The organism is Azospirillum sp., from assembly GCF_035627195.1.
Classification (GTDB): Bacteria; Pseudomonadota; Alphaproteobacteria; order Azospirillales; family Azospirillaceae; genus Azospirillum.
In genome coordinates this window covers 1-53,421 of sequence record NZ_DASPMG010000117.1, presented here as the reverse complement: position 1 = coordinate 53,421, position 53,421 = coordinate 1, and the positions used below count along the sequence as shown (strand labels likewise).

57 protein-coding genes are annotated in these 53,421 nt (G+C 69.9%); 23 read left to right on the top strand and 34 right to left on the bottom strand.

Features of this window, described 5'->3' with window-relative positions; genetic code table 11:
* The 3 genes from VED21_RS10700 to VED21_RS10690 form a co-directional block, all read left to right on the top strand.
* Positions 1–472, top strand: a 472-nt coding sequence (locus VED21_RS10700; RefSeq protein WP_324882334.1) for a TAXI family TRAP transporter solute-binding subunit, incomplete at its 5' end; no start/stop codon positions are given.
* A gap of 273 nt (positions 473–745) precedes the next feature.
* On the top strand, positions 746–3,346 hold the full coding sequence (locus VED21_RS10695) for a TRAP transporter permease (RefSeq protein WP_324882333.1): 2,601 nt from the start codon (positions 746–748) through the stop codon (positions 3,344–3,346).
* Positions 3,347–3,361: 15 nt separating this feature from the next.
* The gene (locus VED21_RS10690; protein ID WP_324882332.1) at positions 3,362–4,615 is read left to right on the top strand and encodes a D-amino acid dehydrogenase; all 1,254 of its coding nucleotides are present in this window, start codon (positions 3,362–3,364) and stop codon (positions 4,613–4,615) included.
* A 9-nt stretch (positions 4,616–4,624) separates the two neighbouring features.
* On the opposite strand, the gene VED21_RS10685 is transcribed toward VED21_RS10690, so the two are convergent.
* Together VED21_RS10685 and VED21_RS10680 are read right to left on the bottom strand one after the other, a co-directional pair.
* Positions 4,625–5,749, bottom strand: coding sequence for a hypothetical protein (locus VED21_RS10685; RefSeq protein ID WP_324882331.1), 1,125 nt, complete (start codon positions 5,747–5,749; stop codon positions 4,625–4,627).
* Between the two features lie 20 nt (positions 5,750–5,769).
* Positions 5,770–6,789: a hypothetical protein gene (locus tag VED21_RS10680; RefSeq protein ID WP_324882330.1), complete on the bottom strand. Its 1,020-nt coding sequence runs from the start codon at positions 6,787–6,789 to the stop codon at positions 5,770–5,772.
* 271 nt (positions 6,790–7,060) lie between these two features.
* Here VED21_RS10680 and VED21_RS10675 point away from each other — a divergent pair, with 271 nt between their 5' ends.
* The 3 genes from VED21_RS10675 to ftsH all read left to right on the top strand — a co-directional run bounded on the left by VED21_RS10675 (position 7,061) and on the right by ftsH (position 11,123).
* On the top strand, positions 7,061–8,701 hold the full coding sequence (locus VED21_RS10675; RefSeq protein WP_324882329.1) for a 3-(methylthio)propionyl-CoA ligase: 1,641 nt from the start codon (positions 7,061–7,063) through the stop codon (positions 8,699–8,701).
* 78 nt (positions 8,702–8,779) lie between these two features.
* Entirely contained in the window at positions 8,780–9,292 is a 513-nt protein-coding gene (locus tag VED21_RS10670; protein ID WP_324882328.1) for a carbon monoxide dehydrogenase subunit G, read from the top strand.
* Between the two features lie 67 nt (positions 9,293–9,359).
* Positions 9,360–11,123 (top strand): ATP-dependent zinc metalloprotease FtsH, encoded by a 1,764-nt coding sequence (gene ftsH / locus VED21_RS10665; protein WP_324882327.1) that lies wholly within the window; start codon positions 9,360–9,362, stop codon positions 11,121–11,123.
* Positions 11,124–11,271: 148 nt separating this feature from the next.
* Here the strand turns inward: ftsH and VED21_RS10660 are convergent, their stop codons facing one another.
* The 8 genes from VED21_RS10660 to VED21_RS10625 form a co-directional block, all read right to left on the bottom strand.
* Positions 11,272–11,751 carry an AsnC family transcriptional regulator gene (locus VED21_RS10660; protein WP_324882326.1) on the bottom strand — a complete coding sequence of 160 codons (480 nt, stop codon included), beginning with the start codon at positions 11,749–11,751 and terminating at the stop codon, positions 11,272–11,274.
* Positions 11,748–12,191: an Lrp/AsnC family transcriptional regulator gene (locus VED21_RS10655; protein ID WP_324882325.1), complete on the bottom strand. Its 444-nt coding sequence runs from the start codon at positions 12,189–12,191 to the stop codon at positions 11,748–11,750. Before VED21_RS10655 ends, VED21_RS10660 begins: the two co-directional genes overlap by 4 nt.
* On the bottom strand, positions 12,191–12,670 hold the full coding sequence (locus VED21_RS10650; protein WP_324882324.1) for an AsnC family protein: 480 nt from the start codon (positions 12,668–12,670) through the stop codon (positions 12,191–12,193). The genes VED21_RS10655 and VED21_RS10650 overlap by 1 nt, the downstream gene beginning before the upstream one ends.
* Positions 12,661–13,107: an AsnC family transcriptional regulator gene (locus tag VED21_RS10645; protein WP_324882323.1), complete on the bottom strand. Its 447-nt coding sequence runs from the start codon at positions 13,105–13,107 to the stop codon at positions 12,661–12,663. Before VED21_RS10645 ends, VED21_RS10650 begins: the two co-directional genes overlap by 10 nt.
* Positions 13,108–13,123: 16 nt before the next feature.
* A complete protein-coding gene (locus tag VED21_RS10640) occupies positions 13,124–14,347 on the bottom strand; it encodes a cytochrome D1 domain-containing protein (RefSeq protein WP_324882322.1) in 1,224 nt (407 codons plus the stop codon).
* Positions 14,344–14,655, bottom strand: coding sequence for a cytochrome c (locus tag VED21_RS10635; protein ID WP_324882321.1), 312 nt, complete (start codon positions 14,653–14,655; stop codon positions 14,344–14,346). The genes VED21_RS10640 and VED21_RS10635 overlap by 4 nt, the downstream gene beginning before the upstream one ends.
* Positions 14,648–15,430, bottom strand: coding sequence for a uroporphyrinogen-III C-methyltransferase (gene cobA, locus VED21_RS10630; protein ID WP_324882320.1), 783 nt, complete (start codon positions 15,428–15,430; stop codon positions 14,648–14,650). The genes VED21_RS10635 and cobA overlap by 8 nt, the downstream gene beginning before the upstream one ends.
* Before the next feature lie 108 nt (positions 15,431–15,538).
* A complete protein-coding gene (locus VED21_RS10625; protein ID WP_324882319.1) occupies positions 15,539–15,847 on the bottom strand; it encodes a cupredoxin domain-containing protein in 309 nt (102 codons plus the stop codon).
* A 98-nt stretch (positions 15,848–15,945) separates the two neighbouring features.
* Between VED21_RS10625 and VED21_RS10620 the strand changes: the two genes are divergently transcribed.
* A complete protein-coding gene (locus VED21_RS10620) occupies positions 15,946–16,134 on the top strand; it encodes a hypothetical protein (RefSeq protein WP_414638177.1) in 189 nt (62 codons plus the stop codon).
* A 114-nt stretch (positions 16,135–16,248) separates the two neighbouring features.
* On the opposite strand, the gene VED21_RS10615 is transcribed toward VED21_RS10620, so the two are convergent.
* The 4 genes from VED21_RS10615 to VED21_RS10600 form a co-directional block, all read right to left on the bottom strand.
* Positions 16,249–17,952 carry a NapC/NirT family cytochrome c gene (locus VED21_RS10615; RefSeq protein WP_324882318.1) on the bottom strand — a complete coding sequence of 568 codons (1,704 nt, stop codon included), beginning with the start codon at positions 17,950–17,952 and terminating at the stop codon, positions 16,249–16,251.
* 79 nt (positions 17,953–18,031) lie between these two features.
* The gene (locus tag VED21_RS10610; protein ID WP_324882317.1) at positions 18,032–19,648 is read right to left on the bottom strand and encodes a cytochrome D1 domain-containing protein; all 1,617 of its coding nucleotides are present in this window, start codon (positions 19,646–19,648) and stop codon (positions 18,032–18,034) included.
* 218 nt (positions 19,649–19,866) lie between these two features.
* Positions 19,867–20,661: a cyclic nucleotide-binding domain-containing protein gene (locus VED21_RS10605; protein WP_324882316.1), complete on the bottom strand. Its 795-nt coding sequence runs from the start codon at positions 20,659–20,661 to the stop codon at positions 19,867–19,869.
* Positions 20,662–20,677: 16 nt separating this feature from the next.
* Positions 20,678–21,355 carry a Crp/Fnr family transcriptional regulator gene (locus VED21_RS10600; protein WP_324882315.1) on the bottom strand — a complete coding sequence of 226 codons (678 nt, stop codon included), beginning with the start codon at positions 21,353–21,355 and terminating at the stop codon, positions 20,678–20,680.
* 265 nt (positions 21,356–21,620) lie between these two features.
* On the opposite strand from VED21_RS10600, the gene VED21_RS10595 reads away from it, so the two are divergent.
* From VED21_RS10595 to VED21_RS10535, 13 genes are all read left to right on the top strand, one after another.
* Positions 21,621–22,073 carry a cytochrome c gene (locus VED21_RS10595; protein WP_324882314.1) on the top strand — a complete coding sequence of 151 codons (453 nt, stop codon included), beginning with the start codon at positions 21,621–21,623 and terminating at the stop codon, positions 22,071–22,073.
* 11 nt (positions 22,074–22,084) lie between these two features.
* On the top strand, positions 22,085–23,434 hold the full coding sequence (locus VED21_RS10590; RefSeq protein ID WP_324882313.1) for a cbb3-type cytochrome c oxidase subunit I: 1,350 nt from the start codon (positions 22,085–22,087) through the stop codon (positions 23,432–23,434).
* A gap of 166 nt (positions 23,435–23,600) precedes the next feature.
* Positions 23,601–24,425 carry a CbbQ/NirQ/NorQ/GpvN family protein gene (locus VED21_RS10585; protein WP_324882312.1) on the top strand — a complete coding sequence of 275 codons (825 nt, stop codon included), beginning with the start codon at positions 23,601–23,603 and terminating at the stop codon, positions 24,423–24,425.
* A gap of 5 nt (positions 24,426–24,430) precedes the next feature.
* Positions 24,431–26,344: a nitric oxide reductase activation protein NorD gene (locus VED21_RS10580; protein ID WP_324882311.1), complete on the top strand. Its 1,914-nt coding sequence runs from the start codon at positions 24,431–24,433 to the stop codon at positions 26,342–26,344.
* A gap of 101 nt (positions 26,345–26,445) precedes the next feature.
* The gene (locus tag VED21_RS10575) at positions 26,446–26,580 is read left to right on the top strand and encodes a hypothetical protein (protein WP_324882310.1); all 135 of its coding nucleotides are present in this window, start codon (positions 26,446–26,448) and stop codon (positions 26,578–26,580) included.
* A 198-nt stretch (positions 26,581–26,778) separates the two neighbouring features.
* The gene (locus VED21_RS10570) at positions 26,779–27,882 is read left to right on the top strand and encodes a branched-chain amino acid ABC transporter substrate-binding protein (protein ID WP_324882309.1); all 1,104 of its coding nucleotides are present in this window, start codon (positions 26,779–26,781) and stop codon (positions 27,880–27,882) included.
* Positions 27,883–28,033: 151 nt separating this feature from the next.
* Positions 28,034–29,668, top strand: coding sequence for a fumarate hydratase (locus VED21_RS10565; RefSeq protein ID WP_324882308.1), 1,635 nt, complete (start codon positions 28,034–28,036; stop codon positions 29,666–29,668).
* Between the two features lie 57 nt (positions 29,669–29,725).
* Positions 29,726–30,070, top strand: a complete 345-nt coding sequence (locus VED21_RS10560) for a hypothetical protein (RefSeq protein WP_324882307.1) — start codon at positions 29,726–29,728, stop codon at positions 30,068–30,070.
* A 60-nt stretch (positions 30,071–30,130) separates the two neighbouring features.
* Positions 30,131–30,382: a type II toxin-antitoxin system CcdA family antitoxin gene (locus VED21_RS10555; RefSeq protein ID WP_324882306.1), complete on the top strand. Its 252-nt coding sequence runs from the start codon at positions 30,131–30,133 to the stop codon at positions 30,380–30,382.
* Entirely contained in the window at positions 30,382–30,699 is a 318-nt protein-coding gene (locus tag VED21_RS10550; protein ID WP_324882305.1) for a CcdB family protein, read from the top strand. Before VED21_RS10555 ends, VED21_RS10550 begins: the two co-directional genes overlap by 1 nt.
* A gap of 8 nt (positions 30,700–30,707) precedes the next feature.
* Entirely contained in the window at positions 30,708–31,460 is a 753-nt protein-coding gene (locus tag VED21_RS10545; protein ID WP_324882304.1) for an RNA pseudouridine synthase, read from the top strand.
* The gene (locus VED21_RS10540; protein ID WP_324882303.1) at positions 31,444–32,238 is read left to right on the top strand and encodes a tetratricopeptide repeat protein; all 795 of its coding nucleotides are present in this window, start codon (positions 31,444–31,446) and stop codon (positions 32,236–32,238) included. Before VED21_RS10545 ends, VED21_RS10540 begins: the two co-directional genes overlap by 17 nt.
* Positions 32,239–32,289: 51 nt before the next feature.
* The gene (locus tag VED21_RS10535; RefSeq protein ID WP_324882302.1) at positions 32,290–32,979 is read left to right on the top strand and encodes a tetratricopeptide repeat protein; all 690 of its coding nucleotides are present in this window, start codon (positions 32,290–32,292) and stop codon (positions 32,977–32,979) included.
* A gap of 7 nt (positions 32,980–32,986) precedes the next feature.
* Here VED21_RS10535 and VED21_RS10530 read toward each other — a convergent pair whose 3' ends face one another.
* The 7 genes from VED21_RS10530 to VED21_RS10500 all read right to left on the bottom strand — a co-directional run bounded on the left by VED21_RS10530 (position 32,987) and on the right by VED21_RS10500 (position 39,041).
* Positions 32,987–33,877, bottom strand: a complete 891-nt coding sequence (locus tag VED21_RS10530; RefSeq protein WP_324882301.1) for a Spy/CpxP family protein refolding chaperone — start codon at positions 33,875–33,877, stop codon at positions 32,987–32,989.
* 94 nt (positions 33,878–33,971) lie between these two features.
* A complete protein-coding gene (locus tag VED21_RS10525) occupies positions 33,972–34,415 on the bottom strand; it encodes a DUF4383 domain-containing protein (protein WP_324882300.1) in 444 nt (147 codons plus the stop codon).
* A 101-nt stretch (positions 34,416–34,516) separates the two neighbouring features.
* A complete protein-coding gene (locus VED21_RS10520) occupies positions 34,517–35,713 on the bottom strand; it encodes an ABC transporter substrate-binding protein (protein ID WP_324882299.1) in 1,197 nt (398 codons plus the stop codon).
* A gap of 88 nt (positions 35,714–35,801) precedes the next feature.
* Positions 35,802–36,413, bottom strand: coding sequence for a TIGR04282 family arsenosugar biosynthesis glycosyltransferase (locus VED21_RS10515; protein ID WP_324882298.1), 612 nt, complete (start codon positions 36,411–36,413; stop codon positions 35,802–35,804).
* Positions 36,413–37,102 carry a TIGR04283 family arsenosugar biosynthesis glycosyltransferase gene (locus VED21_RS10510; RefSeq protein WP_324882297.1) on the bottom strand — a complete coding sequence of 230 codons (690 nt, stop codon included), beginning with the start codon at positions 37,100–37,102 and terminating at the stop codon, positions 36,413–36,415. The genes VED21_RS10515 and VED21_RS10510 overlap by 1 nt, the downstream gene beginning before the upstream one ends.
* Positions 37,103–37,265: 163 nt before the next feature.
* Positions 37,266–38,288 carry an OmpA family protein gene (locus VED21_RS10505; RefSeq protein ID WP_324882296.1) on the bottom strand — a complete coding sequence of 341 codons (1,023 nt, stop codon included), beginning with the start codon at positions 38,286–38,288 and terminating at the stop codon, positions 37,266–37,268.
* 534 nt (positions 38,289–38,822) lie between these two features.
* Positions 38,823–39,041 (bottom strand): hypothetical protein, encoded by a 219-nt coding sequence (locus tag VED21_RS10500; protein WP_324882294.1) that lies wholly within the window; start codon positions 39,039–39,041, stop codon positions 38,823–38,825.
* A gap of 249 nt (positions 39,042–39,290) precedes the next feature.
* Here VED21_RS10500 and VED21_RS10495 point away from each other — a divergent pair, with 249 nt between their 5' ends.
* A complete protein-coding gene (locus tag VED21_RS10495; protein WP_324882293.1) occupies positions 39,291–39,545 on the top strand; it encodes a hypothetical protein in 255 nt (84 codons plus the stop codon).
* Between the two features lie 71 nt (positions 39,546–39,616).
* On the opposite strand, the gene VED21_RS10490 is transcribed toward VED21_RS10495, so the two are convergent.
* The 9 genes from VED21_RS10490 to VED21_RS10450 all read right to left on the bottom strand — a co-directional run bounded on the left by VED21_RS10490 (position 39,617) and on the right by VED21_RS10450 (position 47,836).
* Positions 39,617–40,717, bottom strand: a complete 1,101-nt coding sequence (locus VED21_RS10490) for a branched-chain amino acid ABC transporter substrate-binding protein (RefSeq protein WP_324882292.1) — start codon at positions 40,715–40,717, stop codon at positions 39,617–39,619.
* Positions 40,718–40,855: 138 nt separating this feature from the next.
* Entirely contained in the window at positions 40,856–41,218 is a 363-nt protein-coding gene (locus VED21_RS10485) for a DUF6867 family protein (protein ID WP_324882291.1), read from the bottom strand.
* Complete coding sequence (locus tag VED21_RS10480; protein ID WP_324882335.1) at positions 41,218–41,928, bottom strand: ABC transporter ATP-binding protein; 711 nt, start codon at positions 41,926–41,928, stop codon at positions 41,218–41,220. The genes VED21_RS10485 and VED21_RS10480 overlap by 1 nt, the downstream gene beginning before the upstream one ends.
* A gap of 5 nt (positions 41,929–41,933) precedes the next feature.
* Entirely contained in the window at positions 41,934–42,815 is an 882-nt protein-coding gene (locus tag VED21_RS10475; protein ID WP_324882290.1) for an ABC transporter ATP-binding protein, read from the bottom strand.
* 17 nt (positions 42,816–42,832) lie between these two features.
* On the bottom strand, positions 42,833–44,350 hold the full coding sequence (gene livM, locus VED21_RS10470) for a high-affinity branched-chain amino acid ABC transporter permease LivM (RefSeq protein ID WP_324882289.1): 1,518 nt from the start codon (positions 44,348–44,350) through the stop codon (positions 42,833–42,835).
* A 4-nt stretch (positions 44,351–44,354) separates the two neighbouring features.
* Positions 44,355–45,266: an ABC transporter permease subunit gene (locus VED21_RS10465; RefSeq protein WP_324882288.1), complete on the bottom strand. Its 912-nt coding sequence runs from the start codon at positions 45,264–45,266 to the stop codon at positions 44,355–44,357.
* A gap of 283 nt (positions 45,267–45,549) precedes the next feature.
* The gene (locus VED21_RS10460) at positions 45,550–45,900 is read right to left on the bottom strand and encodes an AzlD domain-containing protein (protein ID WP_324882287.1); all 351 of its coding nucleotides are present in this window, start codon (positions 45,898–45,900) and stop codon (positions 45,550–45,552) included.
* Positions 45,893–46,630: an AzlC family ABC transporter permease gene (locus VED21_RS10455; RefSeq protein ID WP_324882286.1), complete on the bottom strand. Its 738-nt coding sequence runs from the start codon at positions 46,628–46,630 to the stop codon at positions 45,893–45,895. The genes VED21_RS10460 and VED21_RS10455 overlap by 8 nt, the downstream gene beginning before the upstream one ends.
* A gap of 465 nt (positions 46,631–47,095) precedes the next feature.
* Positions 47,096–47,836, bottom strand: a complete 741-nt coding sequence (locus VED21_RS10450; protein WP_324882285.1) for a hypothetical protein — start codon at positions 47,834–47,836, stop codon at positions 47,096–47,098.
* 260 nt (positions 47,837–48,096) lie between these two features.
* Here VED21_RS10450 and VED21_RS10445 point away from each other — a divergent pair, with 260 nt between their 5' ends.
* Positions 48,097–49,035 (top strand): ROK family protein, encoded by a 939-nt coding sequence (locus VED21_RS10445; protein WP_324882284.1) that lies wholly within the window; start codon positions 48,097–48,099, stop codon positions 49,033–49,035.
* Here VED21_RS10445 and VED21_RS10440 read toward each other — a convergent pair.
* On the bottom strand, positions 49,032–49,496 hold the full coding sequence (locus VED21_RS10440) for a hypothetical protein (RefSeq protein WP_324882283.1): 465 nt from the start codon (positions 49,494–49,496) through the stop codon (positions 49,032–49,034). The genes VED21_RS10445 and VED21_RS10440 overlap by 4 nt on opposite strands.
* 219 nt (positions 49,497–49,715) lie before the next feature.
* Between VED21_RS10440 and VED21_RS10435 the strand changes: the two genes are divergently transcribed.
* Positions 49,716–50,501 carry an alpha/beta hydrolase gene (locus VED21_RS10435; protein ID WP_324882282.1) on the top strand — a complete coding sequence of 262 codons (786 nt, stop codon included), beginning with the start codon at positions 49,716–49,718 and terminating at the stop codon, positions 50,499–50,501.
* Here the strand turns inward: VED21_RS10435 and VED21_RS10430 are convergent.
* Genes VED21_RS10430 through VED21_RS10420 form a run of 3 tightly spaced genes read right to left on the bottom strand, consistent with a single transcriptional unit; the run spans position 50,458 to position 53,235 of the window.
* Entirely contained in the window at positions 50,458–51,192 is a 735-nt protein-coding gene (locus VED21_RS10430; RefSeq protein ID WP_324882281.1) for a phosphatase PAP2 family protein, read from the bottom strand. The genes VED21_RS10435 and VED21_RS10430 overlap by 44 nt on opposite strands.
* 34 nt (positions 51,193–51,226) lie before the next feature.
* Entirely contained in the window at positions 51,227–52,924 is a 1,698-nt protein-coding gene (locus VED21_RS10425; protein WP_324882280.1) for a glycosyltransferase family 39 protein, read from the bottom strand.
* Positions 52,921–53,235 (bottom strand): lipid-A-disaccharide synthase N-terminal domain-containing protein, encoded by a 315-nt coding sequence (locus tag VED21_RS10420; RefSeq protein ID WP_324882279.1) that lies wholly within the window; start codon positions 53,233–53,235, stop codon positions 52,921–52,923. Before VED21_RS10420 ends, VED21_RS10425 begins: the two co-directional genes overlap by 4 nt.
* Positions 53,236–53,421: the final 186 nt, after the last annotated feature.

The window sequence follows — 53,421 nt, the reverse complement described above, 5'->3', positions numbered from 1 at the left end:
GCTGGGCGATCTGTCCCTGGCCTCGGAGCTGAAGGCCGACGAGCACGGTCCGGCGCTGTGCGACAACAAGATCGACGCCTTCTTCTACGGCGTCGGCCACCCGTCGGCCAACATCCAGGACCCGACCACCGCCTGCGGCGGGAAGCTGATCCCGGTCACCGGGGCGGCGGTGGACAAGCTGGTGCAGCAGTTCCCCTACCTCGCCAAGGTCAACATCCCCGGCGGGCTGTACGCCAACAACCCGGACCCGACGCCGACCTACGGCGTGGTGGCGACGCTGGTCACCTCGGCCAAGGTGGCGGACGACGTGATCTACGCGGTCACCAAGGCGGTGTTCGAGAACTTCGAGGAGTTCAAGAAGCTGCACCCGGCCTTCGCCAACCTGGATCCCAAGGAGATGCTGAAGAACGGCAACTCCGCCCCGATCCATCCGGGTGCCGCGAAGTACTACAAGGAAAAGGGCTGGATGTAACGACCACTCTGCCCTCCCCCGCCCCCGGCGGGGGAGGGAGGGGCCCCAAGCTCCGCTTGGGGTGGGTGGGGGCAACGGCCTGCCCAAGGATCAACGGCCCGTCGGTTGGGTTGAGCGCCAGCGAAAACCCAACGCGGCCACGGCGCAAGTGGTGTTGGGTCCAGACCCAACCTACGCTTGATCCTCGGGCAGGCCGTTGCCCCCACCCTCCCGCTTCGCGGGTCCCTCCCTCCCCTGCTTCGCCGGGGGAGGGTTCAAATCGAAAGTCCCCCCATGACCGTCGAAGACGTCGACGCGCACAAGCGCGCCCAGCTTGAGGAGATGGTCGCAGAGGCCGACGTCGGCGGGCGCAAGCCCTCCGGCTGGACCGCGCGCCTGCTCGTCGCCGTGCCGTTCCTGTGGTCGCTGTACCAACTGTGGTACGCCTCGCCCCTGCCCTTCACCACGGGGCTGCTGATCCTCAACGACACGCAGGCGCGCGCCATCCACTTGGCGTTCGCGGTGTTCCTCGCCTTCCTGGCGTTCCCGGCGTTCAAGCGCTCGCCGCGCCGCCACGTGCCGCTGGCGGATTGGGCGTTCGCGCTGGCCGGCGCCTTCTGCGCCGCCTACCTCTACCTGTTCTACGGCGCCCTGGCGCAACGGCCGGGCCTGCCGACGACGCTCGACCTCGTCACCTCGGTGGCCGGGCTGCTGCTGCTGCTGGAAGCGGCGCGGCGCGCGCTGGGTCCGGCGCTGCCGGTCGTGGCGGCGGTGTTCGTGGCGTACATCTTCGCCGGCCCCTGGCTGCCCGACATGATCGCGCACAAGGGCGCCTCCGTCAGCCGCGTCATGTCGCACATGTGGCTGACGACGGAGGGCGTGTTCGGCGTGGCGCTGGGCGTGTCGTCCAGCTTCGTCTTCCTGTTCGTGCTGTTCGGCACGCTGCTGGAGCGCGCGGGCGCCGGCAACTTCTTCATCAAGCTGTCGTTCGCCCTGCTGGGCCACCTGCGCGGCGGGCCGGCCAAGGCGGCGGTGGTGTCGTCGGGGCTGACGGGCGTCATCTCCGGCTCCTCGGTCGCCAACGTGGTGACCACCGGCACCTTCACCATCCCGCTGATGAAGCGCGTCGGCTACCCCGCCCACAAGGCCGGCGCGGTCGAGTGCGCGGCCAGCGTCAACGGCCAGATCATGCCGCCGGTCATGGGCGCCGCCGCCTTCCTGATCGCCGAGTACGTCGGCATCTCCTACGCCGAGGTGGTGAAGCACGCCTTCCTGCCGGCCATCATCACCTACATCGCGCTGTTCTACGTGGTCGACATCGAGGCGGCCAAGCTCGGCCTCACCGGCGTCAAGCGGCGCAGGGAGCGCGACCTGATGCGTTCCGGCCTGTCGTTCCTGATGACGGCGACCGGCTTCGTGGTGCTGTGCGGCGCCGTCTACTACGGCCTGGGCTGGACCAAGCAGGTGTTCGGCAACGCCACCATCTGGATCGCCGCGGCGGCCACGGCGGCGGCCTACCTCGTGCTGGTCGCCATCCGCGCCCGGCACCCGGACCTGGAGGTCGACGACCCCAAGGCCATGCTCACCGACCTGCCCGACGCGGGCGAGGTGGCCCGCACCGGCCTGCACTTCCTGGTGCCGGTCTTCGTCCTGGTCTGGTGCCTGATGGTGGAGGGGCTCTCCCCCGGCCTCTCGGCCTTCTGGGGCACGGCGACGCTGATCGCCGTGGTGGCGACGCAGCGCCCGCTGACATCCCTGTTCCGCCGCGAGCGCGACCTCGCCACGCCGCTGCGCCTGGGTCTGGCGGACGTGGGCGACGGCATGGTGCTGGGTGCGCGCAACATGATCGGCATCGCCATCGCCACGGCCGCCGCCGGCATCATCGTCGGCACCGTCTCGCTGACCGGCGTCGGGCTGGTGCTGACCGAACTGGTCGATTTCCTGTCCGGCGGCAACCTGATGGTCATGCTGCTGCTGACGGCGGTGATCTGCCTGATCCTCGGCATGGGCATGCCGACCACCGCCGCCTACGTGGTGGTGGCCACGCTGATGGCGCCGGTGATCGTCGAGCTGGCGGCGCAGAACGACCTCGCCGTGCCGCTGGTGGCGGTGCACCTGTTCGTCTTCTACTTCGGCCTGATGGCGGACGTGACGCCGCCCGTGGGTCTGGCCGCCTTCGCCGCCTCCGCCATATCCGGCGCCGATCCGGTGAAGACCGGCGTGCAGGCCTTCCGCTACGAGATCCGCACCGGCCTCCTGCCCTTCATCTTCATCTTCAACACCGAGTTGCTGATGATCGGCATCGGCGGCCCCGCGCACTTCGCGCTGGTGGCGGGCAGCGCGCTGCTGGCCATGCTGATGTTCGTCGCCGCCACGCAGGGCTGGTTCCTGGTGAAGAGCCGCTGGTACGAATCCGCCGCCCTGCTGCTGGTCTGCTTCACGCTGTTCCGGCCGGGCTTCTGGATGGACCTGATCCATCCGCCCCACGACAGCGTGCCGGCGCAACGCATCGAGGAGATCGCCGCCGCGGCCCCGCCCAACGGCGCCCTCCACCTGCGCGCCACCGGCGAGACGGTGAGCGGCGAGACGGTGCAGAAGGCCATCCGACTGCCGCTCGGCGACGGGCGCTCGGGTGCCGAGAGGCTGAAAGCGGTGGGCGTCACCCTGCGCCAGGAAGACGGCAAGGTGCTGGTCGACGACATCCGCTTCGGCAGCGTCGCCAACCGCCTGGGCCTCGACCTCGACTGGCAGATCCAGGAACTGCTGCTGCCGGCCGAACGGCCGTCCAAGCACTGGATGTTCATCCCGGCCTTGCTGCTGCTGGGCATCGTCGTGCTGTTGCAGCGCCGCCGCCGGCCGATCGCGCGGATGCACGCCGGCGCGCGCACGGCCTGAAGGGAGAAGCGGCTTATGCACGTGATCGTCCTCGGCGCCGGCATCGTCGGCATGGCGTCCGCCTACGCCCTGGCACGCGACGGGCACGCGGTGACGGTGGTGGACCGCGCCTCCGGCGTCGGGCTGGAGGCCAGCTTCGCCAACGGCGGACAGCTCAGCTACAGCTACGTCGCCCCGCTGGCCGGGCCGGCGGTGCCGAAGTCCATCCCCGGCTACCTGCTGCGCGCGGACTCGCCCCTGCGCTTCGCCCCGGCCGCCGACCCGCACCAGTGGCGCTGGATCCTGCGCTTCCTCGCTGCCTGCACCGAGGCGCAAAGCCGCCTCACCACCCGCCGCCTGCTGGCGTTGGGCAGCCTCAGCCGCCGCGCGCTGCACGCGGCGGTGGACGAGCACGGCCCGGCGCTGGACTTCGCCTACGCCCGCAACGGCAAGCTGGTCGTCTACTCCACGCCCGAAGGCTTCGAATCCGCACGAGCCCAGATGGCCTACCAGCGCGAACTGGGGTGCGAGCAGCAGGCGGTGGACGCCGACGGCTGCGTGGCGATCGAACCGGCACTCGCCACCCTGCGCCCGCGCCTGACCGGCGGCATCTATACGCCGAGCGAGGAGGTCGGCGACTGCCACCGCCTGTGCGAGAGCCTGCGCCGCATCCTGGAAGCCGCCCCGACCCCCGCCACCTTCCGCCTGGGCACGACGGCCCTGAACCTGCGCCTGGAGCAGGGCCGCGTTACCGGCCTCGACACCGACCAGGGGGTGATCGAGGCGGACGCCGTGGTGCTGGCGGCGGGCGTCGGCAGCACCCGCTTCGCCCGCGGCGCCGGGCTCGACCTGCCGATCTACCCGCTGAAGGGCTACAGCGTCTCCGCCCCGATGCTCGATCCCGCCAAGGCACCGAAGGTCAGCATCACCGATTCCGCCCGGCGCATCGTCTATGCCCCCATCGGCGGCGACCTGCGCGCCGCCGGCATCGCCGACCTCGTCGGCCTGGACGCGGCGATCCACCCCCGCCGCCTGGACCTCGTGGCGCGGGAGACGCGCGCCGCCTTCCCCGGTGCCGCCGACTACGACCGCATCCGCCCGTGGTCCGGCCTGCGCCCGGCCACCCCGACCGGCGCCCCGCTGCTCGGCCCCACGCCGGTGCCCGGCCTGTGGCTCAACACCGGCCACGGCGCCCTGGGCTTCACGCTCGCCATGGGCTCCGCCCGCGTCGTCGCCGACCTGATGGCCGGCCGCACGCCGGAGATCCCGGTGGACGGGTTCCTGGTGTGAAAGGCGACGTCAGCGGCGCCCCTTCGGCCCCAGCCCCGCCGCGTCCAGGCGGCCGGTGAAGGACGATTTGCGCGCGTGCCGGGCGCGCAGCGTCGCGACGCGATCGATGAACAGCGTCTCCCACCCGTCCCGCTCCGCAACCCGCTGGATGTCGAGCAGGATGGACACGGCCATGTCGTAATTCTCCGGCCGCATCGTGGCGATCAGGTCCTCGACCTCCAGCCACGCGGCCTCTCCGCGCCGCGCCAGCGCGTCCAGGCGTTCGGCCAGTTCGGCGGCGGCGCGCTCGGCCTCCAGCCGCTCGCGCTCCCCGGCGCGAGCGTCGGCGGCGGCCAGCAATTCGCCCGCCGTGCGGACGGGCTGCGCCGGCTCGGACTCCGCCCCGGCGGCTTGGCGCAGCCGGCGGCGCAGCTCGCTCGCCAGATTGGGCGCCTCACCGGCGACCAGCCGCACGAGCATCGCGTCCTTCTCATCCGCCGGCAGCCCGCGCACGAACGCCTCCACGGGATCGCGCGCGAACAGATCCTCGTCCCCGGCATCCGCCCCGCCCAGCGCGGCCTCGACCAGATCCGGCTCCAGGCCGAAGAACGTGACGAAGCTCTGCAACGGCCCGTCCAGGCGGCCGAGGCCGGGCGGGCGCGGGGGCTCCTCCTCGTCCTCGTCCACCTCGCCCTTCTGCAGGCCCAGCAGCCAGCCCAGGTAGAGGCAGCGACAATCCCCTTCCATCAGCGCCGCCCGCAGCGGCGCCAGGGACGCCAGCCAGCCGGATCCGTCGTCCCACTCCTCGACGTCGACCTCGTCGGCCGAGAAGGTGAGGATCACGTGCTCGCCCGCCGCTGTCACCTCAAGTGCCCGGCCGACGGCATAGGGGTGCGCCGCCTTGCGGTCGAACAGCGCGCGCGGCAGGCGGATCATCAGCTGCCGCGTGTTCCAGTTGGCGAGGTAGAGGTGCAGGTCGAACCAGCGCGCCACCATCTCGCGCGGGACGGCCTTCAGGTCGCCCCACTCGTAATGGTTCGTGAAGCTGGTCGCGGTGATGCGCGCCCGCGAGGAAATCCGCCGAAGTTCCGCCTGCGCCCCGGCGTCCAGCGGGCGGTCGATCGCCTGGAATTCGTAGTACTGGTACTCGCTCATGGGGCGCGCCCCCCTTCAGATCACCCCTTCGCCGCCGGCCTCACGGTGCGGCAGCGGCGCTTCAGAACCTCCATGGCGGGGGTCAGCTGCTCCTCTTCCACTGCGAAGGTGGCGGAATCGAGCCAGCGGCCGTCGGCGGCGCTCAGGCCCACCTCCAGCATGCCGGGCGTCCAGGAGACGGCGGCGTCGACGACGCCGTCCTCCACCTCGGCCGAGGCCACGTCGACGAAGCGGCCGAGGTCGCCCAGCACGGCGGTGTCGTCCCACGGCTCCTCGGCCACGAAGTCGAGAAGGTCGGTCAGCCCGCCCACCGGTCGGCAGCGGCTGATCGGCGCGTAGACCTCAGCCACCGCGGCCGAGAACACGTCGAGCGCGGCCAGCAGGCGCGCGTCCTCCGCGGCTTCCGCCTCCTCGTCGTAGGCGTCCTCCGCCGTCCCTTCCTCGCCGTCACGGTCCGGCAGGCGCTGCTCGAACAGGCCGACGAAGGCCAGCAGGCCGGCGCCGTCCGCCGGGTCGGCGGTCAGCTCCTGGTCTTCCATATGGTCGGCCGCGTCGTCGAGGGACGCCAGGATCCGGCGCAGCAACGCGCGGCGGTCGCTGGGGTCCAGGTAGGACAGCGGCTCCGGGTCCAGCCACACGGGCAGCAGGCGCAGCGTCTCGCCCTCCGCCAACAATTCGGCGCCGGCGAACGCCTGCTCCAGCAGGTGCACGGGCGGCGCCGATTCGGCCTCGTCCGTCACCTCGGCCACGAACCAGTACAGGCTGGCGGACGTCCGCTCGCCGGCGTCGTTGACGCGGTCGACCATCTCGGACAGCGATTCCACGTCGTCCATGAAGGCCATCTGCTCGTCGTCGCGCAGCTTCTGCACGGCGACGTCGATCACCGCCTGCCGGCCGTTGTCCAGCAGCTCGTCCAGCAGCTCGTCGAAGCGCGGATCCTCGGCGCGCCACAGCCGCACCAGGCGGTCGGCGGGCGTGCCCGTGAAGCGCTCGCGCGGCGTCTTCGCGCTGTCGTCCCAGTCGTCGTCGCGTCGGCCCACTTGCCCCTCCCATCCCGCGGTGCGCGGCCGGCGATCTTAGGGACGCCGCGCCATCAGGTCGATGAATGATTTCAGACCGCTGAATGATTTATGGGTGCATGGGCGCGCAGCCCAGCCATGCCGGCCCGTCATTTGCTCCTCTTGCCCCGGATGCGTCGATCTACACCATGCGTGCCCGTTGCTCCCGGCCGCGGACCGGGGCAATCTCCCCAGGACGTCGCAGACAAACAGGGCACCCGCCGAAGGGAAGCCCGGAACGGGAGGTTCCGTCATGTTCGGATTGATGCAGCAGCGCCCGCTGATGATCTCGTCGCTGCTCACGCACGCGGCCCGCCACCACAAGGACGCCGGGGTGGTGTCGAAAACGGTCGAGGGCGACGTGCACCGCTACACCTACGTCGAGGCGGAACGGCGCGCCCGGCGCCTCGTGCGCGTCCTGCAAAAGCTGGGGGTCGGCGCGCAGGACCGGGTCGGAACGCTGGCCTGGAACGGCTACCGGCATTTCGAGCTGTACTACGCCGTCTCCGGCATGGGGGCGGTCTGCCACACCATCAACCCGCGCCTGTTCCCGGACCAGATCGCCTTCATCGTCAACCACGCCGAGGACAAGGTGCTGTTCGCGGACACCACCTTCGCCAAGCTGGTCGAGGGGCTGGCGCCGCGGTTTGCCGGCAGCGTCAAGGCCGTGGTCATGATGTGCGACGCCGCGCACATGCCGGAGCTGAGCCTGCCGGCCGGCATGGCCTTGCACTGCTACGAAGACCTCATGGCGGCGGCCGACGAGGATTACGAGTGGCCGGAGTTCGACGAGAACACCGCCAGCTCGCTCTGCTACACCTCCGGCACCACGGGCGATCCGAAGGGTGTGCTGTACAGCCACCGCTCCACCATCCTGCACGCCTACGGCATCTGCCTGGCCGACACCATGGGCCTGCGCTCGGTCGACCGCGTGCTGCCGGCGGTGCCGATGTTCCACGTCAACGCCTGGGGCACGCCCTACGGCGCGCCGCTGGTCGGCGCCACGCTGGTGATGCCCGGCCCGCACCTGCTGGGCGCCCCCATGGCGGAGCTCATGAACGCCGAGCGCGTCACCGTGGCGGCCGGCGTGCCGACCATCTGGATGAGCCTGCTCCAGCACCTGCAGAACTCCGGCGGCCGGCTGGAGACGGTGAAGCAGCTGATCATCGGCGGCTCCGCCTGCCCGCGCATGCTGATGGAGGAGTTCGACAGCCAGTTCGGCGTGCGCGTCGACCACGCCTGGGGCATGACGGAGCTGAGCCCCATCGGCACCTACAACCGCTTCAAGGCCTCCAACGCCGACGCCACCGGCGAGGACGCCATGCGCATCCGCATGACGCAGGGCCGCGTGCTCTACGGCGTCGACATGAAGATCGTCGGCGGCGACGGGCAGGAGCTGCCGTGGGACGGCAAGGCCTTCGGCGACCTGTACGTCAAGGGGCCGTGGGTGTGCAGCGCCTACTACAACGTGGCGCCCGACGGCGTGACGCACGACGAGCAGGGGTGGTTCCGCACCGGCGACGTGGCGACCATCGACGCCGAAGGCTACATGAACATCACCGACCGCTCGAAGGACGTGATCAAGTCCGGCGGCGAGTGGATCAGCTCCATCGAGCTGGAGAACATCGCCGTCTCCCACCCCGACGTGGCGGAGGCCGCGGTGATCGCCGCCCTGCACCCGAAGTGGGACGAGCGCCCGCTGCTGATCGTCGTGCCGAAGCCCGGCCGCACCATCGACCGCGACGCCATGCTCGCCTTCTACGAGGGCAAGATCGCCAAGTGGTGGCTGCCCGACGACGTGGTGGTGGTGGAGGAACTGCCGCACACCGCCACCGGCAAGCTGCTGAAGACCTCCCTGCGCGATACGTTCCGCGAGCACTACATGAAACAGTGAGGCGACGCGGGCGTTGGGCTTCGCGACGCCCAACGCCCCGCGCCCGCCAAGAAACAACGGGAGAGAAAGAGACACCCCATGGACATGTCCGGCGAGCACCGCATCCCCGCCCCGCCGCAGGCGGTGTGGGACGCGCTGAACGACCCCGAGGTGCTGAAGGCCTGCATACCCGGCTGCAAGGAGCTGGAGCGCACCTCCGACACCGAGTTCACCGCCACCGTCTCCACCAAGGTCGGCCCGGTCAGCGCCACCTTCAAAGGGGCGGTCACCCTGTCCGACATCGACCCGCCCAACGGCTACACCATCGCCGGCCAGGGCCAGGGCGGTGCCGCCGGCTTCGCCAAGGGCAACGCCCGCGTCGCCCTGACGCCGGACGGCGACGGCACGGTGCTGCGCTACGAGGCCAAGGCCGACGTGGGCGGCAAGCTGGCGGCCATCGGCAACCGCCTCGTGGCCGGCGTGGCGCGCAAGACCGCCGACCAGTTCTTCACCAACTTCGCCACCCGCCTCGGCGGCGGCGAGCCGCCCGCCGATACGGACGCCAAGGGCGACGACGGTGTCAAAGAAGAGACGCAAGACGAAAGCGATTGAACCGGCCGCCCCGTGAGCGGATTTTTCAGCGCAATTTGGCGTTAAAATCCGCTCACGGTAAGGTCACATGCCGCCCCTGCCCCGGAAACTGACTCTCTCCCTCGCCGCCGTCCTGCTTGTGCTTGCCGGATGGCTGAGCTTCGCCGCCTGGAGCGACTACACCCGCCACAGCGGCGAGGCGGACGCCACCTACAGCGAACTGCTGTCCATGGCCGGCCGCGGCGAGATGGCCTCCGTCACCTTCGCGCAGGGCGCCGCGCACGCCACCGCCACCGACGGCCGCCGCTTCCGCTCCGTCGTCCCCGTCACCGACGAACTGCTGAAGGAACTGCGCCGCCACGACGTCGCCCTGGCCTTCGAGGAGGGCGGCGGCCTCGTGGCGAAGACCGGCACGGTGCTGGAGAAGATGGCGCCGCTGCTGATCCTCGGCCTGCTGGTGGCCGGTCTGGCGCTCAGCGGCGGGCAGATGTTCGGCCTGAACCGCGCCACCCGCGTCGCCCCCGACGACACCGGCGTGACCTTCGCCGACGTAGCCGGCGTGGACGAGGCGAAGGAGGAGCTGCAGGAGACGGTCGAGTTCCTGAAGGACCCCCACCGCTTCGCCAAGGCCGGTGCCCGCGTGCCCAAGGGCCTGCTGCTGGTCGGTCCCCCCGGCACCGGCAAGACCATGCTGGCCAAGGCCGTGGCGGGCGAGGCCGGCGTGCCGTTCTTCACCGCGTCGGGCTCCGACTTCGTGGAGATGTTCATCGGCCTGGGTGCCGCGCGCGTGCGCAGCCTGTTCCGTCAGGCCCGCGCCAAGGCCCCCTGCATCCTCTTCATCGACGAGATCGACGCGCTGGCGGGCAAGCGCGGCGAGGCGACCTCGCACTCCGAGCGCGAGCAGACGCTGAACCAGCTTCTGGTGGAGATGGACGGCATCGTCACGGGCGGCGACGTGATCGTCATCGCCGCCACCAACCGGGCGGAGATGCTGGACGCCGCCGTCCTGCGCCCCGGCCGCTTCGACCGCCACATCCACGTGAACCCGCCCGACGTGGCGGGGCGCGAGGCGATCCTCGGCGTGCACGCCGGCCGCCTGTCGCTCGCCCCCGACGTCTGCCTGCACACGCTGGCGCGCGGCACGCCGGGCTTCTCCGGCGCCGAACTCGCCAACCTGCTGAACGAGGCGGCGCTGTCGGCGGCGCGCCAGGGCCGCGTGGTGGTCACCCACGCCGACATCGAATACGCCAAGGACCGCGTCCTGCTGGGCAACGAGCGCCGCAGCCTCGCCCTCTCCGACCACGAGCGGCGGCTGACCGCGGTGCACGAGGCCGGGCACGCGCTGGTCTCCATCCGCTGCCCGGCGGCCGACCCGATCCACAAGGCGACCATCATCCCGCGCGGCCGCGCGCTGGGCATGGTCGTGCGCCTGCCCGAAGGCGACCGCGTGTCGCTGTCGCGCGCCAAGCTGGAGGCCGACATCGCCGTCGCCATGGCCGGCCGCGCCGCCGAGGATCTGGTGTTCGGCTGCCAGGCCGTCACCACCGGTGCCGAGGCCGACTTCCGCGCCGCCACCGACATCGCCCGGCGCATGGTCACGGCCTGGGGCATGAGCGAGCTTGTCGGCTGCGTCGCCCACACGGCCGGCGAATCCTCCGAACGCATGGCGTGGCGCATCGACGAAGAGGTCCGCCGCATCACCGACGAGGGCATGGAGCGCGCCCGCCGCCTCCTGACCACCGACCGTCACGCCCTCGACGCCATCGCCGAGGCGCTGCTGGAACGCGAAACCCTGACTGGCACGGAGATCGAGGAACTGGCGGGGGCGGAGCTGCAGACCGAGGCGGCATAGAAGAAAAAGCCCTTCTCCCCTTGAGGGAGAAGGGTTGGGATGAGGGGTATTTACCGCCGAAAGGCGGGATATGAGTCTCCTCCGCCCTGCCGGGCGTGACCACCCTCACCCCAACCCCTCTCCCCTCAAGGGAGAGGGGCTTTATGTTTTACCCCTGCAGCCGCAACCCCGTCTTCTTCAGGATCTTCGTGCTGTACAGCACCGTGTGCCCGCGCGCCCGCGCGCCCAGCAGCGCGGCCATCTCCTCCATGCGGCGGGACACCTCGGCGCGGTCCTTGGCGTGCACCATGGCGAACAGGGTGTAGGGCCACTCCGGCGGGCGGGCCGGGCGGCGGTAGCAGTGGCTGACGTACGGCAGCGCCGCCAGGATCCGCCCAGCCTCGTCGATCACGTCCTCCGGCACCTCCCACACGGTCATGCCGTTGGCGACGTAGCCCAGCTTGTAATGGTTCGGGACGGCGGCGATGCGGCGCACGACGCCCAGGTCCAGCAGCCGTTCGAACCGCGCGATGACCTCCTCGGCCGGGATGCCCAGCTGTTCGCCGACGGCGGCGAAGGGGCGCGCGGTCACCGGCAGGCCGGCCTGCGTGGCGACGATCAGGCGGCGGTCCATGTCATCCAGCGTCATGCCGTGAACCTCAGGTCCAGGTAGTATTCGGCTTGCTTGGGGAAGTTGAAGACCTCCAGCCCCGTCGCCGCCTCGATCTCCGCGATTGCCCCGGCGACGCGCTCCGGCGTCTCCGTCGCCAGCACGAACCACATGTTGAGTTCATGGTCGCGGGCGTAGTTGTGCGCCACCTCGGGCAACGCGTTGACGATGCCGGCGACGCGCTCGAAATCCTCGGCCGGCACCTTCAGCGCCGCCAGCGTCAGCCCGCCGCCCATGCGCTCGGCGTGGTACATGGGGCCGAAGCGGGTGAGCAGCCCGCCCTCCACCATCGCCCGCACGCGCGCCACCACGTCATCCTCGCCCAGACCCAGTTCCGCGCCGACGGCGGCGAACGGCCGGTCCACCAGCGGCAGCCCGTCCTGCAGGCGGTTGATCAACGCGCGGTCCAGATCGTCCATCACGCCCTCCGCGCCACGCCATAGCAGGGTGCGGTCTGCTTGAAGCGGCGCACGGTGAACAGCAACTCGTGCGGCACGTCGGTCAGCCGGCAGGCCTCGGCGGCGGCATCCACCACGGCGCGCACCTCGTCGGCGTCGCGCCCGTGGATCATGGTGAACAGGTTGTAAGGCCACGCCGTCCGCCGCGGCCGCTGGTAGCACAGCGACACCCCCCGGCACCGCGCCAGCCCCTCCCCCGCCGCGTCGACCTGGGCGTCGGGAATGTCCCACACCACCATGGCGTTGGCCGTGAAGCCCAGCGCCCCATGGTCGACGATGACCCCGAAGCGGGAGATGGCGCCAGCCTCGCTCAGCGCCCGGATGTCGGCGATGACCTCCGCCTCGCTCACCCCCAGTTCGGCGGCGATGGCCGCATACGGCCGTTCCACCAGCGGCAGGCCGCGCCGCAGCCGGCCCAGCAGGCGTTGCGTCAGTTCCATAGCGGGAACCCCAGGTCCAGTTGGTGGGCGCGCACCATCGGCAGTTCCAGCACCTCCAGCCCCGTGGCCTGCGTGATGGCGGCGATCACCGCCTCCACCCGCTCCCGCGACGGCGCGGTGACGACGAACCACAGGTTCAGCCGGTGGGCGCGCTGGTAATTGTGGTTGACCTCGTCGAAGCCGCCGACGATCGCCGCCACCCGGTCCAGATCGTTGGCCGGCACCGCCATGGCGGCCAGCGTCGAGGACCCCACCCGGTTCGGCCGGAACGTCGCCCCGACACGCGCCACGGCGCCCGACGCCTGCAGCCTCTGCAAGCGCGCCAGCACCTCCCTCTCCGTGCAGCCCAGGCGGGCGGCGACGGTGGCGTAGGGCTGCGGGTCCAGCGGGAAGTCGCGCTGGAACTCGTTCAGCAGGCGGCGGTCCAGCTCGTCCATGGCGGCGCCTCCCCCTTTAAAATCCGATGCGGCCGGCGCGGGCGGTGAAGAAGATGCCGCTGGGCTTGTCGGCGGCGATCTCGCCCACCTCGGCCAGCGTGCCGGTGCTGTAGACCTTGACCCGGTCGGTGTCGCGCACGGACACCCACACCCGCTCGCCGCGCGGCGTAAACTCCAGGTGCAGCACGCCCTTGCCCGGCGTCAGCGTGGCCGTCACCTTGCGCGCCGGCACGTCGATGACCTGCAGCTTGTCGTAGTCGGGCACGGCGAAGTTCACCCACACCTGCCGCCCGTCCGGCCGCGCCACCACGAACACCGGCTGCCCGGCCACGGGGATGCGCGCCGTCTCGGTCCAGGTGGTGGAGTCCACGACCAGCACCTCGTGCCGGCCGATGGCCGGCAGGAACACCAGATTGCCGGCGAAACCCCACCCTTCCAGGTGCGGCATCTTGAAGACGGGCAGCGGCTGCTCGCCCCGCCCATACCCGTCCATCACCCGCTTCACCCCGGCATCCGGGTCCCACAGGTCGAGCACGGCCAACCCGTCCTCCCCGAACAGGCCGGCGATGTAGAAGCGGCCGTCCGGGCTGACCAGCGCGTCGTAGGGCTGCTTGCCGATGTTCGGGTACTTGCGCACCTGCGGGTTCTTCGGGTCCGACAGGTCGGCCAGCCAGATCTCCCCGCCGTCGTACAGACTGAAGGCGAAGCGGTTGCCCGGCGCGTCCTCCAGCCCCACCACCTTGGACCGCGCCCCATCGGGGCCGTAGATCGCCGGAATGTCGGCGACGAGGTCCAGCGTCCCGGCGTCGAACACCTTGACGCCGCCCGGTTCGTAGTTCGCCACGGCGACCAGCCGCCCGTCCTCGGAAATGGCGCCGCCGATGGAGTTGCCGGCCTGCATGACCCGATTTTCGATGCAGCGCTCCAGCAGGTCGACCTTGGTCAGCCCCCCGTCGCGCCCGAACACGAAGGCATAGCGCCCGTCGCGCGAGATGACGGCCGAGGCGTGGCTGAGGTCGCCCAGCCCATCCACGGTCGCCAGCGTCGCGTTGGCGGTGTTCTCCACCACCTTGACGCGGCCCGCCGCGCGCTCGATGACGATGCCCAGGTCGTTGGTGCCGCGCGGCTCCGCGCTGCCGCAGGCGGCGAACGCCGGGCCGGCGGACACCATCGGGGCGAACAGGGCGGCGGTCAGGCCCACCAGGGCCAGGGAACGGCGAAGGGAACGGCGAAGGGTCATTGGTCCAGTCCCCGGCGCAGTCGGTCGATCATCCAGCGCGCCTCGTCGGCGGTGAGCAGGCCGCGCCACGGCGGCATCGGCGTGCCGGGGATGCCGTCCAGCACCACCTCGGCCAGCGCGTCCGGCGCCTTGGCCTGCAGGAATTCAGGCAACAGCGGCGCGCCCAGGCCGCCCTTCATGGTCATGCCGTGGCACGAACCGCAGTCCTGCCGCAGCATGTAGTCCAGTTCCGCCTGCCTTACCGGCGCCGGATCCCCGGCGGCGGCCAGCAGCGGCAACGCGGCCAACAACAGCGCGCCCCTACGCATCGACCGTCTCCCGGCCCAGCGGCGCCGGCTCGCGCAGGTTGGGCGCCAGTTGGCGGGCCAGCGACACGACGCGGCCGATGATGATCAGGCAGGGCGACGGCAGGTCGGTGCGCGCCGTGCGCTCCGGCAGGTCGTCCAGCGTGCCCAGGCACACCACCTGCTCCGCCGTCGTGCCGGCGCACACCACGGCGGCCGGCGTCGCCGCCGGCAGGCCGGCGGCGATCAATTGCCGGCGAATCTCCGCCACGTTCATCAGGCCCATGTAGAAGACCAGCGTGGTGTTGAGGTCGGCGAGGCTCGCCCAGTCCACCTCCAGGTCGCGATCCTCGCGGCCGTGGCCGGTGACGAAGCGCACGCTGGTGGCAAGGCCCCGGTGCGTCATCGGGATGCCCGCCGCCGCACCGCAACCGGTGGCCGCCGTGACACCCGGCACGATGTCGAAGGGGATGCCGGCCTCGGCCAGCACCAGCGCCTCCTCGCTGCCGCGCCCGAAGACGTAGGGGTCGCCGCCCTTCAGCCGCACGATCGTCCGCCCGGTCCGGCCCAGCCGCACCAGCAGGGCGTTGATCTCGTCCTGCGGCAGCGTGTGCTGCTTGGGCGCCTTGCCGACGAAGACGCGCTCGGCGGTCGCGGGGACGAGGGCCAGGATGCCGGGGCTGACCAGCCGGTCGTAGACGACGACGTCCGCCCGTTCGATCAGGCGCACCGCCTTGACCGTCAGCAGGTCCGGATCGCCGGGCCCGGCGCCCACCAGGTAAATCCGTCCAACAGCCATAGTTCGGTTCCGATCGCTGTCGCCGTTGATGCCCACATGCTCCGGCAGTCTGCCGCCGCACCCCTTGATGGATGTCAAGCCTCCCGGAATTGCCCTGCCCGGAGACGGCTATTCGACCACCACCTCGCCCTTCATGTGCGGGTGCGGCACGCAGTGGTAGGGGTAGCGGCCGGGTGTCGTGAAAGTGCGCCGGTACTGGTCCTCCGGCATCATCCGCTCCGACCGCTCGCCGTCGTCGAAGGCCACGTCGTGGCTGGTGCGTTTCTCGGCGTTGCGCCAGACGACGGTATCGCCGGCCTTCACCGCCACCGACGCCGGCTCGTACCGGTTCTTGTCGATCAGCACCTCGACCTCGGCGGCCGAGACGGTGCCGGTCATCGACGCGATCAGAATCGCGGGAAGCGCCAGTTTTCGCATGACGATATCCTCAATGGAGGGACACGAAGGGGGGCAATGGCTGCCTCTCGACAGATCGGCGCGCGCGCCTCACGATCGGCAAGAGATGGGAGGGCGCGATGAAGCACATTGAGAGGGCCAAGGCGAACGACGCTCAGGCATTCCATCGAAAGAAGACGGTGGCCGCCTGGAACGCGTTCGATGAAAAGCACGGCCGCTTCGCCGACGAGTGGAACCAGGACTTTAATCCGGACGGCAAGGAGCCATGCGATCAAAGCGGCCAACCCAAATCCACTGATCACGCATAGCCGACAGCGCCGTAGGTTGGGCCAACCGCAGGGCGGCCCAACACCCCTGTCCGTGGAAGGGGGTGTTGGGCCGCGCTGACGCTTGGCGCCAACCTACGCTTTCTACGTCTTAACCTACTGCTTGACCGCGTTGATCCCGGCTTCCGCGTTGTCCAGGCCCAGCTTGTAGTCCACCGACACGTGGTGGAAGCGGGCGTTGGTGTAGTCGTCGTGGATGGCGAAGCCGATGGTGTACAGCTTGCCCGCCTCGATGCTGATGTCGCCCGGCTTGTCGGACACCAGCTTGCGCACGATGGTCACCGTCCAGGTGCCGTCCGCCAGCGAACCGGTGCCGCTGCCGCCCTGGCCGCCGGTCATCACCCGCTCGGCCGAGACGTGGCCGTCCTCCAGGCTGTTGGTGCCCGACTTCCAGCGCACCAGGTCCATGAACACGCCCTCGCCCATCAGCTGCGCCAGCTCGGCTTCTGGCTTGGTCTTGTCCCAGCCGCCGCGCGGGCTGTCCTTGATGGAGATGGCGGTGCGGGTCTGCGGCAGGTACTTGGTGATGTTCTGCCCGGCCGGCGTGTCCGGCATGGAGCGGGCGTCCTGGTGGCAGGTGGACCAGCAGCCGCTGCGATCCGCGTCCGTCACCTTGCCGGCGTCGATCAGGAAGGCCAGCTTCACCTGGTTTTCCGGATCCAGCTTGCCGCCGTCGGCGAAGGGAACCGGCGCGTGCGGGTTGGCCGGCCACTGGAAGCGCATGATCAGGTTGGAGCCGTCGTGCGCCGCCTGGACGGACAGCGGGATGGAGGCCGGCTTGCCGGGGATCGGCGTCGTCTCCGCCTTCTGGCCCGCCGCCATCTTGGCGCCCATGTCGGCCTGCTCGCCCTCGTGGCAGCCGGAGCACGCCTCGCCCTTCTTGAAGGCGCGCGCACCGCCGTGGTCGGGGCCGTTCTGGATCCACTCGAACGAGGTCTGGCCCGGATAGAACAGCGTCACCTTCTTGGCCGGCACCTTCGCCCAGTCGACGGCCGGAGCCGCGACCGAAGCCGACGCGCCACCCGCCGCCGGAGCAGCCGGGGCCGGAGCAGCCGGGGCAGGTTCGGTGGCCGGAGCGGCGGCAACGACCGGCGCGGCGGCCGGACCGACCGGAGCCGGCGCGACCGCCGGCACCACGGCCGGAGCCGCAGGCGCAGGCGCGGCAGCGGTCTGCACCGGCTTCGCCGGAGCGGGCGTGGCCGGCGCAGCGGCGACCTTCTCGCCCTCTTCCTTCTCCAGCAGCTGGTGCACCGGCTTGTGGGCGATGCCCTTGTGGCAGTCGATGCAGGTCATGCCATCGGCCTTGGCCATCTCGTGCTGCTTCTTGGCGCGCTGCTTCTGCTTCTCGGCGTTCATGCCCTCGAAGGAGTGGCAGTTGCGGCATTCCAGCGAGTTGTTGGCCTTGAAGCGCGCCCATTCGTTCTTGGCCAGCTGCAGGCGCTTGGCGTCGAACTTCTCGGGCGTGTCGACGGTGCCCAGCGCCCAGTGCAGCAGCTCGTTGGAGGCCTGGATCTTGCGCTGGATCTTGTGGATCCAGTCCTTGGGCACGTGGCAGTCCGGGCACGTCGCGCGCACGCCGGTGCGGTTCTCGAAATGGATCGTCTTGGTGTATTCCTGGTACACGTTGTCCTTCATCTCGTGGCACGAGATGCAGAACTCCATCGTGTTCGTCGCCTCCATGGCGGTGTTGAAGCCGCCCCAGAACACGATGCCCGAGACGAAGATCACCGCCACACCGGCCAGCGAGGCGCCCAGGATGCGCACGCGCCGAAGACGTGTCCAGACGCTTTCCGTCGCCATGGCACCACCTATTCAAACCGTTCAGTCAGAAAAGAAAAGGCGTCCCGCGGTGCCTTGCTCCGCGGAACGCCCTTCACGCTCAGTAGATGTCGTGCTGGGTGTTCAGCACGTTGAACTTGCCGGTCGGCGTGATCAGCTTGGGATCCTTGATCACGGTCTTCAGCTTGCGGGTCTTGTCGTCGATGACGACGATCGCCGACGGGTCGGTCTTGCCGGCCCAGATCGAGAACCACACCTCGTCGCCCGCCTCGTTGTACTCGGCGTGCACGACGCGCTTGATCGCCTTGGTTTCCGGCAGGCCGGCCATCTGCGCGACGTTGATGACCTCCGCCCCCTTGGCGAGGTTGTCGATGTGGAACACCGACACCGACTCCGCCAGTTCACGCTCGGGGTGCAGCGGCGCGTCGGCCCACAGGTTCTTCGACTTCGGGTGCGTCTTCACGAACAGCGACCCGGCGCCGTGGTTCTTCAGCTCCTCCACGACCTTCCAGGCGTACTGCGGATGCTTGTCCGGATCGGTGCCGATCAGCGTGACGACGTCCGAACCCAGGTGGGAGGTCGCCCACACCGGCCCGAACTTCGGGTGCACGAAGTTGGCGCCACGGCCCGGGTGCGGCTTCGGCTTGGTGTCCACCAGGGCGGCCAGCTTGCCTTCCTTGGTGTCGACCACCGCCACCTTGTCCGACGCGTTGGCGGCCACCAGGAAGTAGCGCTTGGACGCGTCCCAGCCGCCGTCGTGCAGGAACTTGGCGGACTCGATGGTGGTTTCCTTGAGGTTCTTGATGTCGCTGTAGTCGACCAGCTTGATCAGGCCGGTCTCCTTCACGTTGATCACGAACTCCGGCTTGATCGGCGACGCGACGATGGAGGCGACGCGGGGTTCCGGATGGTACACGCCGTCCACGGTGACGCCGCGGGTGGAGACGATCTTCAGCGGCTCCAGCGTCTGGCCGTCCATGATCACGTACTGCGGCGGCCAGTAGGAGCCGGCGACCGCGTACTTGTCCTCGAAGCCCTTGAACTTCGACGTCTCGACCGAGCGGGCGTCGAGGCCGGTCTTGATCGTCGCGACGACCTCCGGCTTCTCCATCCACATGTCGATCATGTCGAGCTTGCCGTCGCGGCCGATCACGTAGACGTAACGGCCCGACGCCGACACGCGCGAGATGTGCACCGCGTAGCCGGTCTTGACGATGTTCCAGATCTTCTTGGTATCGCCGTCGATCAGCGCCACCTCGCCGGTGTCGCGCAACGTCACCGAGAACACATTGTTCAGGTTGACGTTGTTCATCTTCTTGGTCGGCCGCTTCTCGGGCGGCACGACGACCTTCCACGACCCCTTCATCTCCTTCATGCCCCACTCCGGCGGAGCATCCGGGGTCATCTGGATGTAGGTGGCGACGTTCTTGATCTCGTCCTTGGTCAGGATGTCGTCGAAGTTCGGCATGCCGCCTTCGGTGCCCAGCGCCAGGATCTTCTCCAGCCGCGACTGGCCCAGCTTCTTCGTGGCCTCCGGCTCAAGGTTCTTGCCCGTGGCGCCCTTGCGCAGAACGCCGTGGCAGCCGGCGCAGCGTTCGAAATAGATCTTGGCACTCGCTTCCTGGGCGTCCTTCGGCAGCGACGGCTCGGCCGTTTGCGCCGAAGCGGACACGGGTGCAAAAGCGAGCAACGCCGGCACCGCCAGCGACGCCGCCATAATAGCGGGACGACTCCACCGCATACGCCATCTCCCTCGACTTGGTGCAGTTAGCGTCCCGGTCTTAAGCTCCGCGCCAATTCAAAACCTTGACTTTGGTCAACGTGGCCCGTGACCCATTCGGGGTGCGCGCTTAACCTCTAAAATACCGCTCAAACGCAAGCGCGGCCGGCGAATTCCTTCGCCGGCCGCGCCTTTGGAACCGCCACCCTCTACGTCTACGGCCGTGGCGCCTCCGCGCCGTCCTCCGCCGCGCACAGGCGGCGCAGGCGCGCCACGTCCTCGATGCTCACCGTCCGCCCGCGCGTGGTCACGCCGAACTCCTTCAGCCGGCCCAGCACGCGCGACAGGCTCTCCGGCTCCATGCCCAGGCGGCTGGCGATGATCATCTTCTTCAGCGGCAGCTCGATCACCGCCTGCCCCTCCCCGGGCGGAGCCAGCGACAAAATGAAGCTGGACACGCGCCGCATCGGGCTGTGCTCGCGCAAGACGCGCACCTCCTGCTTCAGGTGCCGGTTCCACAGGCTGAGCGCCGCCAGCATGCCGTAGGCGAGATCGCGGTTGCGGCGCAGGCCGGCCAGGAACGGTTCGGCGCGCACGCGCACCAGATCGGCCTCCTCGATCACCTCCGCCCCCACCGGGTAGCAGCCGCTGGCGAACATGGCGGCCTCGGCGAAGGAGGCGACGGGCTCCACCACCTCGACGATGCTCTCCTTGCCGTCCTCGGTCAGGGCGAACAGCTTCACCCGGCCGTCCAGCAGGATGTAGAAGGCGTCGGCCGGGCTGCCCGCCTCGAACAGCATGGCGTGCGCCGGGAACCGCTCCACCGCCGCACCGCCCAGCAGCTCGCCCAGCGACTCGCGCGGCATGCGTTCGAAGATCGGCAGGTCGGCCACCTGCGCGGGGTCCAGGCGCCGGCGCCGGCAGCCCTTGGCGGCGCGGCAGCGCTGGCCCGGGTCGGTGGGCGTGCGCAGCGGGCAGATGCGGCCGTAGCCCTGCGAACAGTTCATCATCGCGGCCTCCCCGGCGTCAGGAATCGAGGTCGGTGCTGCAGGCGTAGCGGCGCAGCGCCGCGACGTCGCGCACCAGCAGCTCGTCGTTGCGGCCCACCGTCACGCCGTGCGCGCGCAGCTTGGCGAAGGCGCGCGACAGGCTTTCCGGCTGCATGCCCAGCCGTTCGGCCAGCACGTGCTTCTCGCACGGCAAGACGATGCGCGCCGCACCGGTCCGCTTGTCCGTCAGCCCGGCCAGATGGTTCGCCAGCCGCCGCGCGGTGGAGAGCAGCTTCAGCTCCGTGATCTCCTGGATCATGCCGCGCAGCCCCGCCGACGCGCCGGCCAGCAGCGCCAGCACCACCTCGAACCGGTCCTCCATGTGCGCGAAGAACGGCCCGGCCGGCACCGCCACGGCGTCCACCGGCAGCAGCGCCTGCGCCGTGGCGCCATAGGCGCCGCGGTCGAACACGGCGTCCTCGCCGGCCAGGTCGCCGGCCGCCAGCACCTCGCCCCGGCCACCGTCCACCGAAAGGGCGACGCTGCCCGACGCGATCACGAAGAAGTCACGGGCCGGCTCGCCGCTGTGGAACAGCGTCCCGCCCAGGTCAAAATGTCGCGCCTGACTGTAGCCGAGCAGACGGGCCCGGTCCTCGCCCGCGAGCATGCTGAAGAAAGGGCTGCGGGATACCGCCCCGATCAAGTCCGCGTCCATGGACATCCGCTCCCATTTCAGGTTTTCCGCGCCTTTTTCGGCGGCGACGGCTGGGTCTTGCGTGCTGTCCAAACGGTATGTCGCGCCCATGGGGAGTCGCTTGACCGTCGTCAAGGATCGCCCCACCCCGTCTGTCAATTATTGTCGCACCCCTGGGGACTGGAGCCCGCATTCGCGGCCACCGCCATCCGGAAGCCCCGGAGCCCCGCAGAAATCGGGGTCAGGAGAGATTTCGCATGCAGACCTTGCCAAAAGGATACAGGCGATGACGGAACGCTTTACCAAGGCGGCAGCCAGGAACATCTTCTATGGCGGCTCGCTCTTTTTCGGCGTCGTCTTCGTGTCGCTGGTGGCGCTCAGCCACAACTACGTGACCAAGACCGCCACCGACGAAACCACCCTCACCGACGCGGTCGCCCGCGGCAAGCACGTGTGGGAGAAGAACTCCTGCATCAACTGCCACACCCTGCTGGGCGAGGGTGCCTACTTCGCGCCGGAGCTGGCCAACGTGTGGCAGCGCTACGGCGGCGACAAGGACGCCGAGGGTGCGCGCGACACGCTCAAGGCCTGGATGCGCTCGCAGCCGTCGGGCATCGAGGGCCGCCGCCAGATGCCGCAGTTCAACCTGACGGAAGAGCAGCTGAACGACCTCGCCGCCTTCCTGCAGTGGACCAGCACCATCAAGGCCCAGAACTGGCCGCCCAAGCTGTCCGGTTGAGGAGACACCCCATGAAATACCAAACCCAGAAGGTCGCCCTTCCCTATTTCCTGGGCGCGCTTCTCCTGTTCGTCGTGCAGGTTCTGGTGGGTCTGCTGGCCGGCACGGTGTATGTCGAGCCGAACTTCCTGTCCGAACTGCTTCCCTTCAACGTCATCCGCATGATCCACACGAACGCGCTGATCGTGTGGCTGCTGATGGGCTTCTTCGGCGCCGCCTACTACCTGATCCCGGAAGAGGCGGAGTGCGAACTCCACAGCCCGATGCTGGCCTACATCCAGTTCGGCCTGTTCATGTTCGGCGCGCTGGCCGCCGTGCTGGGCTACGTCTTCCGCATCCACGAAGGCCGCGAGTTCCTGGAGCAGCCGACCTGGATCAAGGCCGCCATCGTCGTCGTCGCGCTGATGTTCCTCTACAACGTCACGCTGACGGTGATCAAAGGCCGCAAGACGGTGGTGACCAACATCCTGCTGATGGGGCTGTGGGGCATCGCGCTGTTCTTCCTGTTCGCCTTCTACAACCCGAACAACCTGGCACTCGACAAGATGTACTGGTGGTTCGTCGTCCACCTGTGGGTCGAGGGCGTGTGGGAACTGGTCATGGCCTCGATCATGGCGTTCCTCATGATCAAGATGACCGGCGTCGACCGCGAGATCGTCGAGAAGTGGCTGTACGCCATCATCGCGCTGGCGCTGTTCTCCGGCATCCTGGGCACCGGCCACCACTACTACTGGATCGGCACGCCGGGGTACTGGCAGTGGATCGGCTCGATCTTCTCCACGCTGGAAGTGGCGCCGTTCTTCGCCATGGTCGTGTTCGCCTTCATGATGGTCTACAAAGGCGGCCGCACCCACCCGAACAAGGCGGCGATGCTGTGGTCGCTGGGCTGCGCGGTGTTCGCCTTCTTCGGCGCCGGCCTGTGGGGCTTCCTGCACACGCTGGCCCCGATCAACTACTACACGCACGGCACCCAGGTGACGGCGGCGCACGGGCACCTCGCCTTCTACGGCGCCTATGCGATGATCAACCTGGCCATCATCACCTACGCCATGCCGCACCTGCGCGGGCGTGAGCCGTACAACCAGGTGCTCAACATGTGGAGCTTCTGGATGATGTGCTCGGGCATGGCCTTCATGACCTTCGCGCTGACCGTCGCGGGCGTCGTCCAGGTCCACCTGCAGCGCGTCATGGGCCTGGGCTACATGGAAGTGCAGGAGCAGCTGGCCCTGTTCTACTGGATGCGCCTCGGCTCCGGCGCGGTGGTGTTCGCCGGTGTCCTGCTGTTCGTCTACTCGGTCCTGGGGCCCATCGGCGCCACCCGCCCGGCGCGTGCCTCCAGCGGTCTGCAGCCGGCCGAATAAAACCACAAGGGTGCGTTCCCAACGGATCCCTCCCCCGCCACGCGGGGGAGGGATTTTCTTTGTCCGAACACCGGCTTTCGGCGCGGGTTTGACCCCGGTCAAGGGGATCCCGACCGGTCCGGTCGAGTATCGCTTTCAGAAGAATTCCAGTCTCGGGAGAGTGCCTATGTCCCGCAGCCCCGCCGCTGCCGCCGTCGCGATCAATCCGGAATCCGACGATGCGCCGTTCTACCAGCCGATCGGCGACGAATGCGAGTTGTTCGAGCACGCCTACCGCCACCAGCTGCCCATGCTGCTGAAGGGGCCGACCGGCTGCGGCAAGACGCGTTTCGTGGCGCACATGGCCGCCAAGCTCGGCCGCCCGCTCTACACCGTCTCCTGCCACGACGACCTCACCGCCGCCGACCTGACCGGGCGTTACCTGATCAAGGGCGGCGACACCGTGTGGGTGGACGGCCCGCTGACCCGCGCCGTGCGCGAGGGCGCCATCTGCTACCTGGACGAGGTGATCGAGGCGCGCAAGGACGTCACCGTCGTGCTGCACCCGCTGACCGACGACCGCCGCATCCTGCCCATCGACCGCACCGGCGAACTGCTGGAGGCCCCGCCCAGCTTCATGCTGGTCGTCTCCTACAACCCCGGCTACCAGAACGTCCTGAAGGCGCTGAAGCCTTCCACCCGCCAGCGCTTCATGGCCATGGAGTTCGACTTCCCGCCGCCGGAGCTGGAAATCCAGGTCGTCGCCCGCGAAAGTGGCCTGCCGGAGGGCAAGGTCGTCCCCCTCGTCCGCCTTGCCGGCGCGCTGCGCGACCTGAAGGGCCAGGACCTGGAGGAAGGCGTGTCCACCCGCCTGCTGGTCTACTGCGCCACGCTCATCCGCTCGGGCATCAAGCCCGACCGCGCCATCCGCACGGCGATGATCGAGCCGCTGACCGACGACGTGGACGTCCGCCAGGCGCTGCTGCGCGTCGCCCAGATCACCTTGGGATAACCGCCATGGCCAGCATCTTCGAGCCGGAGGAGCTGGTCGGCCGCCACTGGCACCGGCTGGTCGGCAACCGCTCCAGCTACCCGCACCACCCCGAGGCCGCCGTGTCGCTGGAATCGCTGCGGCTTCGGCTGGCGGTGTTCTTCCGCGGCCTGGGCGGCGACAAGGGCGTGCGCCTCGCCGCCGGCGCCAAGGCCGAATCCGGGCACCGCCTGTCCTTCCTCACCCGCCTGGGCGTGGGCGCGGAGAAGGTCGACCGCGCCTCCCTGGACGGCGAGGTGCTGCAGCTCCCGCCGACCATCGACCTGTTCGCGCAAGCCCGCCTCAACGAGCTGCTGTACGAGTGGCTGGCCGCCTACTTCGCGCACGCCGAGCCCACCGCGGCCAAGCCCGCCGACCCGCTGCAGGCCGACGTGCACGCCCTGCGCTCCGCCCGCGCCGCCACGCTGAAGGCGCTGGACCGCTGGCCGGGCCTGCGCCCGATCCACGCCGAACTGGCCGCCGCCGTGCTCGCCGCGCGCCCGAAGCGCCGCCTGCCCAAGGACGAGCAGACGGTCGAGGATGCGCTGTCGGCACTGCTGACCGCCCCGGACACCGCCGCCCACCCCATGCTGGACGCGTCCGTGCCGCTCGACCGGTTCAAGGCGCCGCACGGCTACCAGCCGTTCCTACCGGTCCCGTTGTGGGGCGAGGCGATCGGCCGTCCGCCCGGCGACGTGATCGAGTACCCCGACGAGGAGGGCGAGGACACCTCCGGCCCCGAGCAGGAGAAGGACGGCCGCCGCCGCAAGGCGACGCGCCGGCAGAGCGACCAGACGCAGCGCGACGATCCGCTGATCCTCACCCGCTTCGACACCATCATGAGCATCGCCGAGATGCTCAACCTCGCCCGCAAGGTGGACGACGACGATCCCGACGGCGCCAAGCAGGCCGCCGAGGACACCGACGAGATCGCGCTGGGCCAGAACGACCGCAAGACCTCCACCAAGCTGAAGCTCGACCTGGAGCTGGCGCCCCCGGCGGCGGACGTGACGCCGCTGCGCGCCGAACTCACCTACCCGGAGTGGGACTACAGCCGGAACGCCTACCACAAGGACCACTGCCGCGTGATCGCCGAGCCCGCGTCGGAAGAGGGCGAGGACTGGCAGCCGGACGACGCCGCCCACCGCCGCATCCGCCGCGTCCGCCGCCAGTTCGAGGCGCTGCGCCCGCACCGGCAGGTGTTCTCCGGCCAGCCCGACGGCGACGACATCGACCTGAACGCGCTCGTGCGCAGCCACGCCGACAGCCAGGCCGGCGGCGAGGCGAACGAGCGCGTCTACCTCGCCGTCCGCAACGCCCTGCCCGACCTCGCCGTCGCCGTTCTGGTCGACCAGTCGCTCTCCACCGACGCCTGGATCGAGAACCACCGCGTGCTGGACGTGGAGAAGGAGGCGCTGCTGGCGCTGGTGCACGGCCTGACCGCCTGCGGCGACAGCCACGCGGTGTACGCCTTCACCTCACGCAAGCGCACCAACGTGCAGGTCAAGACGCTGAAGGACTTCGACGAGCCGCTGTCGGCCCGCGTCAACCGCCGCATCCAGGCGCTGAGGCCCGGCCACTACACGCGCATCGGCGCCGCCCTGCGGCACGTTGCCGCACAGCTCGTCCTGCGGCCCAATCGGCAGAAGCTGCTGATCCTGCTGTCGGACGGCAAGCCCAACGACATGGACCATTACGAGGGCCGCTACGGCATCGAGGACACCCGCGTGGCGATCCGCGAGGCCCGCAAACAGGGCCTCGCCGTGTTCGGCATCACCGTTGACGCCGAGGCGCGCGACTACTTCCCCACCCTGTTCGGCCGCGGTTCCTACGCCATCTTCCCGCACATCGGCCGCCTGACCACGGCCTTGCCGGCGCTGTACCGCCAACTGGCGCGGTGACGTTCGCACGTTGGGTTACAACCGTCATGCCCGGCCTTGTGCCGGGCATCCACGCACCCCGACCAATCCAAGGTGCGTGGGTGCCCGGCACAAGGCCGGGCATGACGATGAACGGGCTTAAAGCAAAACCCGACATTTATCAAACAGGCGCCGGACAAAGTCCCGGCGCCTTTTTCATTCCCAGCGATTTAGAAGAATTCTTCCTGCTTGACCACAGTCAAGGTTCCGGCCACTGAACACACGTAGAAACGGAGGCGAAGATCACTTCGCTGGTCTTTTTGCCACGCTCGCGTGGCACATCTCTCCCATAGGATGCCCCTTCGCCCCCCGGTTCCCCGCCGGGGGGTTCTTTTTTGCGGCCGTCGGCGGGGCTGGATTCCGCTGGATTGCCTCGATACGCAGACGAAAGATCCGCAACGGAGGAAGTCCAGGGAATGCGCAGAATCGCCCACACCGTCGCCGTCGCCACCGCCCTGCTGGCCGGCGCGGAAGCCGCCGCGGCGGAGCCGATCACCATCGGGCTGGCCGGACCGCTGACCGGCTCCAGCGCCGCCATCGGCGCCCAGATGCTGAACGGCACGCGGCAGGCGGTGGCCGACATCAACGCCGCCGGCGGCGTGCTCGGCCGCCCGCTGGAACTGCGCACGGAAGACGACGTCTGCGACCCCGGCCAGGCGGTCGCCGTCGCCAACCGGCTGGCCGGCGCCAACGTCGCGGTGGTCATCGGCCACTACTGCTCCGGCGCCTCGATCCCGGCGTCCGACGTGTACGCCGACGCGCAGATCATCCAGATTTCGCCGGGCTCGACCAACCCGAAGTTCACCGACCGCGGCCTGGACAACGTGTTCCGCGTCTGCGGCCGCGACGACCAGCAGGCCACCGCCGCCGCCGAGTACGTGGCGACCCGCTTCAAGGGCACGCCGGTCGCCATCACCAACGACAAGACGCCGCCGGGCATGACTCTGGGCGCCGTGTTCCGCAAGACGCTGGAAGGCAAGGGCGTCGCCATCGTGGAGCACGAGACCATCAACCTGGGCGAGATGGACTATTCCTCCGTCGTGACCAAGCTGAAGGCGGCCGGCGTGGGCGTGCTCTACCACGCCGCCTACCACCGCGAGGCCGGCATGATCCTGCGTCAGGCGCGGGAGCAGAACCTGGACCTGCGCCTCGTCTCCAACGACGACCTGAACGTGCCCGACTTCTGGGCGATCACCGGCGCGGCCGGCCAGGGCGCGCTCTTCACCTTCCAGGCCGACGCCAGCCGCCTGCCGGAGGCGAAGCCCGTGGTCGACCGCCTGCGCGCCGACGGCAAGGACGCCACCGGCTACACCCTCTACGCCTACGCCGCCGTGCAGGCCTGGGCGGCGTCGGTGACGCAGGCCGGCAAGCTGGACTTCAAGGCGGTGATGCCCACGCTGCGCAAGGGGCCGCACGACACGGTGATCGGCAAGGTCTCCTTCGACGCCAAGGGCGACGTGACCAACCCCGCCTACCGCGTCTACGAGTGGAAGGACGGCACCTACGACGAAGCCCGGTAACAGCGCGCCGGAGACGTTGTGCGGACGCGCCATGGGTGTATAACGGGGGCCGAAAACGCCCCCGTCCTCCCCGCGCGCTCTCCCGGCCGCAGCGTCACCCGGACGGCGAGGGGCGACACAGCGGACGAATCGACCTGAAGGAACAGCACCCATGCCCGACGACAGCAGCCTCGCCCGGGGAACCGCGACGCTCTTCCCGCTGGGGAAGGACGAGACGACCTACCGCAAGCTCACCTCGGACCACGTCTCCGTCGCCGAGTTCGACGGCGAGCAGGTCCTGAAGGTCGAGCCGGAGGGCCTCCGCCTCCTGGCCGAGCAGGCCTTCAGCGACATCAACCACCTGCTGCGTCCGGGCCACCTCCAGCAGCTGCGCAACATCCTCGACGATGCGGAAGCCTCCTCGAACGACAAGTTCGTGGCGCTGGACCTGCTGAAGAACGCCAACATCGCCGCCGCTGGCACCCTGCCCATGTGCCAGGACACCGGCACCGCCATCATCATGGGCAAGAAGGGCCGCCGCGTCTGGACCAAGGGCGGTGACGAGGAGGCGCTGTCCACCGGCGCCCGCGACGCCTACCTGAAGCGCAACCTGCGCTACAGCCAGCTCGCCCCCATCTCCATGTACGAGGAGAAGAACACCCGCAACAACCTGCCCGCCCAGGTCGAGATCTACTCGGAGGGCGAGGACTACTACAAGTTCCTGTTCATGGCCAAGGGCGGCGGGTCGGCCAACAAGACCTTCCTGCATCAGGCGACGCCCTCGGTGCTGGCGCCCGACCGGCTCCTGAAGTTCCTGGAAGACAAGATCCGCTACCTCGGCACCTCCGCCTGCCCGCCCTACCACCTCGCCGTGGTGATCGGCGGCATGAGCGCCGAGCAGAACCTGAAGACCGTCAAGCTGGCCTCGGCCCGCTACCTCGACGCGCTGCCGACGGCGGGGTCGGAGACCGGCCACGCCTACCGCGACCTGGAGATGGAAGCGGCGGTGCACAAGCTGACGCAGAACATGGGCATCGGCGCCCAGTTCGGCGGCAAGTACTTCTGCCACGACGTCCGCGTCATCCGCCTGCCGCGCCACGGCGCCTCGCTGCCCATCGGCATCGGCGTGTCCTGCTCGGCCGACCGTCAGGCGGTGGGCAAGATCACCAAGGACGGCATCTACCTGGAGCAGCTGGAGACCGATCCCGCCAAGTACCTGCCGGAGATCGACGACAGCCAGCTGGCCGGCGAGGTGGTGAAGATCGACCTCAACAAGCCGATGAGCGAGATCCGCGCCATCCTGTCCCAGTACCCGATCCGCACCCGCGTCTCGCTGACCGGCCCGCTGATCGTCGCGCGCGATCTGGCGCACGCCAAGCTGCGTGCCCGCCTGGACGCCGGCGAGGGCCTGCCCGAGTACTTCAAGAACCACCCGATCTACTACGCCGGCCCGGCCAAGACGCCGGAGGGCATGCCGTCCGGTTCCTTCGGCCCGACCACGGCCGGGCGCATGGACAGCTTCGTCGACCAGTTCCAGGCGGCGGGCGGTTCCTTCGTCATGCTCGCCAAGGGCAACCGCAGCCCCGAGGTGACCGAGGCCTGCCGCAAGTACGGCGGCTTCTACCTGGGCTCGATCGGCGGTGCGGCGGCGCGTCTGGCGCAGGACTGCATCAAGAAGGTCGAGGTCGTGGAATACCCCGAACTCGGCATGGAAGCCATCTGGCGCATCGAGGTGGAGGACTTCCCCGCCTTCATCATCGTCGACGACAAGGGCAACGACTTCTTCAAGGAACTGAAGCTGTCGTAAGCCGGCACGAAACAGGCCCCCTCCCCGGAGGGGGCCTTTTCTTTTGGGGGAACGCCGATGAGTGACCAGAACGCCAGGCTCGCGGACGCGCAGCGCCGCGCCCTCTTCGCCGCCGAGGTGATCGTGAACCGGCGGCTGCACGACTTCTCCACGCGCTACCAGAGCCAGTACTCCAACGACGTCGCCGTCGAGCGCAAGGCGATCGAGGGCGAGATCCGCGCCATCCGCCGCCGCGTCCCCGCCCCGCCCGTGGTAACCGACGCCCTGGTGACCGCCGTCTCCACCGCCGCCGGCCAGGACGCGGACACCACCCGCGCCGTCCTCCTGGCCCTCGCCACGCTCCGCCCCGACCTGCTCAGCGCCACCGAACCGGAAGAATGGGACGAGGACGACGAGGAGTGATCCACGTTGCCGCCGCCGCCATCGTGCGCATATCATGCGCAAGAAGGCACGGAGACGACCATGAGCCTCGGCTACGACGCGCACGCCCCCAAGCGCCCGGTGAACCTGTCCCTGAACGAGGATCTGGTCCGCCGCGCCCGCCAGTTCACCGGCAACCTGTCGGAACAGGTGGAGAAGCTTCTGGCCGACTACATCGCCGCCGAGCAGAAGCGCCACGACGAACGCGAACGGCGGATCGACGAGACCATCGCCGCCCTGAACGAGTTCGACGCCAAATACGGCTCGTTCGCCGACGAATACAACGAGTTCTGATGGCGCAATTCGACGTCCATCGCGCCAAGGGGGCGCAGCGGAGCGGCATCCCCTACGTGCTGATCGTGCAATCCAGACGCTTCGATTCCTCGGGCCGGCGTGTGGTCGTCCCTCTTCTCGACGCCAAGCTGGTTCAGGTCAGTGAACAGACACTGACTCCGACCCTCGTCGTGGAAGGCCGAAACGTCGTGCTCAACCCGCTGCAAACCGCTTCATTGTCCGCCGACCAGCTCGGCGAGTTCGTCTGCTCCCTGGAATCCGAAGGAGACCGCATCATCGCCGCCATCGACATGCTGATCTCACGCGCGTGGCACTGAGCGGCGCCATGACCCCCGACGAGATCCAATCCCGCGTCCTCTATCGTGACGGCCTCATGCTCATCCTCGACAAGCCGGCGGGGCTGCCGGTGCACGCGGGACCGGGCGGCGGGCCGAACCTGGAGCGGCACTTCGACGCGCTGCGCTTCGGCTTCCCGAAGCCGCCGGCGCTCGCCCACCGGCTCGACCGCGACACCTCGGGCTGCCTGATCCTGGGCCGGCATGCCAAAGCGTTGCGCAAGCTGGGCCGGCTGTTCACCGACGCCCAGGTCGGCAAGACCTACTGGGCCGTCGTCGCCGGTTCACCCCCGGCCGAGCACGGCCGCATCGAGGCGCCGCTGAAGAAGGTGTCCAACCGCAGCGGCGGCTGGCGCATCGTCGTCGCAGCCCCCGGAGATGCGGACGGCCAAAGCGCCGTCACCGACTACGTCGTCCGTGGCCGCGCCGACGGCCTGACCTGGATCGAGTTCACGCCGCACACCGGCCGCACGCACCAGATCCGCGTGCACGCCGCGCACATCGGCTGCCCGCTGCTGGGCGACCCGCAGTACGGCGGCCCCGGCGGCAAGCCGCTGCACCTGCACTCCCGCGCCATCACGGTTCCGCTCTACCCCAAGAAGGACCCCGTCACCGCCGTCGCCCCGGTGCCCCCGCACCTGCTGGAGGCGCTGGCCGCCTGCGGCTTCGATCCCGCCACCGACATCAGAACCACCGACATCAAAACCACCGACAAGACGCTGGCGCATGGCGACCATCGCTGAGGCCCTGGCGCTCGCGCTCGACCACCACATGGCCGGCCGGCTGGCGGAGGCGGAGACGCTGTACGCCCGCATCCTCGACGCCATGCCCGACCAGCCGGACGCGCTGCACCTGCGCGGCATGCTGGCGGCGCAGACCGGCCGGACGCAGGAGGCGCTGGCGCTGATCGGCGCCGCCATCCGCCACCGCCCCGACGCGCACGGCTTCCACGCCAACCTTGCCAAGGTTCTGGCCGCCATCGGTCGCGCCGACGCCGCCGCGGGGCGCCTGCACCGCGCGCTGGCCCTGCAGCCCGACGACGCCGACGCGTGGGTGCAACTGGCCGGCGTGTCCAGCAAGCGCGACGACGCCGATACCACCATCGCCGCGCTGTCCCGCACCGTGGCGCTGGTCCCCGCCGACGCCGAGATGCGCGGCCACCTCGCCCTGCGCCTCTACGAGCGCGGCCGCGCCCGGCTGGAGGGCCGGCAGGCCGCCCTCGCCCTGCCCGACCTTGCCCGCGCCGCCGTCCTCACTCCGCCCGACGCCGAACTGCTCTTCCAGCTCGCCAACGCCCGCGCCATGACCGGCGACCGCGCGGGCGCCCTGGCCGTCTACCGCCGCGCCCTGGCGCTGGCGCCGGACCACCCCGGCGCCCTGCGCAACCAGGGCGTCGTCGCCGGCCACGCCGGCCAGCCGGAGGACGCCGTCCCCGCCCTCGCCCGCGCCCACCGCCTGACGCCCGACGACACCACGCTGCCCGGCCTGCTCGCCGCCCGCCTGCGCGAGCGCGCCGGCTAGAGCCGCAAAGCCGGCCGCCGCGCCGACGCCCTCGACCCTTCCCACGCCGAGGTGCACCACGACCGCGCCGCCGCGCTGGAGGACCTGGAGCGGCCCGACGAGGCGCTGGCCACGCGCCGCCGCAGCCTCGCCCTCGATCCCGCCTTCGTGCGCGGCTGGCACGACCTCGGCCACACGCTGGAGGGGGCGTTCCGCTTCAGCGAGGCGATGGCCGCCTACCGCCGCGTGCTGCGCATCGCCCCGGACGTGGCGGAGACGCACGTCGGCCTCGCCTCCGTCCTGTTCCACCGCACCGACGTGGAGGGCGCGCTGGACCACCTGCGCACCGCGCGCCGCCTGCGGCCCGATCGTCGGGACATCCACGCCAGCCTGATGTTCGCCCTGGCCTTCAAGGAGGACGTCGACCCGGCGCTGATCCGCGCCGAGGCGCAGGACTTCGCCGCGCGGTACGTCACGCCCCTGAACGCGGCGCCGAGGCCGCACGCCAGCCCCCGCGATGCGGAGCGGCGGCTGCGCATCGGCGACGTCGCCACGGCGGTGGGCCTCGCCCGCGACTGGGCACGGCTGCGGGAGGTGCGGCGGGGCCTGCGCGCCCGCTTCGCCGCCGGCCCGGCCATGGACGCGCCGCGCTACGTCCGCCACCTTGAGGCGGCCTACCGCACCATGTGGCGGCGCTGGTGCGCCGGCCAGTTACCCGAACCCTTCGACGTAGCGCCGATTCCCGGTTCGGACGGCCGCTGACCCGGCGTCAGCGCGCCGGCGTGCCGCCCATCATGTTGCCGGGCATGCCGCCCATCATGTCGGCAGGCATGTTCATGGCCATGCCGCCGAACGGCCCCATGGGTCCGCCGGCCATCTGGTCGAAGGTCCGCCGCTGCTCGTCCGACAGCACGCCGTAAAGGGCGTTGCCGGCCGCACGGATGCGCTTCAGCGCGTCGAGGCGCGCGGTCAACAGCGTCTCGCGCCGCTCCATCCGCTCGGGCCACGGTGCGGCCTGCTGCACGCCGGCCCGCTGCGCCTCATAGGCGGGTTGCAGCGTCTTGGCGGTCGCGCGCACCGCGTCTGCGAAGCCGTTCCACAGCGCCGTCTGCGCGTCGTTGATCCGCAACGCGGTCTTCAACTGGGTGATGCGCGGCTCGGGATCGGTCCCCATCATGGGGCCGCCCATCATGGACCCGCCCTCGCCCATCATCGAGTCGTGCATCATGCCGGAATGCATCATGCCGTGCATCATGGCCCCGCCCATCATGCCCAGCATCATCCCCTGCATCATGGCCTGCATCATGGGGTTGTGGTGGGCATGGTGATCCATCATCCCCATACCGCCACCCATCATGCCCCCACCCATCATGCCATGGCCCCCCATCATGCCATGGCCCCCCATCATGCCATGACCGCCCGTCATGCCTTGGCCGGCCGCGCCCTGCCCCGGCGCGCCGTGCCCCATCATGCCGTGCTGATGCCCCATCATCGGGCCGGCGCCGGGTGCGGGCGCGGCGGGAGCGGGCTGGGTCTGCGCCAGCGCCGGACCGGCGCCCAGCGCGCCGGCAAGGAAAAGGGCTGCGAGTGTGACCCTGCGCATGGTGTCCTCCCCTTCTGCGGATTGTCGTTTTCTGCCGATTGTCGTTCGGGCCAGCATGCGCCGCTCCCGCGGCCCCCGCAAGACGCGCGGAGTCGCGGCCCCGCGCGGGCAAGGGGGACGCCCGCGCGGGTGCCGGACCGTCGGTCGCCGATCAGATCCGGCGCGCCGTGGTGTCGGTGGCGTGCAGCGTCTCGCGGTCCGTCACGAAGAACCCGACCACGCCGGCCACGATGGCCAGCAGCGCGTGCAGCCAGATGTCGTTGCCATGGATCGGCACCAGCCCGAACACGGTGTCGAGGCCGGGGATGAAGCCCATGACCACGAACACGGCGTAGATCACCGCCGTGCTGCGCAGGAACGTGCGCGAGGCCAGGATGCCGCTGAAGAAGGCGAAGAAGCCCCACAGCGCGAAGGCCAGATGGATCAGGTTGTGGATGACGTTGACCGGGAACAGCCCGAGCAGCACGCCGTGCATCGAATTGACGACGAGTTCCTCACCCGGCGGCGGCGGGCTGAGCATCGCGGGCACGAAGCCCAGGAGCCCGGCCCCCGCGAAGGCCACGGCGAGGATGAGCGCGGTGTAGCGAGACCACATGGTGCACACTCCGTTGAATCGGCGAAACAAATTCAGCCAATATCAACAAGATCCCGTCGGGGATGTTGCGCCCCCGCTCCCCCGCCCGCTCCTCCGTTCGCTCACCCATTGGCGTAGCGGCGCAGCCATTCCTTCTCGATCAGTTCCATCCATGACGGGTGCGGTTCCGGCAGTGCCGGGCCCAGCGCGCCGGGCGCCGGTGCCGCCGGGTGGACCGGGATGGCCTCGAACAGCCGCCGGTCGTCGGGGCGCAGCTTCGCCATGTCGAGCACGGTGTCGGCGCCCCAATAGCGGGGATCGGCCTTGCGCGCCTGCGCCTCCGGCGACAGCAGGAAGTTGATCACCACCAGCGCCCCCTCCCGCGCGCGGGCGTTGAAGGGAATCGCCAGGAAGTTGACGGAACCGATGGTGCCGCCGTCCAGCCCGAAGACGCGCGCCGTCTTGGGCAGCAGGCCGGCTTCCATGGCGCTCGCCGCCTCCAGCAGGCTGAAGGCCATGGAGATGTCGATCTGCCCGTCCTTCAGCAATTGCCGCTCGTCCGCCCCGCTGAAGGGAAATTCGGCGCCACCGCGCCACAGCAGCGGATGCAGCTCGTCCAGGTAGGGCCACAGCGGTTCGGTGACGAGGTCGAAGTTCTCCGCCGTGGCCGGCTGCACCAGCGACGACCAGTCCGACGACAGCGCCATCAGCGCCTGCTTGAGGAAGGTCGAGCCCAGCAGGTTCGGCGGGCGCGGGTAGGTGAAGCGGCCGGGGTGCTCCCGCGCCCATTCCAGCAGCGCCTGGATGCTGCGCGGCGGCTTGCGCAGCCTGACCGTATCGTGCACGAAGACGAAGCGCGCCATGCTCCACGGCGCCTCCATCCCCTCCACCGGCACGGTGAAGTCGACCGTCGTCGGCTTGCCCGCCGTGTCCACCAGCCGCTGGTTGGGCAGGCGCTGCGTGAAGGGCCCGTACAGCAGCCCCTTCTCCTTCATGCCCGCGAAGTGCTTGCCGTTGATCCACAGCAGGTCTATGGCGCCGTCCTTCGTCCGGCCCGCGGCCTTGTCGGCCTGCACGCGCGCCACCGCCTCCGCCGTGTCGGCCAGCCGCACGTGCTTCAGCTCGACGCCATAGCGGGCCTTCACCGTCTCGGCCGCCCATTGCAGGTAGTCGTTGGTCTTTACCGAGCCGCCCCAGGCGTTGAACTGGACCACCTGCCCGCGCGCCCTGGCGAGCACCTCGTCCCATTCCTGCGCCGCGGCACCCCCGGCGCACAGCAGCAGAACCAAAGCCGACACGAATGCAGTCAGGCGCCGCATGGCCTCGTTCCTCCCTCCCCTGGCCGCGCCCCTGGCGTCTTCAGGGTGTCCGGCGGCCGTCATTGCCGGCGCGTTTCCCGCCGTTCGCTCAAGTGTGCGTGAAAACGGCCCGTTCACGCCAGCGCTTGTAAGCGGCGGCATCATCCACATCCTCCAGCATATCGACGACGGCGACGGACGTCCCCGGCGGCAGGCCGGCCAGCGTATCGGCCAGCGCGTTCTCCGTCGACCACCGCACGCCCTGAAACAGGCCGGCCGGCACGCGCGGGCAGCGCCGCATCCCCACCAGCCAATAGCCGCCGTCCCCCGCCGGGCCGAACACCGCGTCGTGCCGCCCCAGCGCGCGGAAGGCCCGCGCGACGTGGCGCGCGTCCAACTCGGGGATGTCGCTGCCGACCACCACCACCGGCCCGGCCGGCAGCGTGCGCAACGGCCGCGCCATGCGGGCACCCAGGTCGCCGCCGCCCTGCCCGATCCGGCGCGCCCGCGTGGCCGGCCAGCCCCGCGCCGCGACCGCGCGGTCGGGCGTCACCGCCAACCACAGGGTCCAGCGCGCGTCCCGCCCCAGCCGGCGCAGCACGGCCACCAGCGTCAGCCGCGCGAATCGCCAGGCCGCCACGTCCCCCACGCCCGCGGCCAGCCGCCGCTTGCCGCACCCCAGGCGCGGCAGCCGCGCGAAGACGACGACGTGCCGCTTCATCACCCGTACACCCTGCGGATCAGCCGCGGCGGCACGCCCGCCGCGTACAGCGTCAGGCACAGCAGGTTGCGCGCCGGCCGCGCCAGCCAGCCGTCCCGCTCATAGCGCGCGGCCGAGGTCACCGCGTCGGCCGGCAGCCCGGCCAGCCGGTGGCGCCCGATGCGGCGCACGAGATCGACGTCCTCCATCAGCGGCAGCGGCGCGAAGCCGCCCAACTCCTCATAAAACGGCCGCGCGATCAGCATCCCCTGGTCGCCGTACGGCAGCCCCAGCGCCCGGCTGCGCCACGCGACGATCCGTTCCAGCCGGCGCGCTGCCGGACGGGCTGAGTCGTAGCGCAGGCGGAAATAGGCCGCCCGCCGTTCGTTGGCCGGGTCGGCGGCGAACCGCTCCACCGCCGCGCGCCACCCGATCCCAAGCCGCGTGTCGGCGTGCAGGAACAGCAGCCACGGCGCCCGCCCCCCCGCCGCCCCCGCGGCGAGTTGCGGCCCCCGCCCGCGCGACGCCGCGATCACCCGTGCTCCCGCCGCCGACGCAACCGCCGGCGTGCCGTCGGCCGATCCGCCGTCGGCCACCGTCACGCACGCCCACCCGTCGCCGGACTCGCGCGCAAGCGCGTCCAGCGTGCCGGGCAGCGTCGCCGAGGCGTTCAGGCAGGGGATGACGATGTCGAGCCGCGCGGGGATCACAGGCCGGCCAGCGGGTTGAGGGATATCCGCAGCGAGAATGGCCCGCGCGGCCATGAATGTCACCCGGCCCCGGCTGGGCGGGAGCAAAAGAAAACGGGGCGCCGCGGTGTGCGGCGCCCCGTTTCGGTACCGTGCGGCGGCCGGAAACCGGCCACCGTCCCGATCACTTCACGCGGATCAGGATCTGAGCGCGGCGGTTCGACGGCTCGCGGACGTTGTCGCCGGTCGGGACCAGCAGGTTCGTCTCACCCTTGCCCTCGACCGTGATCTGGCTCGCCGGCACGCCCTTGGCGGTCAGCGACTTCTTCACGGCGTCGGCGCGGCGCAGCGAGAGCTTCTGGTTGTAGGCCGGCTTGCCCGACGTGTCGGTGTGGCCGATCACGTGGATGCTGACGGCCTTCAGCTTGCCAGCGGCGGCGGCGGCGTCGCCGATGATCTTGTCGGAGACCGGCGTGATGTTCGCCTTGTCCCAGTCGAAGAACACCAGGTATTCCGTCTGCGGCTGCTGCGAGACCGGCGGGGCCGGCGGGGTCGGCGACGGGGTGGCGGCGACGCCACCGAACGAATAGCGCAGGCCGACCATCACGGTGTGGTTGCGGTACTCGCTCTCGACCGTGCCGAACGGGCCGTCGTACTTCGGCTTGGTGGTCGCGAAGTAGCGGTAGTCGGCCGTGATCGCGATGTTGTTCGTCACGTTGTAGGCGGCGCCGACGATGCCCTGGTAGGCGAACACGACGTCGCTGTCGCTGAACGAGTAGCCGAAGTTGCTGCTCACGTCGGACTTGACGCGGGCGATACCGGCGCCGGCGCCGATGTACGGGGTGATCGGCGTGCCGGTCTTGATGTCGTACAGCACGTTGCCCATCAGAGCCCACGAGCTGGTCTTGCCCGACATGCTGGCGCCCGGGGCCAGGTTGCTGAAGCCGTCGGTCTTGTTCCGCCAGCGCCAGTCAACCTCGACCTCGCCGCGCAGGCCCATGGCCGTGGCATAGCCGGCGCTCAGGCCGACGACGCCGCCGACCTTGTAGTCGGCCTTGGTGGTGGCGCCCAGGACGAGGTCGTTGAAGTCGGCGTCGCGGGTCCAGTTCACGCCGCCGGCGGCGCCGACGTAGAAGCCCTCGGCCATCGCGACGGACGGCAGTGCGATCGCGAGCGCCGTGCCCAGCAGAATTCCACGGATGTTCATTTCTTATATGTCCCCTTCTTGACGGCGTGTGTTCGGGCCCACAGAACTCGTACCACTGCGACGCAGGCGACCTTCGCGTCGCCCGTCCCGCCGGATGAACCGGTGGAACCCTCTTCGCGCGGCCACCTCGACCTGGCCCGCCGCAATCCGTCGGCGGTTGAAACTTCCGATCCGTGAGATACCAGCATTGCCCCACCCCCACAAGGGAGCCTCCGCCCCCCTGTTGTCGGAAATCCAGCCCTGTTGCATTTTTGCGCCACGAAGAGAAGGCGGGAATTCGACACAGTCAGCACGACGGACAACTTGGCCTATGCCTTTGCCCCTACAGTCGTACGACCGCGAACGGGCAAGGGAAGGCGCTGCGGTTCTGTGACCGCAACCTTCGCGACTGTGACGGCGCGGACACTCCAACATATGGCTGCCGCGCGGGGAGGCTGCACCACCCTGGGGGCCCGTGCGGGCATGCGTCGGCGCGGCCGGCGCGGGTGGCGCCGGCCGTTAGCGGCGGGTGGCGGCGGGCGGCCGTCCGACTCGTCAGGGCGCCTCGGCGATCCCCAGCCACTCGAACTGGTGGGGATCGAGAAGGGCGGTGAGGCTGAGCGTCTTGAAGGTCTTGGGATCGTCGGCGCGCTGCATCTGGGCGTGCTGCGTGCCCAGCCCATCCTTCCGAATCGCCACGACCTGCCAGACCCCACCGCCGGGGCCGAGCTTCCGGAACATCTGGCCTTCGACGATTTCGCGCTTCCTGCGCATTTGACCTCTCCAAACCCGGGACCCAGCGGATCCGGACGGCGAACGGCCGACCGGATCCTGGTTCCGCCATGAAACACGAAAGTTACCCCGGATGGCAGTGTCCGTTGTAGGACACGCTTGTGCAACGAACCTTTTGTATCCGCACTGCAACAAACCGCACCGCGCGTCCGTTCGCGGCACTCCGGGATCGCCCCTATGTCATCCGACACATCCCTGGAACAAAGTGCGCAAAGGTGGGTTCATTGCGCCATGAGAATCGATCATGACGTGCTTCTCTTCGCGACTCGCCTCGTCGATGAACTGGGCGAGTCCGCCGTCCGCATCAGCCGCGTTCGCCTCGTCGAACTGACGGCCGCCAACAACCTCCGGGCCGCCGCCTTCTGGCGCGACGTGCTCCGCACGTCCGAACGCCTGCTGGCCGACCGGCAGCCGGTGGCGGCGGCAGCGGCGATGGCGCCCTGCGCCCCGGCGCGGCCGACCCTGGCCGACGGCATGGCGACGTAGACCCCGTCCCCACAACGGAAAAGGCCCGGCGCCGAAGCGCCGGGCCTTTCCGAACACGTGCGTCCCGGGCCTTACTTGACCTGGGCGTACTTGCCGTTGTCCCAGCGGTACCAGACGTACGCCGGGGTGGTCACGTCGCCCTTGGCGTCGAAGCCGATCTTGCCGATGACGGTGTCGAACTGGTTCTTGCGCAGGACGTCCGTCACCTTGGCGAGGTCGGTCGAGCCGGCCTTCTTCACGGCGTCGGCGTAGATCTGCATGGCGGCGTAGGTGTAGAGGGTGTAGCCCTCCGGTTCATAGCCGGCCTTGCGGAACTTCTCGACCACCGCCTTGGCTTCCGGCATCTCGCGCGGGTCCGGGCCGAAGGTCATCATCGTGTCCTGGCCGGCCGGTCCGGTGATGGCCCAGTACTCGTTGGTGACCAGCGCGTCGCCGGAGATGATCGGGGCGGTCATGCCCTGATCCTTCATCTGGCGGGCGATCAGGCCGGCTTCGGTGTGGTAACCGCCGACGTAGACGGCGTCGACCGCCGCCTGCTTCAGCTTCGACACCAGCGCCGAGTAGTCCTTCTCGCCGGCCGTGTAGGCCTCGTAGATCTTCTCCTTGGTGCCGCCGGCGTTCAGCGCCTTCTGCGTCTCGTCGGCCAAGCCCTTACCATAGGCCGACTTGTCGTGCAGGATGGCGATGTTCTTGCCCTTGTACTTCTCCAGCAGGTACTTGCCGGCGATCTGGCCCTGCTGGTCGTCACGGCCGCAGACGCGGAAGACGTTCTTCAGGCCCTGGTCGGTGAACTTCGGGTTGGTCGAGGCGGGCGACATCTGCAGGACGCCTTCCTCGTTGTAGACCTGGCTGGCCGGGATCGACGAGCCCGAGCAGAAGTGGCCGGCCACGAACTTGACGCCGGCCTTGGCCAGCTGGTTGGCCACGGCCACCGCCTGCTTCGGGTCGCAGGCGTCGTCGCCCACCTCCAGCTTCAGCTTCTGGCCGAGCAGGCCGCCGGCGGCGTTCAGGTCCGCCACGGCCATTTCCATGCCCTTCTTCATCTGCTCGCCGAAGGTGGCGTACTGGCCGGTGATCGGGCCGGCGGTGGCGACCGCGATGTCCGCCTTGGCGACCGAGGTGCCGAGCGCCGTCGCCGCGACCGCGGCAAGAAGGGAATACTTGAAGTTCATCTTGGTTGTGCTCCCTGTTGCAGGTGACCCCGCGGGGTCTTCCTCTGCCGGCGGCCTCCCAGACCGGCCGGCGGAACTGCGCGCATCATAGACCGAGTGGCGGCGGCGCGACACCGCCGATACCGCCTAATCCTCAGCCTATTCGACCGACATATGGGCGCCCGCCCGCTCGCGCCACGAGAACGGGCCGGACCGCTCGTACAGCCACGGGTATTGTGTGACCATCCGCCGCGCCTTGGCCATCTGGTAGGCGCCGAAGGCGATCACGCCGATCGCCGCCGTGTGCACGATGAAGCCGCTGATCGACAGCAGCGGCGCGTCCAGCAGCGCGAACGCCAGGAACCGGGCGCCCACACCCAGCAGCAGCGTGTAGCCGATCACCGCCGACGGCGGCTTCCAGCCCTCCGCCAGCGCCTGCCCCGTCATGAAGGCGCCGAATCCGAAGACGATGAGCGTCAGGCCGATGAACGTGCCCAGCGTGGAGCCGAGGATCGCTTCCATCAGTGCCCTCCCTCGAGGTAGGCGGCGCGCACCTCCTCGTTCGCCAGCAGCTCGGCCCCGGTGCCGGACATGGTCACCTTGCCCGTCACCATCACATAGGCCCGGTGCGCCAGCTTCAGCGCGTGGTAGGCGTTCTGCTCGACCATGAACACGGTCATGCCCTGCTCGCGGTTGATGTCCTTCACCACCTGGAAGATCTGCTTCACCACCAGCGGCGCCAGCCCCAGCGACGGCTCGTCCAGCAGCAGCAGCTTGGGCTGGCTCATCAGCGCGCGGCCGATGGCCAGCATCTGCTGCTCGCCGCCCGACATGGTGCCGGCGCGCTGGTGGATGCGCTCCTTCAGACGGGGGAACAGGTGGAAGACGCGCTCCAGCTCCCGCTCGAAGCTGCCCGGCTTGGCGGTGATGGAACCCATCTGCAGGTTCTCCAGCACCGTCATGCGCGGGAAAATTCGTCTCCCTTCGGGAGACTGCGCGATGCCGCGCCGCACGATCTCATAGGTCGGCAGGCGGGTGATCTCCTCGCCCTGGAACACCACGCGGCCCTGGCGGGCCTGCGGCGTGCCGCAGATGGTCATCAGCAGCGTCGACTTGCCGGCGCCGTTGGCGCCGATCAGCGTGACGATCTCGCCCTCGCGGATCTCGATGTCGACGCCCTTCAGCGCCTCGATCGAGCCGTAGTAGGTGTGGACGCCGGACACCGACAGCATCGTGCTCATACCCCCTCCCCGGCCCGGCGGGCGGCTTCCGGCAGGTCCTGCGCGATGACGGGCGGCAACTCCTCGCTCTCCTCCTCGCCCAGGTAGGCGCGGATGACGGCGGGGTCGTTCTTCACGTCGGTGGGAGAGCCGTCGGCGATCTTCTTGCCGTAGTCCAGCACCACCACGTGGTCGGAGATGGTCATGACGACGCTCATGTCATGCTCGATCAGCAGCACGCCGATGCGGTGCTCGTCGCGGATGTAGGTCAGCAGGTCGGACAGCTCGTGCGACTCGCGCGGGTTCAGGCCGGCCGCCGGCTCGTCCAGGCACAGCAGCACGGGCTCCGTGCACATGGCCCGCGCGATCTCCAGCCGGCGCTGGGCGCCGTACGGCAGGTTCGCCGCCGACCAGTCGGCGTAGTCCAGCAGCTTCACCCGGTCCAGCCAGTACTTGGCCAGCTCGATCGACTCCTTCTCCGCCTTCCGGTAGGTCGGCAGGCCAAGCAGGCCGGCGATGGAAAACCCGGACGCCCGCATCAGCTTGTTGTGCTGCGCGACGATCAGGTTCTCCAGCACGCTCATACCGCCGAACAGGCGGATGTTCTGGAAGGTGCGCGCCACGCTGGCCTTCTGCGAGATCACGTAGCCGGGCATCCGCTCCAGCAGGAACTCGCGCCCGTCCTTCTGGTGGCGCAGCGACAGCCGCCCCACCGTCGGCGTGTAGAAGCCGGTGATGCAGTTGAACAGCGTCGTCTTGCCGGCGCCGTTCGGGCCGATGATGGCGGTGATGTGCCGGTTCTGCGCCCGGAACGACACGTCGTTGACCGCGACCAGGCCGCCGAAGCGCATGGTCAGGTGTTCGACCGTCAGCAGCGGGGCTTCGTCGTGGATTGCCATGGGGGAGGATCCGTTCGTCACTTGGCGCGCCCTCCGGCGATGCCCTGTCCGCCCGCGGCCGCGGTGCCGGCGGCCGGTCCGCCGCCGCCGGACCCCTTGCGGCCGTGCAGCAGGACGGTCGGGTCGCGGTGCGCCAGCAGGCCGCGCGGGCGCCACAGCATGATCACCACCATGCCCAGCCCGAAGGCCAGCATGCGGTAGTCGGCCAGTTCGCGGAACATCTCCGGCAGGCCGATGACCAGGAAGGTGGCGAGCACCACGCCCATCTGGCTGCCCATGCCGCCCAGCACGACGATGGCCAGGATGATGGCGGATTCGATGAAGGTGAAGCTCTCCGGGCTGACGAAGCCCTGGCGCGTGGCGAAGAAGGAGCCGGCGAAGCCGCCGAACATGCCGGCGATGGCGAAGGCCGCCAGCTTCACGTTGGTGCGGTTGATGCCCAGCGAGGTGCAGGCGATGTCGTCCTCGCGCAGCGCTTCCCACGCGCGGCCCAGCGGCAGCTTGCGGATGCGCAGCGTGAACAGGTTGACCATCAGCGCCAGCACCAGGATCAGGTAGTACAGGAAGATGATCCGGTGGACGGACGAGAACTCCAGCCCGAACATCTCCGCGAACGACGGCATCGTCTCCGTGCCGGTGCGGGTGAAGTCGGCGATGCCGAAGAAGCTCGGCCGCGGGATGCCGGTGATGCCGTTGGGGCCGCCGGTGAACTGATACCAGTTGACCAGGATGATGCGGATGATCTCGCCGAAGCCCAGCGTCACGATGGCGAAATAGTCGCCGCGCAGGCGCAGCACCGGGAAGCCCAGCATCACGCCGCCGATCACCGCCAGGATGCCCGCCAGCGGCAGGCAGGCCCAGAAGCTCAGCCCGAAATAGGTCGCCAGCAGCGCGTAGGAATAGGCACCGATGGCGTAGAAGGCGACGTAGCCGAGGTCGAGCAGGCCGGCGAGGCCCACCACGATGTTCAGCCCCCAGCCCAGCATCACGTAGGTCAGCAGGAGGATGCCGATGTCCAGCAGCTGGCGGTCGGCGATGGGCAGCAGCGGGAACGCCACGGCCAGCGCGATGCCGATCGGGCCCAGGAAGCGCGAGGCGTCCTGCACCTTGGCGCCGAAGCGGTCCATGCGCCGGTCGCGCTCGGCCTGCGTCAGCTTGGAGCGGTGGGTGCCCACCGAGATGCCGGCGCGGATGGCGATGATGGCGCCGCCCAGCACCAGGATGACGTTCAGCATCGGCGTCGGCAGGTCGATCAGCAGGCCGGCCACGGCCGCCGCGATCGACAGGACCAGCACCGCCAGCGCCTGCCCCTCGCGGATCAGGCACAGGCCCAGGCGCCCGAAGAACACCAGCGCCACGGCGGCGATGACCTCGTCGAAGCGGGTCTCGATGCCCAGGCCGACCGGGCGGTCGACGGTGCGGAAGCCGACGAGCGGCAGGGTGAGCAGCACGGCCACCGCGGCGGCCATGCCGGCCTCCCGCAGGATGGCGGGCCACGCGACGGCGCGCGGCGAGGAGAGGGAGATCGCGGTCATGGCGTCACACCTTCTCGATCTCCGGCCGCCCGAGCAGGCCGGTGGGCCGGAAGATCAGCACCAGGACGAGGATGGAGAAGGTCGCAACGTCCTTCCATTCGCTGCCCACGTAGCCCGACCAAAACGATTCGATCAGGCCGATGATGAAGCCGCCGAGCATGGCCCCCGGCAGCGAGCCGATGCCGCCCAGCACCGCCGCCGTGAACGCCTTCACGCCGGCCAGGAAGCCGATGTAGAAGTCGATCACGCCGTAGGTCAGCAGCACCATCATGCCCGCCACGGCGGCCAGCGCGGCACCCATCACGAAGGTCAGCGAAATGATGCGGTCGACGTTGACGCCCAAAAGGCCGGCCATCGTCTTGTCCTGCTCGCACGCGCGCTGGGCGCGGCCGAGTTCCGTGCGGTTGATGATCTGCGTGAACCCGTACATCAGCGCGATGGTGATGACGATGGTGGCCAGCCGGATGTAGCTGACGCTCACCTCCCCGTCCAACAGCACGAAGTTGCCGGTCACGATGGGCTGAAGCGGCTTGTTGCGCGCGCCCTGGATGATCTGCACGTAGTTCTGCAGGAAGATCGACACGCCGATCGCCGAGATCAGAGGCGCCAGGCGCGGCGAGCTGCGCAGCGGCCGGTAGGCGATGCGCTCCACCGTCCAGCCGTAGATGCTGGTGAACAGCATGGCCGAGGCCAGCATCAGCAGCAGCGCCAGCGGCACCCAGGTGACGCCGACCATCCCCATGACCAGGAAAGTGATCAGCGCCACGAAGGCGCCGATCATATAGATCTCGCCATGGGCGAAGTTGATCATGCCGATGATGCCGTACACCATCGTATAGCCGATGGCGATGAGGCCGTAGATGGCCCCCAGCGACAGGCCGTTGATCAACTGTTGCAGAAAATATGCGTGTTCCATCAGCCTTGCCCCGCCGCCAGGAACACAGGCGGAAGGATCGCCAAGGCCGGTACCCAGCGTTCCCAGATCACGTGAACTCCGTTCCCTGAACTTTTGGCCGCCCCGATCGGTCGGCGGCCCCATTCTTTATCATTCAGGACGTTAGCCCCACTGATTGAACGGGGCAAGAGGGTAAAACCACCCCTCGGCCGAATTGCCGAGGAGTTCTCGCAATTTTGCAAAGAAGATGCTTAAGCCCTTGACCGGCGGCAACTTTCGAGCCGGACACCGATAGCATGCGTGCCTAGAATAACCGCCCGCCGCTGCTCAGCAGGATCAAGACGACGGTGCCCACCGTGACTCCGACCGGCACGCTGCGGCGCACAAGGCAGAAGGCCGCCAGCGCCGCCGCCACGGCCAGCGTGCGTTCGGCGAATCCGGTCGCCTGCAGCGGCCCCACGGGCAGCAGGATCATGCGCGCGATCAGCCCCGCCAGCAGCGCGTAGGCGACGCAGCCGACCCAGCGGAACACCGCGCCGTTGGGGTCGATGCGCCCGGACAGCGCCACCCCCAGCGCCCGCGGGACATAGGTGACCACGGCCGCCGCCGCCAGCGCCGCCCAGATGCCCGCCTCGGAACCCCACGCGTCAGCCACGCTTCGCCTCCCGCGCCGGCCACCACCGGTCCACCAGAAAGGCCAGCGTGCCGGCCACCACCCCGGTGATCAGCAGGCCGTAGGACGGCACGATCAGGTGCAGCGCCGGCCCCAGCACCGCGCCCAGCGCCAGCGCACACACCCGCGCCCGGTCGCGCAGGTCGCCGGCGAACAGCAGCAGGAAATAGAGCGGGTTGAGGAAGACGAGGCCCAGTGTCACCGGGTGCGGCACCATGCCGGCCAGGAAGAAGCCGGCCGCCGTCCCGCCCAGCGTCACCACCCACAGCGTGGCGGAATAGCCGGCGAACCACGCCAGCCGCTCGCCCGGCGGCAAATCCGGCAGGCGCCGCATGCCGTTGGCCCAGGACGTCACCGCCACCACGTGCGCCAGCGCGTAATGCCACCAGCGCGGCGGCCCTCCCCGCCCCAGCAGCGGCATGATGGTGACGACCATGGGCATCAGGCGCGTGTTGGTCAGCGCCACCGCGAGGCTGATGGCCAGCAGGGTCGAGCCGACCGAATAGAGTTCCACCAGCGCCATCTGCCCCGGCAGCGCCCAGCCGGTGGCGGTGGAGGCCAGGGCGACCGGCAGGCCCAGCCCGCTCTCGCGCACCAGCGACCCGAAGCCGACGTAGCTGGCGACCAGCACCGCGCTCGGCAGTCCCAGCGCCTCGCGCACGGCGCCGGCCACCACCGGCCGGCGGCGGTCCGGCAAGGTCTCGGCGGTCATCCCCGCTCCCCGAAGCTGTTCCCTACGCTTCGTATACGGAACGTTCGGCGCGCGAAAACGTGCGTTCTTCGCACGGTCGCCATGCGCGCCGGCCCAAGGGCGCCGCGAATCGAAAACCCCTCCCGCCGGTGGGCGGGAGGGGTTCGATAACGTTGCGCCGTGATGGTGCGCCGTGCCGGGAAGGGTCAGCCCTCAGGGCAATCGCCTGAACGGGCCTGGGGTTGCTGTGTAGCCCCTCTCCCTTGACGGGGCGACGCCGAAGGGCGTCGCGGTTGGGGAGAGGGTGGTTACGCCTCTCATGCTGGCCGAAGGCCAGCGCTGCCGGCGTCAGGCGGATGCCTTTGGCATCCGCTGAGAGCCCGGCAGGGCGGAAGTGACTTATGTCCCGGCTTCCGCCGGTAACTTCCCCCTCTCCCCAACCCCTCCCCCGCCAAGGGGGAGGGGCTTTCAAGCGATTGCCCTGGATCAGCCCTTGGTGGGCTTGCTCACTTCGGCGACGTTCGGCTTGGTCGGCTTCGCCTTGGCGGGGGCCGGGGCCTTGGCCGTGCTCGCCTTGGCCGGCGCCGGCTTGGCGTTGGCGGGCTTGGCGTTGGCCGGCTTGGCCTTGCTGCGCGACGGCTCGACGGAGGCGACCGTCATGCTGTCGGGCAGGCTCACCACCTTCACGTCGCACAGCGGTTTGCTGGCCAGATGCTTGATGCCGGCGTTCTGCTCGTCGGACGTCAGGACGCGGATGTCATCCGGCGTCAGGTCCATCGCCCGGTGGGCGCGGTCGACGAAGGTGGCGCAGTAGGTCGGCGTGCCGATGGTGGCCGCGCGGCGGCTGACCTCGTTGGCCAGCTCGGTGCGGAACATGTCGAAATTGCGCGTCGCGTTGCCGGCCGAGGTGCGCTTGTAGTGGTCGATCATCGCCGCTTCCGCCTTGGAGATCAGCGAGCGGTGCTTGACCGTGAATTCCTGGTACTTGGCGTAGGGCGTCTTGTCCGGCATGACGGACTGGCAGGTCAGGCCGGTGACCATCAGCTCCGTGTGCATGCGCAGGGTCTGCTCCGCCGCGTGCTCCGCCCGGTTGTAGCAGGCGCCCGGCTTGCCGGCCGCCGCGGCGGGCAGCGACACTCCGGCGACGGCAACCGCGGCGACCACGGCGGCGACCGAGCGGCGGAACAGCGGGAAAGAACAGGCGTGGGCGGCGCGCTCGCGATTCATCTCATGCTCCGGCAGCGGTGGCGCAGGACGGCGCGCGAACTCTTGGGAATCGCGCCGTCTCTTTCGCTCGTTCTACAAGATCCCAAGAAGCGGTCAACCGAATTCCGCCCGCCCAGGACGCATTGTCCCGAGGCTGGAGATTCGGCGCAACGGTTGCTTCGGTTGGACGGTCCCGCTTTTTCCGAGTACTGATGAAATCGCCAAGCCCCCGCGCCGCTCCGGGCGCCGGGTTGGGGCGCGAGATTGGGATGGATGGGGCCATGATCCGCATCGGCATCGACCTCGGCGGAACCAAGACGGAGGGAATCGCCCTCGATCGCAATGGTAACCAAATGGCACGCCGCCGGGTTCCCACCCCGCGCGACGATTATGCCGCCACGGTACGTACGATCGTGCAGCTGGTGGCCGCGCTGGAGGCCGAGTGCGGCGCGTCCCGCGCTTCGGCCAAGGCATCGGTGGGCGTGGGCATCCCCGGCATCGTCTCACCCGCCACCGGCCTGGTGAAGAACGCCAACTCGACCTGGCTGATCGGCCATCCCTTCGACCGCGACCTCGCCACGGCGCTGGGCCGGCCGGTGCGGGTGGAGAACGACGCCAACTGCCTCGCCGTGTCGGAGGCGGCGGATGGTGCCGGTGCCGGCTGCCCGGTCGTCTTCGCCGCCATCCTCGGCACCGGCTGCGGCAGCGGCATCGTCGTGCACGGCCGACCCATGAGCGGCCGCAACGCCGTGGCGGGGGAGTGGGGGCACAATCCCCTGCCCTGGCCGCGCGCGTGGCCGCACGGCGACGAGCGGCCGGGCCCCGCCTGCTATTGCGGCAGGCACGGCTGCCTGGAGACGTTCGTCTCCGGCCCCGGCTTCGCCGCCGACCACCACGCCGTCACCGGCGAGACCCTGAGCGCCGAAGAGATCATCGCCCGCGCCGCCGCCGGCGACCCGGCGGCGCGGGCGTCCTTCGACCGCCTGACCGACCGGCTGGGGCGCGGTCTGGCGGCGGTGGTCAACCTGCTCGACCCCGACGTGATCGTGCTGGGCGGCGGCCTGTCGAACGTGGACGCCCTGTACGCGGCGCTACCGCCGCTCATCGAGCGCTGGGCCTTCTCCGACCGCATCGACACCCCCGTCCGCCGCGCCGTGCACGGCGATTCCAGCGGCGTGCGCGGTGCCGCGTGGCTGTGGCGGCCGGAGGAACTCGGTTAATCGAGGCCCATCTGCACTTCCCGCACGGTGCCCGGCTCGGCCGTGCGCGGCGCGGCGGCGCGGCGTTGCGTGGCGCTGACCGACCCCTGCGGCGGGTTCAGCGAGCGCACGGCGCCGTAATGCGGGGTCGCCTGCCGCTGGTCGGTGCCGTAGGCGCGGGTGGAGGCGCGGAACTGGTTGCGTCCGGGCTGGGCCTGCTGCGTCATCGGCTGCGCCGGGCCGTTCTGGCCGTTCAGGTTGCCCAGGCGGTTCCACTGCGCGCGCGGGGCGGCGGCCGGCGGCGCCGGCTGGCCGGGGCCGACCGGCACCATGTACTGGTACAGCCAGTCGTCCTGCCGGTTGTGGCGCTGCTGGTGCTGGTACTGGTGCGGCATCGCGTCGAACTGGCGGGTGAAGTCCTGGGCGGACGCGGCGTCCGGCGCGACGAGCGCGCCGGCCAGAAGCACGGAAGCCGAGAGCACGGAAGCCGATAGCGCGGAAGCCGATAGCGCGGAAGCCAGGGTGCGGACCATGGATGGGCCTTCTGCCGGAATGCGGGACCAGCCCCGATTCGGCCCCACGCCGGCCCGTCCGTCCAGCGCGCGTGAGCATTAGCCAGGAGGGGGCGCCGGACCGGCGAAATGGCTGCCCCCGCAAGGAGCGGCTTGCTCTGCCGCGCGTGCGCTGCTAGGAGCGTCCGCATGACGTTCGAGGTTCTCAACCGCCGCATGGAGCATCGCTGGCTGCTCGGCCGCGACGCCACGGCCCCGACCCTCGTCTTCCTGCACGAGGGACTGGGCTCCGTCTCGCTCTGGCGGGACTTCCCCGAGCGCCTGACGGCCATCACCGGCTGCCCTGGGCTTCTGTACTCGCGCCTGGGCCACGGCCGCTCCGACCCGGCCGACGCGCAGCGCGGCCCCGACTACCTGCACCGCGAGGCGGTGGAGGTGCTGCCGGCGGTGCTCGACAACTTCGGCATCCAGGAGCCGATCCTCGTCGGCCACAGCGACGGCGCCTCGATCGCGCTGATCTACGCCGCCTCCGGCCGCCCGACCAAGGGCGTCATCGTCGAGGCGCCGCACAGCTTCGTGGAGGACGTGACCCTGGCCGGCGTCCACGCCGCGGTGGAGACGTGGCACACCACCGACCTGCCCCAGCGCATGGCCAGGCACCACAACGACGCGGAGCGGCTGTTCCGCTCCTGGTCGGGAATCTGGCTCGATCCCGCCTTCCGGTCCTGGAACATCCAGTCGCTGCTGGCGAACATCACCGCCCCCGTCCTGGCGATCCAGGGCGAGGACGACGAATACGGCACCCCCGCCCAGGTGGACGCCGTGGTGACGCGCGTCGCCGGCCCGTCGGAGGGGCTGCTGCTGCCCAACTGCGGCCACACCCCGCACCGCGACCAGCGCGAGGTGGTGCTGGACGCCATGGAGCACTTCATCAACCGCGCCGCCGGCCGAGACTCCGACGAAGCCGCCGCTTGACCCAGCGCCCGCTGGGCTTGACCGTGATCGACCCGTCCGGCCGCCGCCGGAACGCCCATCCCCGCGTCGCGAACCATTCCCGCATCAGCAGCGCCGTGATCACGCCGATCGACCCGCCGGCCAGGATGTCGCTGAGGTAGTGCACGTCCAGCACCACCCGGCTGAACGCCCCCGTCACCCCCGCCGCCAGGATCGGCCACCGCCACCGCGGCCACAGGAACGCCGCCACCATCGCCACGCCCAGGAAGGTGCAGGCGTGCCCGGACGGGAACGACCAGTAGTCGGGCGTCGAGGCGAACAGCGTGAAGGCCGGCCCGTCCGGCGGCAGGTCCACATAGGGGCGCGCGCGCCCGACCACGTGCTTGACCACGCCGACGATGAAGTTGGACGCCGCCAGCACCGCGAACAGGAACGCGCACGCCTCCGCCGCCCAGGCGTAGAGCCGCCGGTTGCCGGCATCGGCGCGCCGGCTCAGCGCGGCGAACACCACCGCCCCCACGGCACCGCTCGGCCAGTACCAGTAGTGCCAGCCGAACAGGGTGACGACCTCGAACACCGCCACCACGGTCTTGGGCCACGCCCGCACCGTCTCCGCCACGCCCAGGTCGACGTAGCGCATGAGCATGGCGATCAGCAGCGCCCCCGCCACCAGCCAGAGAAGCGCCTTCAGCGTGGGGTTGCGAACCGGCATGGCGGAGGGGTCCCGTGTGGGGCGCCCCGCCGTCTCAGCGCGCGGGGCCGTAGAGGGTCAGCGCGATGCGCCGGCCGTTGTTGTAGTTGAAGCCGCGCACCTGGGCCAGCGCCCTGGGTTCGGTACCCCCAAGGAAGCTGCGGAACTCCGCCTCCTGCCGCTCCTCGACCAGGGCCAGCGCGCAGGCCGGGTCGGCCTTCATGTGCTCCGCCGCCATCGCCCCGCCGCCAAGCTTCGTCCGCGTCCCGGCCAGGAATACGAGGCTCGGCTCCGTATAGCCGGCCGACGCCACCACGCTGTCCGGGCACGGCCGCGCCGCCGCCACCGCGGCCGCCGCCGACCGGCTGATCCACAGCCCGTCGATGCGCGGCAGCACGAACTGGTAGGTCACCCCGTACAGCACCGCCGCCGAGGTCAGCGCCGCCGCGACCGCAACGCCGGTGCGCCGCCGCGCCCCGCCCCGCACTGCCAACGTGCGCACCGCCAGCGTGAACAGGCCCAGCACCACCGGCACCATCGCCACCGCCGCCCAGTCGATGCGCTGGTCGACCAGCCACGGGATCACCGCCACGGCCGCCGTCAGCGCGCCGTAGGTCAGCGCCCCCAGCGCCGCCGCGGCGATGAACAGCGTGCGCCGCGGCCGTTCCTCCGTCCGTCCGAAGGCGTCCAGCGCCGCGGCGGCGGTCAGCATGGCGATGGCCGGGAAGGTGGGCGAGGTGTAGTGCAGCAGTTTGGTCGGCACCGCCTCGAACACCACCCAGGTCGGCACGATCCAGGCGACGCAGAAGCGCACCGCCGCTTCATTTCGCCGCGCCCACACCCAGGGCAGCGCCAGCAGCGTCAGGAACGACCAGGGCGCAAAGGTGATCCAGAAGGTGCCCAGGTAATAGCCGGGCGGCAGGCCCTTGCCCTCCTGCCCGCCGGCGACCTTGCCCAGCATGTCGTGCCCGACGGATTCGGCGAAGAAGGCGCCCTTGGTCTGGATGGCGATGGCGATCAGCCAGGGTGCCGCGATCGCCGCGACGATGCCCAGCCCCATCAGCGGCCGCAGCCGCTTCACCCAGGCGATGCGCCGGTCCCACAGCGCCAGCGCGGCCACCGTGCCGCCCGACACCAGCGCCACGATCGGCCCCTTGACCAGCACGCTGACGCCCGCCACCACCCAGAACAGCGCGGCGACGCCGCGCCCCGGCGCCGGCCCGTCGCGGCCCACGTAGACGGCGGCCAGCACCGCCTGCGCGGCCGTCAGGGTGGCCAGCAGCACGGCGTCGGTCTTCGCCATGCGCGCCTCGACGCCCAGCACGACGCAGCCCGCCAGCATGACGCCGGCGAGCGCCCCCGCCGCCGGCCCGAACAGCCGCGTCCCCGCCCAGGCGGTCAGCAGCACCGACAGCACCGCACCCAGCAGCGACGGCACGCGGTACGTCCAGATCACCTTGGCATCGGCGTCGATCAGCGCGGTGGCGGCGCTTTGCAGCCAGTAGATGCCGACCGGCTTCTTCCAGCGCGGCTCGTCTTGGAAGCGGATGTCGATCAGGTCACCGCTTTCCAGCATCTGGGAGGAGGCCTGCGCGAAGCGCGCCTCGTCGCGGTCGAAGGGCGGCAGGTCCAGGAAGCCCGGCGCGAACAGGCCGAAACTCAGCACCGCCAGCAGCGCGTACACCACGGCGCCGCGCAGCCGCGCCGCGACTCCGCCGCCGGGAACGGTGGCCTGGACCGCCGCCTCGCTCATGGCGCCGCACCTTCGCGCTTGTGCGTCCAGACGAAGTACAGGTTGCGGAAGTAGATGAGCAGGCCCAGCCCTTGCCCGAACATGTAGACGGGGTCCATCCGGTAGATGGAATAGGCCAGCAGCAGGATGCCGCCGCCGATGCTGAAGTACCAGAAGGTCTCCGGCACGATGCTGCGGCGGACGCGCTCGCTGGCGATCCACTGGACGACGAAGCGCATCATGAACAGCGCTTGGGCGAAAAAGCCGATGCCGATCCAGACGATCTCGGTCGTCGAACGGTCGTTGAACCAGGCAACCAGGGCGTCGATCATGGGATGGGATGTCCGGAAACGGGCCGGGCGGGGGCGCGTTCAGCGCTCCTCGACCGCGGCGGAAAGTTTGGTGCGCTGCTTCAGCCAGAAGACGCCGAGCAGGTCGACGACGCCGATCAGGCCACGGCGCCAGTTGGTGTACTTCGACACGCCCCGCTCGCGCGGCCGGTGGTTGACGGCGACGTA

What these genes read in the sequence shown, in the direction of transcription:
- ftsH (WP_324882327.1), top strand. Translation starts at nt 9,360, where the DNA reads ATGCCGCCCCTGCCCCGGAAACTGACTCTCTCCCTCGCCGCCGTCCTG.
- VED21_RS10645 (WP_324882323.1), bottom strand. Translation starts at nt 13,107, where the DNA reads ATGGACGAGCTGGACCGCCGCCTGCTGAACGAGTTCCAGCGCGACTTC.
- VED21_RS10695 (WP_324882333.1), top strand. Translation starts at nt 746, where the DNA reads ATGACCGTCGAAGACGTCGACGCGCACAAGCGCGCCCAGCTTGAGGAG.
- VED21_RS10610 (WP_324882317.1), bottom strand. Translation starts at nt 19,648, where the DNA reads ATGGCGGCGTCGCTGGCGGTGCCGGCGTTGCTCGCTTTTGCACCCGTG.
- VED21_RS10670 (WP_324882328.1), top strand. Translation starts at nt 8,780, where the DNA reads ATGGACATGTCCGGCGAGCACCGCATCCCCGCCCCGCCGCAGGCGGTG.
- VED21_RS10600 (WP_324882315.1), bottom strand. Translation starts at nt 21,355, where the DNA reads ATGGACGCGGACTTGATCGGGGCGGTATCCCGCAGCCCTTTCTTCAGC.
- VED21_RS10550 (WP_324882305.1), top strand. Translation starts at nt 30,382, where the DNA reads ATGGCGCAATTCGACGTCCATCGCGCCAAGGGGGCGCAGCGGAGCGGC.
- VED21_RS10690 (WP_324882332.1), top strand. Translation starts at nt 3,362, where the DNA reads ATGCACGTGATCGTCCTCGGCGCCGGCATCGTCGGCATGGCGTCCGCC.
- VED21_RS10520 (WP_324882299.1), bottom strand. Translation starts at nt 35,713, where the DNA reads ATGCGGCGCCTGACTGCATTCGTGTCGGCTTTGGTTCTGCTGCTGTGC.
- VED21_RS10660 (WP_324882326.1), bottom strand. Translation starts at nt 11,751, where the DNA reads ATGACGCTGGATGACATGGACCGCCGCCTGATCGTCGCCACGCAGGCC.
- VED21_RS10450 (WP_324882285.1), bottom strand. Translation starts at nt 47,836, where the DNA reads ATGAATCGCGAGCGCGCCGCCCACGCCTGTTCTTTCCCGCTGTTCCGC.
- VED21_RS10570 (WP_324882309.1), top strand. Translation starts at nt 26,779, where the DNA reads ATGCGCAGAATCGCCCACACCGTCGCCGTCGCCACCGCCCTGCTGGCC.
- VED21_RS10605 (WP_324882316.1), bottom strand. Translation starts at nt 20,661, where the DNA reads ATGATGAACTGTTCGCAGGGCTACGGCCGCATCTGCCCGCTGCGCACG.
- VED21_RS10420 (WP_324882279.1), bottom strand. Translation starts at nt 53,235, where the DNA reads ATGATCGACGCCCTGGTTGCCTGGTTCAACGACCGTTCGACGACCGAG.
- VED21_RS10675 (WP_324882329.1), top strand. Translation starts at nt 7,061, where the DNA reads ATGTTCGGATTGATGCAGCAGCGCCCGCTGATGATCTCGTCGCTGCTC.
- VED21_RS10485 (WP_324882291.1), bottom strand. Translation starts at nt 41,218, where the DNA reads ATGGAAGCGATCCTCGGCTCCACGCTGGGCACGTTCATCGGCCTGACG.
- VED21_RS10525 (WP_324882300.1), bottom strand. Translation starts at nt 34,415, where the DNA reads ATGTGGTCTCGCTACACCGCGCTCATCCTCGCCGTGGCCTTCGCGGGG.
- VED21_RS10650 (WP_324882324.1), bottom strand. Translation starts at nt 12,670, where the DNA reads ATGGAACTGACGCAACGCCTGCTGGGCCGGCTGCGGCGCGGCCTGCCG.
- VED21_RS10475 (WP_324882290.1), bottom strand. Translation starts at nt 42,815, where the DNA reads ATGGCAATCCACGACGAAGCCCCGCTGCTGACGGTCGAACACCTGACC.
- VED21_RS10685 (WP_324882331.1), bottom strand. Translation starts at nt 5,749, where the DNA reads ATGAGCGAGTACCAGTACTACGAATTCCAGGCGATCGACCGCCCGCTG.
- VED21_RS10435 (WP_324882282.1), top strand. Translation starts at nt 49,716, where the DNA reads ATGACGTTCGAGGTTCTCAACCGCCGCATGGAGCATCGCTGGCTGCTC.
- VED21_RS10555 (WP_324882306.1), top strand. Translation starts at nt 30,131, where the DNA reads ATGAGCCTCGGCTACGACGCGCACGCCCCCAAGCGCCCGGTGAACCTG.
- VED21_RS10655 (WP_324882325.1), bottom strand. Translation starts at nt 12,191, where the DNA reads ATGGACGATCTGGACCGCGCGTTGATCAACCGCCTGCAGGACGGGCTG.
- VED21_RS10595 (WP_324882314.1), top strand. Translation starts at nt 21,621, where the DNA reads ATGACGGAACGCTTTACCAAGGCGGCAGCCAGGAACATCTTCTATGGC.
- VED21_RS10515 (WP_324882298.1), bottom strand. Translation starts at nt 36,413, where the DNA reads ATGAAGCGGCACGTCGTCGTCTTCGCGCGGCTGCCGCGCCTGGGGTGC.
- VED21_RS10465 (WP_324882288.1), bottom strand. Translation starts at nt 45,266, where the DNA reads ATGGAACACGCATATTTTCTGCAACAGTTGATCAACGGCCTGTCGCTG.
- VED21_RS10505 (WP_324882296.1), bottom strand. Translation starts at nt 38,288, where the DNA reads ATGAACATCCGTGGAATTCTGCTGGGCACGGCGCTCGCGATCGCACTG.
- VED21_RS10615 (WP_324882318.1), bottom strand. Translation starts at nt 17,952, where the DNA reads ATGGCGACGGAAAGCGTCTGGACACGTCTTCGGCGCGTGCGCATCCTG.
- VED21_RS10580 (WP_324882311.1), top strand. Translation starts at nt 24,431, where the DNA reads ATGGCCAGCATCTTCGAGCCGGAGGAGCTGGTCGGCCGCCACTGGCAC.
- VED21_RS10560 (WP_324882307.1), top strand. Translation starts at nt 29,726, where the DNA reads ATGAGTGACCAGAACGCCAGGCTCGCGGACGCGCAGCGCCGCGCCCTC.
- VED21_RS10575 (WP_324882310.1), top strand. Translation starts at nt 26,446, where the DNA reads ATGACGATGAACGGGCTTAAAGCAAAACCCGACATTTATCAAACAGGC.
- VED21_RS10540 (WP_324882303.1), top strand. Translation starts at nt 31,444, where the DNA reads ATGGCGACCATCGCTGAGGCCCTGGCGCTCGCGCTCGACCACCACATG.
- VED21_RS10480 (WP_324882335.1), bottom strand. Translation starts at nt 41,928, where the DNA reads ATGCTGTCGGTGTCCGGCGTCCACACCTACTACGGCTCGATCGAGGCG.
- VED21_RS10425 (WP_324882280.1), bottom strand. Translation starts at nt 52,924, where the DNA reads ATGAGCGAGGCGGCGGTCCAGGCCACCGTTCCCGGCGGCGGAGTCGCG.
- VED21_RS10500 (WP_324882294.1), bottom strand. Translation starts at nt 39,041, where the DNA reads ATGCGCAGGAAGCGCGAAATCGTCGAAGGCCAGATGTTCCGGAAGCTC.
- VED21_RS10635 (WP_324882321.1), bottom strand. Translation starts at nt 14,655, where the DNA reads ATGCGTAGGGGCGCGCTGTTGTTGGCCGCGTTGCCGCTGCTGGCCGCC.
- VED21_RS10625 (WP_324882319.1), bottom strand. Translation starts at nt 15,847, where the DNA reads ATGCGAAAACTGGCGCTTCCCGCGATTCTGATCGCGTCGATGACCGGC.
- cobA (WP_324882320.1), bottom strand. Translation starts at nt 15,430, where the DNA reads ATGGCTGTTGGACGGATTTACCTGGTGGGCGCCGGGCCCGGCGATCCG.
- VED21_RS10545 (WP_324882304.1), top strand. Translation starts at nt 30,708, where the DNA reads ATGACCCCCGACGAGATCCAATCCCGCGTCCTCTATCGTGACGGCCTC.
- VED21_RS10590 (WP_324882313.1), top strand. Translation starts at nt 22,085, where the DNA reads ATGAAATACCAAACCCAGAAGGTCGCCCTTCCCTATTTCCTGGGCGCG.
- livM (WP_324882289.1), bottom strand. Translation starts at nt 44,350, where the DNA reads ATGACCGCGATCTCCCTCTCCTCGCCGCGCGCCGTCGCGTGGCCCGCC.
- VED21_RS10495 (WP_324882293.1), top strand. Translation starts at nt 39,291, where the DNA reads ATGAGAATCGATCATGACGTGCTTCTCTTCGCGACTCGCCTCGTCGAT.
- VED21_RS10565 (WP_324882308.1), top strand. Translation starts at nt 28,034, where the DNA reads ATGCCCGACGACAGCAGCCTCGCCCGGGGAACCGCGACGCTCTTCCCG.
- VED21_RS10640 (WP_324882322.1), bottom strand. Translation starts at nt 14,347, where the DNA reads ATGACCCTTCGCCGTTCCCTTCGCCGTTCCCTGGCCCTGGTGGGCCTG.
- VED21_RS10585 (WP_324882312.1), top strand. Translation starts at nt 23,601, where the DNA reads ATGTCCCGCAGCCCCGCCGCTGCCGCCGTCGCGATCAATCCGGAATCC.
- VED21_RS10430 (WP_324882281.1), bottom strand. Translation starts at nt 51,192, where the DNA reads ATGCCGGTTCGCAACCCCACGCTGAAGGCGCTTCTCTGGCTGGTGGCG.
- VED21_RS10455 (WP_324882286.1), bottom strand. Translation starts at nt 46,630, where the DNA reads ATGACCGCCGAGACCTTGCCGGACCGCCGCCGGCCGGTGGTGGCCGGC.
- VED21_RS10620 (WP_414638177.1), top strand. Translation starts at nt 15,946, where the DNA reads ATGAAGCACATTGAGAGGGCCAAGGCGAACGACGCTCAGGCATTCCAT.
- VED21_RS10490 (WP_324882292.1), bottom strand. Translation starts at nt 40,717, where the DNA reads ATGAACTTCAAGTATTCCCTTCTTGCCGCGGTCGCGGCGACGGCGCTC.
- VED21_RS10445 (WP_324882284.1), top strand. Translation starts at nt 48,097, where the DNA reads ATGATCCGCATCGGCATCGACCTCGGCGGAACCAAGACGGAGGGAATC.
- VED21_RS10530 (WP_324882301.1), bottom strand. Translation starts at nt 33,877, where the DNA reads ATGCTGGCCCGAACGACAATCGGCAGAAAACGACAATCCGCAGAAGGG.